We start from the raw sequence: 41,580 nt of genomic DNA on the forward strand, positions 1-41,580 counted from the left end.
CAGCCCCCTACGCAAGGCCCCCCGCGCCCTATCCCACGTACCCCACGAACCCCGCCACCGCCTCCCGCACGTCCTCGGCCGTCCACTCCAGGCCGTCGGCCGCCACCGTCACCTCGGTGACCGAGACCCCGGGCGGCAGCCCCGTCCCGGCCGCCCCGGCGAACCAGCGCCGGAAGAGGGCCACGCCCGTCTCCTCGGCCTGCCGCACCGACGCCTCGTCCAGCACCTCGGTCCCGTACGGCAGCCAGACCTGGAACTGATGCGTGTGCGGCGGCTCCGGACGCACCCGGAACCACGGCACCCCCGACGCCGCGAACCCCTCGGCCAGTGCCCCGGCGACCACCTTCGCGTGCGCCACGTACTCCGGGAGCCTCGGCAGCTCCCGCTCCAGGCCCAGCAGCGCGGACAGCGCCGCCGGATACTGCTGGAAGACCTGGCCCCCGTACCGGTGGCGCCACACCCGGGCCTCCTCCACCAGCGTCGAAGGGCCCGCCAGCACCGCCCCCGACAGCCCGTCCAGGGACTTGTAGAACGACACGTACACGCTGTCCGCGAGACCGGCGATCTCCGAGAGCTCCCGCCCGAAGTGCGGGCCGCACTCCCACAGCCGCGCCCCGTCGAGGTGGACCACCGCGTCCCGCTCCCGGGCCGCCTCCACCACCGCCGTCAGCTCCTCCCAGGACGGCAGCACGAACCCGGCGTCCCGCAGCGGCAGCTCCAGCATCAGCGTGCCGAACGGCTCCGGGAACTCCCGGACCTCCTCGGCGTTCGGCAGCCTCGGCGCGGACGTCGGATGCACCGTGCGCAGCCCGCTCACCGACCCGAGCGCCCCGCCCTCGTGCAGTTCCGGGTGGGACAGCGGATGCAGGGCCACCGTCGCGTCGCCGGTCCGCCCCGCCCAGCAGCGCAGCGCGACCTGCTGGGCCATCGTCCCGGTCGGGAAGAAGGCCGCCGCCTCCATGCCGAGCAGCCCGGCCACCTGCTGCTCCAGATCGTCGACGACCCCGCCCCCGTACACATCGGTCCAGTCGTCGGGATCGTGTACGGAAGAGGCGTCGGCGGCCAGCGCCGCCAGCCGTTCGCCCAGCGTGCCGTCCGCGCCCATCCGGGCCAGCACCCTGCGCGCCCCCCGCCACGCGGCCAGCCTGCGCCGCCGCTGTTCCTGCTCGTCCATCGCTCCCATGGGACGATCATCACCCGGACCTCTGACAGCGCGCCCGCGGGATTCCGCCCGGCCCGGGTGCGACCAGCGTGCGATCCGGGAAAGTTATCCACAGGCTGTGGGCGGCGGGGGAGCCCCGCCGAAACGCTGGCGTAGCATGCAGAGAAATCGTCCGGTACCCCCCGCGGACTGGAACGGAAGGCCATCGCCGCGTGAACGCACCAGTTTCGAAGGAACCCCTCGACGCGAGGGACCGCCCCGCCCGACTCACGGTCGGCGTCGTCGGTGCGGGCCGGGTCGGACCCGCCCTCGCCGCGTCCCTCCAGCTCGCCGGGCACCGCCCGGTCGCCGTGTCGGGCGTCTCCGACGCCTCCCGGCGCCGCGCCGCCGAGCTGCTCCCCGATGTGCCCCTGGTGGAGCCCGCCGAGGTGCTGGCCCGCGCCGAGCTGGTGCTGCTGACCGTCCCCGACGACGTGCTGCCCACCCTGGTCGAGGGCCTCGCCGAGACCGGCGCGGTACGGCCGGGCCAGCTGCTCGTCCACACCTCCGGCCGGTACGGGGCGAAGGTGCTGGACCCCGCGCTGCGGGCCGGGGCGCTGCCGCTCGCGCTGCACCCGGCGATGACGTTCACCGGCACCGCCGTCGACGTCCAGCGGCTCGCGGGCTGCTCCTTCGGGGTCACCGCCCCCGAGGAGCTGCGGCTGGCCGCCCAGGCGCTGGTCATCGAGATGGGCGGCGAGCCGGAGTGGATCGCCGAGGAGTCCCGCCCGCTCTACCACGCGGCCCTCGCCCTCGGCGCGAACCACCTGGTGACCCTGGTCGCCCAGTCGATGGAGCTGCTGACCAAGGCCGGGGTGACCGCCCCGGACCGGATGCTCGGCCCGCTGCTCGGCGCGGCCCTGGACAACGCCCTGCGCTCCGGCGACGCCGCGCTGACCGGCCCCGTCGCCCGGGGGGACGCGGGCACGGTCGCCGCCCACATCGGCGAACTGCGCGCGCACGCGCCGCAGGCGGTGGCCGGATACCTCGCGATGGCCCGCGCCACGGCCGACCGGGCGCTCGCCCACGGCCTGCTCAAGGCCGAGCTGGCCGAGGACCTCCTGGTCGTCCTGGCCGACCAGGAGCGCCGCCCCGGCTCCCCCGGACCGGGGGAGCCCCGATGACGACGACGAGCCGTACGGGACCGGGGGGAGCCTCGATGACGACGAGCTGTACGGGACCGGGGGAGCCCCGATGACGACCACCAGCCGTGCGGGGGACGAGGGCCCCGCCGCCCCGGCCCCCCGCCGTACCGCCCCGGCCTCCGCCCTCCTGCGCACCGCCGCCGAGCTGGACGCGCTGCCCCGCCCCGCCGGGGCCGAGCGGGCCGTCGTCATGACGATGGGCGCGCTCCACGAGGGCCACGCCGCCCTGATCCACGCCGCCCGCGCGGCGGCCGGCCCGGACGGCCAGGTCGTGGTCACCGTCTTCGTGAACCCGCTCCAGTTCGGCGAGGCCGCCGACCTGGACCGCTATCCGCGCACCCTGGACGCCGACCTGGAGATCGCCGCGGCGGCGGGGGCCGACGCGGTCTTCGCCCCCGGTGTGGACGAGGTCTACCCCGGCGGCGAGCCCCAGGTCCGGATCACCGCGGGCCCCATGGGCGAGCGCCTCGAGGGCGCGGCCCGGCCGGGGCACTTCGACGGGATGCTCACCGTCGTCGCCAAGCTCCTCCACCTCACCCGGCCCGACGAGGCGTTCTACGGGCAGAAGGACGCCCAGCAGCTCGCCCTGATCCGCCGCATGGTCCGCGACCTGAACTTCGCCGTCCGCATCACCGGCGTGCCCACCGTCCGCGACCCCGACGGCCTCGCGCTCTCCAGCCGCAACCGTTTCCTCTCCGCCGAGGAGCGGCACACCGCGGCCGCCCTGCCCCGCGCCCTGTTCGCGGCCCGCGACCGGCTCGCCGCCCAGCAGGCCCTGCACGAGAGGGCGCGGGCCACCGCGCCCGGCGGCGACCGGGCCGCCGGGCTCAACCGGCTCGGCGAGGCCCGTGCCGCCGCCGACGCCCAGGCCGTGGCGCTGGCCCGGCCCAACGGAGCGCCCGCGGCCGTCCGGGCCGCCGCGCGGACGATCCTGGACGAGGCCGCCGCGCGCGGCAGGCCGCCGCTCGCCCTGGACTATCTGGCCCTGGTGGACCCGGCGGACTTCACCGAGATCCCGGACGGCCGCGAGAGCGGGGAGGCGATCCTCGCCGTCGCGGCCCGGGTCGGGGACACCCGCCTCATCGACAACATCCCCCTCACCTTCGGAGCCCTCTCGTGACCGGAATAAGGCTGACCGCCCCCGCCCCCGGCTGGGCCATCGACGCGGACGTCGTGGTGGTCGGCTCCGGCGTCGCCGGACTCACCACGGCGCTGCGCTGCGCGGCCGCCGGCCTGGACACCGTCGTCGTCACCAAGGCCCGTCTCGACGACGGCTCGACCCGCTGGGCCCAGGGCGGCATCGCCGCCGCCCTCGGCGAGGGCGACACCCCCGAGCAGCACCTCGACGACACCCTCGTCGCGGGCGCGGGCCTCTGCGACGAGGAGGCCGTGCGCACCCTGGTCACCGAGGGACCCGACGCCGTACGCCGGCTGATCAACACCGGCGCGCACTTCGACACCACGGACAGCGGCGACATCGCGCTGACCCGCGAAGGCGGCCACCACCGCCGCCGCATCGCCCACGCGGGCGGCGACGCGACCGGCGCGGAGATCTCCCGCGCCCTGGTCGGGGCGGTCCGCGAGGCGGCCCTGCACACCATCGAGAACGCCCTGGTCCTGGACCTGCTCACGGACGCCGAAGGCCGTACGGCGGGCGTCTCGCTGCACGTGATGGGCGAGGGTCAGCACGACGGCGTCGGCGCGGTCCGGGCCCCCTCGGTCGTCCTCGCCACCGGCGGCATGGGCCAGGTCTTCTCCGCCACCACCAACCCCTCCGTCTCCACCGGGGACGGCGTGGCGCTCGCGCTGCGGGCCGGGGCGGAGGTCTCCGACCTGGAGTTCGTCCAGTTCCACCCCACCGTCCTGTTCCTCGGCGCGGACTCCGAGGGCCAGCAGCCGCTGGTCTCCGAGGCGGTACGCGGCGAAGGCGCGCATCTCGTCGACCGCGACGGCGTCCGCTTCATGACCGGGCAGCACGAGCTGGCCGAGCTGGCCCCGCGCGACATCGTCGCCAAGGCCATCACCCGCCGGATGCAGGAGCACGACACCGAGCACATGTATCTGGACGCCCGGCACTTCGGCGCCCGGATGTGGGAGCAGCGCTTCCCCACCATCCTGGCCGCCTGCCGGACCCACGGCATCGACCCGGTCACCGAGCCGATCCCGGTCGCCCCGGCCGCGCACTACGCCTCCGGCGGCGTCCGCACCGACCTGCGCGGCCGCACCACCGTCCCCGGCCTGTACGCCTGCGGCGAGGTCGCCTGCACCGGCGTGCACGGGGCCAACCGGCTGGCGTCCAACTCCCTCCTGGAGGGCCTGGTCTTCGCCGAGCGCATCGCCGCCGACATCGCCGAGGTCCGCCCGCCCCGCACCGAACCGGCGGAGGACCCCCACAGCGCTCAGGAACCGGTCGCGCTGCTGGACCCCGAGGCCCGTACGGCGATCCAGCGCGCCATGACCCTGGGCGCCGGAGTCCTGCGCTCCGCCGGGAGCCTGGCCGCCGCCGCCGAGGCGCTGGAGGCCCTGCACGGCGAGGCCGCCGCCGCGGACGGGGCCAAGGCGGTCGTGCCCGGGGTCGAGGCCTGGGAGGTCGCCAACCTGCTCCTGGTCTCCCGGGTCCTGGTCGCCGCCGCCGGGCAGCGCGAGGAGACCCGCGGCTGCCACTGGCGCGAGGACCGGCCCGACCGCGACGACGCCCACAGCCGCCGCCACCTGGTCGTCCGCATCGCCCCCGACCGCACCCCGGTCGTCCACCGCACGGAGACCGCCGCATTCCCGCCCGTACGCCCGTCGGATTGAGCAGACTGCTGGGAAGCAGCGTCAGCCCTGCCCGCACCACCCGCCACGCCCCCGAGGAGCCGTCACCGTGAGCACGCCCGAAGAGAATCCGCGCCCCACTCCCGTGGACGTACCGCTGATCCGGGTCGGCGCGCCCGCATCGTCCGCACCGGCGGAAGGCTGTGGCGACGGCTGCGGCTGCGGCGGTGACGGCGGATTCGACCCCGAAGCCCTGGAGTGCGGCCTGGACCCCGCGCTCGCCCTGCTGCTGGCCGAGGCGGGGCTCGACCCCGTCCAGGTCGAGGACGTCGCCCATGTGGCGATCGAGGAGGACCTCGACGGCGGGGTGGACGTCACGACCGTGGCGACCGTCCCCGAGGACGCCGTGATCACCGGCGACTTCACCGCCCGTGAGGCGGGGGTCGTGGCGGGGCTCCGGGTCGCCGAGGCGGTCCTGTCGATCGTGTGCACCGACGAGTTCGAGGTCGAGCGGCACGTCGAGGACGGCGAGCGCATCGCCCCCGGCCAGAAGCTGCTGACGGTCACCACCCGCACCCGCGACCTGCTGACCGGCGAGCGCAGCGCGCTGAACCTGCTCTGCCGGCTCTCGGGCATCGCGACCGCCACCCGTGCCTGGGCGGACGTGCTGGAGGGCAGCGGGGCCCAGGTCCGCGACACCCGCAAGACGACGGCGGGCCTGCGCGCGCTGGAGAAGTACGCGGTGCGCTGCGGCGGCGGCGTCAACCACCGGATGTCGCTCTCCGACGCGGCCCTGGTCAAGGACAACCACGTGATCGCCGCGGGCGGCGTCGCGGAGGCGTTCAAGCGGGTGCGCGCCGAGTTCCCCGAGCTGCCCATCGAGGTCGAGGTCGACACGATGGAGCAGGTCCGCGAGGTGCTGGACGCGGGCGTCGACCTGATCCTGCTGGACAACTTCACCCCGGCCGAGACCGCCGAAGCGGTCGCCCTGGTCGCCGGCCGCGCGGTCCTGGAGTCCTCCGGCCGCCTCACCCTCGACTCGGCCCGCGCCTACGCCGACGCGGGCGTCGACTATCTCGCGGTCGGGGCGCTCACCCACTCCTCGCCGATCCTCGACATCGGCCTGGACTTCCGCGACGCGGCCGCCCCCAGTTCCGCCGACGGGGCCGACGCCTGATGCTGCTCACCATCGACGTCGGCAACACGCACACGGTCCTCGGTCTCTTCGACGGAGAGGAGATCGTCGAGCACTGGCGGATCTCCACCGACGCCCGCCGCACCGCCGACGAGCTGGCCGTCCTGCTCCAGGGCCTGATGGGCATGCACCCGCTGCTCGGCATGGAGCTGGGCGACGGCATCGAGGGCATCGCGATCTGCGCCACCGTCCCCTCGGTCCTGCACGAGCTGCGCGAGGTCACCCGCCGGTACTACGGCGACGTCCCCGCCGTGCTGGTGGAGCCCGGCGTCAAGACGGGGGTGCCGATCCTGATGGACAACCCCAAGGAGGTCGGCGCGGACCGCATCATCAACGCGGTCGCCGCCGTCGAGCTGTACGGGGGCCCGGCGATCGTCGTCGACTTCGGCACCGCCACCACCTTCGACGCGGTCTCCCCGCGCGGCGAGTACGCGGGCGGGGTGATCGCCCCCGGCATCGAGATCTCGGTCGAGGCGCTCGGCGTCCGGGGCGCCCAGCTCCGCAAGATCGAGCTGGCCCGGCCGCGCAGCGTGATCGGCAAGAACACCGTCGAGGCCATGCAGTCCGGCATCATCTACGGGTTCGCGGGCCAGGTCGACGGAGTGGTGGCCCGGATGAAGAAGGAGCTGGCCGCCGACCCGGACGACGTCACGGTCATCGCGACGGGCGGCCTTGCTCCGATGGTGTTGGGGGAGTCCTCGGTCATCGACGAGCACGAGCCGTGGCTGACGCTGATCGGGCTGCGCCTGGTGTACGAGCGGAACGTGTCCCGGTCGTAGCGGCTGTTGCGCGGAAGCCGGGCGTACCTGCGGGAACGGCCGGGGCGGGGGCCGGCGGCGGTTCGGGCGCGCCGCGCCATCGACGGCCAGTTAAACGGATTTTGTCCAATTAGCACGTATTGTCGCGTTATGCCCACGCCCTACGGTTCACGAGGCGGCATGGCGTTCAGCGCGGACGAGCTGCGGGTGCTCCGACGTGCCCTCGCCATCGCCCTCCACCCCATGCCCCTGTCCGACGAGGACGTCCAGGACTGCCTGCGGCTCGCCGGCTCCGTGGACGAGGCGGTCGGCGAGGCCGGCCGGCTGCGAGCGTTCCTCCTCGCCGACCTCGCCCGCTACCGCAACGCCCTTCCCGGCTCCGTCGCCGGCTATCTGGAGCTGCTCCAGGACGCCCTGGCGGCCGGCTACGACCCCCGCCCGGACGATCTGGCCGCCCTGCGGGCCCTGCGCGGCAGGCCGCTCGCGGCGGCCCTCCTGGAGCGCTGCCAGGTGCTCGCCGAGCGTTCCGTCCGGGCCCGGCTCGCCGGCCGCTCCGCCGGGCTCACGGCCCCCGGCCCCCGCAGCCGGCTGCTCGCCCTGCCCGGCGGCCGCGCCGCCGACCGGGAACCGGCCCGGCCCGGCACCCCGGCCACCCCGAGCCGGCCGCAGAAGCCGGGCGACCGTCCGATGCCCAAGCCCTCCGAGGTCTTCCCGCCGCGCCGCCGCCCCGTGCCGCCGCCCCCGTCCGAGGAGCGCGCGGCGGGCTGACCCAGGGGTCCGCACCCCCCGCCCGGCCGGACGCGGCGGCCTCCACCGGGAGGTCGCCGCGTCCGGCCGGGCGGGGCTCGCTACTCTGGACGGCATGGACTATGTATCCGCGCTCCTGCCCCCCGTGGTGATGGCCGTCTTCTTCATCGGCCTGGTCGTGACGATCGTCAAGAGCCAGGGCGGACCGAACAAGACCAAGGAGGACGGCGTGGTGGACGCGGCGCTCGCCCGCGCGGAATCCGTAAAGCAGACCGCACGTCCGGAGAATGCCTGACCACGGGAGCGGTCCGCCCGTCCCGCATCCTCCCGAAGTACGTTCCCGGAGCGCACGACTCATCAGAGCCGTGCGCTCTTTTGCTGTGTAAATACCAGAACATTCAGGACATCTAGCACTAAAGTGATCTCGTGCCCCGTCAATTGGGAGACCTGGAAGACGCCGTGATGACACGCGTCTGGCAATGGAACCGGCCGGTCACGGTGCGGGAAGTCCTCGAGGACCTCCAGCAGGAACGGTCCATCGCCTACACGACCGTGATGACGGTAATGGACAATCTCCATCAGAAGGGCTGGGTGCGCAGGGAAGTAGACGGCCGGGCCTATCGATATACGGCCGTCTCCACCAGGGCCGCCTACTCGGCCGCACTGATGAACGAAGCCTGGTCACGCAGTGACAACCCCGCCGCCGCACTTGTCGCGTTCTTCGGCATGATGTCCGCCGAGCAGCGCGAAGCGCTGCAGGATGCCGTTCGCATGGTTTCCCCCAATCTCGCCGAAACCGCCCCCGACAACGCCGCGGAACCGACCGCGGACGCCTCCGGAGATGCCGCCCCGGCCGATGGGACGGAGCCGGAGGGCGGGCGATAGCGTCGGGGCATGTCCTCAGAACAGCCGCAAAGCGACCCGGATACCGAACTCCATACCGACCCGTCGGTAAATAAGCCCGCGATCACCGTCCGGCGGGCCAGGACCAGCGATGTCGCGTCCGTACGCCGACTCCTCGACGGGTACGTGTCCGGGGGCATCCTGCTCGACAAAGCGACCGTCACCCTTTACGAGGACATCCAGGAGTTCTGGGTCGCGGAACGCGACGAGGACGCGGGGGTCATCGGCTGCGGCGCACTTCATGTCATGTGGGAAGACCTGGCGGAAGTGCGGACCCTTGCCGTCGACCCCCGCGTCAAGGGCGCGGGAGTCGGGCATCACGTACTGGACAAGCTCTTGCAGACCGCGCGATGGCTCGGTGTCCGCAGGGTTTTCTGTCTCACCTTCGAAGTCGACTTCTTCGCGAAGCACGGCTTCGTCGAGATCGGAGAGACGCCCGTCGACACCGATGTCTACAGTGAGCTGCTGCGTTCCTACGACGAGGGCGTCGCGGAGTTCCTCGGTCTCGAACGAGTGAAGCCGAACACCTTGGGCAACAGCCGGATGCTTCTGCACCTGTGATCTGCAGAAGGACCTGCAACCCTATGTCCGAATCGCGCACGTTTCCCGTCTTCTCGGGCTGCTGAACCTCTCCCGGGGGTTTGTGTTTTCGAGGGAAAAGCGGTTTCCTTTCCGCGTACTCCATTTTCGATGAAAGGAAATCCCGTGGCACAGAAGGTTCAGGTCCTTCTTGTCGATGACCTCGACGGTGTCGAGGCCGACGAGACCGTCACGTTCGCCCTTGACGGCAAGACGTACGAGATCGACCTCACCACGGCCAACGCGGACAAGCTTCGCGGCCTTCTCGAGCCCTACACCAAGGGTGGACGTCGCACCGGTGGCCGTGCCGCCACGGGCCGCGGCAAGGGCCGTGCCGTGGCCGGCGGTAACAAGGACACCGCGGAAATCCGCCGGTGGGCGCGGGAGAACGGCCACAATGTGAATGACCGCGGCCGTGTTCCCGCCGAGATCCGTGAGGCTTACGAGAAGGCCAACGGCTGATCTGCGGCATCTCTTGTCGACACCCCGGAACGGGCACGTGACAACCGGACCCGATGGCATTCCGTAGCCGCGGCGTCCACCAGGCGTACGAGATCGGGGGCATCCCCACCGCTGCTCCCGAAGCCCGCGAGAGCCGGCAGCACCGGCTCGGGCGTCCGCCTCGGCTCTGGGGGCCGCAGCCACACAGCGGCCCCCGGCGAGTCCCCCGGTGCGCCCGGGAGGGGCGGGGCCGTGACGCGGCCCCCCGCACCCACGGCGGTCAGGTCCGGGGCGAGGGGGCCCCACTCCAGCCAGTCGAGCAGCCCCGGCAGCTCATCGGCGCCGCCCGCGGCGACCAGCAGCCCCATCCGCGCACCGGACAGCAGCACGGGACCGGTGCGCACCCCGCGCCGCAGCACGGCGTGACCGGCCTCGGCGGGCAGCTCCAGCACATCGAAGCCCACCCCGGTCAGCAGCCGCAGCGGAGCGCGTCCCGCGGTGGCCCAGCCCAGCTCCCGCGCATACCGCCGGGCGAGAGCGGCGTCCGCGGAACCCGGAGCGGCATCGGGTGACGATCGGGGCTGCGGGACGGTAGGGGTCATGCCCGATGAACCGCGGAACCACCCCCGGGGTTACGCAGGGTCCGCGTCGCATCACGGTGCGTCCGGGGTGTGGGGGCGTGCGAAGGCGTTCAGCGGCGCGAGGTTGTTCGCCCGTAGCGGAGGGAACGGGGGTGCGCCGCATGGACTGTCCGTGATTGCGGGTAAGACTTTCCTAGTGGGAAGGGGCGACACGCTGGCCGAGGCGTCTCACGTTCGCCATCGGCGTACTGGCGAAAGGGGTATCTGCCTGGCCTGCGGGAACATCGTCTCGCACCATCGGGTTGGAGCAGTTGTCAGCTGTTCGGCAGTAAGAATCCCCGCCGGTGCGGGGGTGATCCGGACGGATGTCGGCAGTTGGAATGAGCTGTCCCGTCCTGCGGGACTAGCATGCGGAAGGACTGGGAGGGGACCGACCCCTCACTGACCGACCGCTCTGAGGAGCGATTAACGATGTTCGAGAGGTTCACCGACCGCGCGCGGCGGGTTGTCGTCCTGGCTCAGGAAGAAGCCCGGATGCTCAACCACAACTACATCGGCACCGAGCACATCCTCCTGGGCCTGATCCATGAGGGTGAGGGTGTCGCCGCTAAGGCCCTGGAGAGCCTCGGGATTTCGCTCGAGGCGGTCCGCCAGCAGGTGGAGGAGATCATCGGGCAGGGCCAGCAGGCTCCTTCCGGGCACATCCCCTTCACGCCGCGAGCCAAGAAGGTCCTGGAGCTTTCGCTCCGCGAGGCTCTTCAGCTGGGCCACAACTACATCGGCACCGAGCACATCCTGCTCGGCCTGATCCGCGAGGGCGAGGGCGTCGCCGCCCAGGTCCTCGTGAAGCTGGGCGCCGACCTGAACCGGGTCCGGCAGCAGGTCATCCAGCTGCTTTCCGGGTATTCGGGCGGCAAGGAGGCGGCCACCGCAGGCGGTCCCGCCGAGGGCACGCCCTCCACGTCCCTGGTGCTCGACCAGTTCGGCCGGAATCTCACCCAGGCCGCTCGTGAGTCCAAGCTCGACCCGGTCATCGGGCGCGAGAAGGAGATCGAGCGGGTCATGCAGGTGCTGTCCCGCCGGACCAAGAACAACCCGGTCCTCATCGGCGAGCCCGGCGTCGGCAAGACGGCGGTCGTCGAGGGCCTGGCCCAGGCGATCGTCAAGGGCGAGGTGCCCGAGACCCTCAAGGACAAGCACCTCTACACCCTGGACCTCGGCGCCCTGGTCGCCGGCTCCCGGTACCGGGGTGACTTCGAGGAGCGCCTGAAGAAGGTCCTCAAGGAGATCCGCACCCGCGGCGACATCATCCTGTTCATCGACGAGCTCCACACGCTGGTCGGTGCGGGTGCCGCGGAAGGCGCCATCGACGCGGCTTCGATCCTGAAGCCCATGCTGGCGCGCGGTGAGCTCCAGACCATCGGCGCCACCACCCTCGACGAGTACCGCAAGCACCTGGAGAAGGACGCCGCTCTCGAGCGCCGCTTCCAGCCCATCCAGGTCGCGGAGCCGTCGCTGCCCCACACCATCGAGATCCTCAAGGGCCTGCGCGACCGTTACGAGGCCCACCACCGGGTCTCCATCACGGACGAGGCGCTCGTCCAGGCCGCGACCCTGGCCGACCGGTACATCTCGGACCGCTTCCTGCCGGACAAGGCGATCGACCTGATCGACGAGGCCGGATCCCGGATGCGCATCCGCCGGATGACCGCGCCGCCGGACCTCCGCGAGTTCGACGAGAAGATCGCCGGTGTCCGCAGGGACAAGGAGTCGGCCATCGACTCCCAGGACTTCGAGAAGGCAGCTTCCCTCCGCGACAAGGAGAAGCAGCTGCTGGCGGCGAAGGCCAAGCGGGAGAAGGAATGGAAGGCCGGCGACATGGACGTCGTCGCCGAGGTCGACGGCGAGCTCATCGCCGAAGTCCTGGCCACGGCCACCGGAATCCCGGTCTTCAAGCTGACGGAGGAGGAGTCCTCCCGTCTGCTGCGCATGGAGGACGAGCTCCACAAGCGCGTCATCGGGCAGAAGGACGCCATCAAGGCCCTTTCGCAGGCGATCCGCCGTACGCGAGCCGGCCTGAAGGACCCGAAGCGCCCCGGTGGCTCGTTCATCTTCGCCGGCCCGTCCGGTGTCGGTAAGACCGAGCTCTCCAAGACGCTCGCCGAATTCCTCTTCGGCGACGAGGACGCGCTGATCTCCCTCGACATGTCGGAGTTCAGCGAGAAGCACACGGTTTCCCGCCTCTTCGGTTCGCCCCCCGGCTACGTGGGGTACGAGGAGGGCGGCCAGCTCACCGAGAAGGTGCGCCGCAAGCCGTTCTCCGTCGTCCTCTTCGACGAGGTCGAGAAGGCCCACCCCGATATCTTCAATTCCCTGCTCCAGATTCTGGAGGACGGTCGCCTGACCGACTCCCAGGGTCGGGTCGTGGACTTCAAGAACACGGTCATCATCATGACGACCAACCTCGGGACCCGGGACATCTCGAAGGGCTTCAACCTGGGCTTCGCCGCCCAGGGTGACGTCAAGACGAACTACGAGCGGATGAAGACCAAGGTCAACGAAGAGCTCAAGCAGCACTTCCGGCCGGAATTCCTCAACCGTGTCGACGACACGGTGGTCTTCCACCAGCTGACCGAGGAAGACATCGTCCAGATCGTCGACCTCATGCTCGCCAAGGTCGACGAGCGCCTCAAGGACCGTGACATGGGCATCGAGCTCAGTGCCGAGGCCAAGGCGCTGCTGGCCAAGAAGGGCTACGACCCCGTGATGGGCGCCCGGCCGCTGCGCCGGACGATCCAGCGGCAGATCGAGGACATCCTCTCCGAGAAGATCCTCTTCGGCGAGCTGCGTCCCGGTCACATCGTGGTCGTGGGCACCGAGGGCGAGGGTGACGAGAAGACGTTCACCTTCCGCGGCGAGGAGAAGTCGGCTCTGCCCGACGTCCCGCCGATCGAGCAGGCGGCAGGCGGCGCCGGCCCGAACCTGACGAAGGACGCGTGACACCTGCGTAGGGCGTGAGCCCGAGCGTGTGAAGGGGCTGCCCCGGAACCGGCTTCACGGCCGGTCCGGGGCAGCCCCTTTCTTCTGCCCGGCTCTTTCTGCCCGGCGCGGGGGCCGGGTCAGTAGGTGAGGACCTTGAGCCGGTCGCCCAGCTCCTCCCACCCCAGGAGCAGGGGCGTGTGGCCCCGGCGGACCGTCACGCGGAGCTCGGGCGACGCGCGCAGCGGCGTGAGGTCGAGCTCGGGCGCCGACCGGCGCGCGGTCAGGGTGAGGTGGGTGAGCCCGGGGAAGAGCCGGCCGATCAGCGCCAGGTCCGCGCTGCTCCGGGGCGCCGTGATGGTGAGCTCCCTGAGCGAGGTGACCGGGGGACCGGCGGAGAGCGGACCCTTCCAGGAGGTCAGGCCGAGCCGCAGCCGGGTGATCCGGGTGTGCTCCCGCGCGGCGGTCACCGCGTGGCCGAGCGAGAGGGCCTGCGAGACCTGGAGATCGCGCAGCGACTCCCAGGCGGCGAGACCGTCCAGCGTCACCGGCCGGTCGCTGCTCACCTTGAGGTGGCTCACTCCGGGATGCACGGGCAGCCGGCTCACCTCGCCCGACGCGAGGCGGCTGATCTCCAGGTAGCGCAGCGCCGGCACACCGGGCATCGGGGACAGGAAGTCGGCAGGTCTGCTCATCATGTCCACGTTCAGCGCGACCAGGCAGGGCAGTGCGGCCAGGGGGGCGAGGCTCCGCGCGGCGGGACAGGTGTCGAGGCCCAGCTGCTGGAGCGTCGGGGCCTGGGCGCCGAGCACGGAGAGGTCGGTGAGGTGCGGGTTCATATGGAGGTAGAGGACGTGCAGCCGGAGCTCCGCGAGCGCCGCGCGCAGCTCGTCCTCGGGCAGTTCGCCGGAGACGACGAGGTGCCGCAGGGACGGCAGCCGGCGCAGGGCGCTCAGCTGTGCCCGCTGGGCCAGCACGAAGTGCTCGGTCAGGTCGTAGTGGGCCAGCACGTCGGCGGCGAACTGCTCCGGCGGGAACGCGGACCAGTTCGTCGTGAGGTCCCGGACCGCTGAGGGATGGGCGACCGACCAGGCCCGGACGTACGGGATGGCCGCGCTGCCGCCGATCCTGCCGAGCAGCTGCACCACCCGCTGGGCGAGCGGCCCGTCGGCCACCAGGCTCCCGGGCGGGGGCAGGAAGGCCAGCGCCGACTCGTCGAGCCGGGCGAGTGCGTGCACCTGGTCGTCGTCCGCGGGCGGGAACAGGGCTTCCATGGTGTCCCGCACCCGGTCCCGTATCGACCCGTCCAGCCAGGTCGCGTGCTGCGCGCACAGGGCGGCCAGCACATGGAGGTCGGTCCGGTCGATCGTCCCCCGGCCGTGCGTCTCGCCCGCGTTCAGCAAACCGCCCACCAGCGAGGCCAGCTGGCGGCGGTCGCAGTGCCCGGCCGCCAGCAGGATCACGTCCTGCCAGGACTCCTCGTCCGCGTGGAGCAGTAGTTCGTTGAGGTGGTCGTCCTCGATGAGCTCCTTGGCGGCCAGGTAGTCCTGGAAGGTGCGATGGATGAACTGGTAGGTGTCGTCGGTGTTCTCCTGGAGCAGACCGCTGCGGTTGAGGAGATGGGTCAGGATCTTCTCCGGCGGGCCCTGGGCCCGCACCCGTTCCATCCCCGCCAGCGCCCGGCCGAGCTGGCGCAGCGCCTGGTCCCGGGTGAACTCCGCCTGGCCCTCGCGGACCAGCCACACCGCGATGCGCTGGAGGAGCTGGGTGTGCTCCTCGACGCCCAGGTCGATGCCCTCGGGGTCGCTGATGCGGCGGCGGCGGTCCCGGTGGCCGAGGAGCATGTCCAGGGCCGAGCGGTACAGCTTCCAGCGGGTCTCCGGGAGGAAGCCGTCGCGGCGGCGGTGCAGGGCGCAGATCACCGCGCAGAGCAGCGGCGTACGGGCCAGGTCGCGGAGCGTGGCGTTCTGGTCGAACTGGCGGGACACATCACGTTCCAGTTCGTCGAGCCGCTCGTGGTCGTCCTGCTCGGACAGCCGGGCGGCCCGGTGCCAGGAGGTCACGAACGCCTGGATGTCCTCGTTCCGCATCGGCAGCAGCCGCAGCTCCCCGAACCCCTCGGAGCGCAGCCAGTCCGGCTCGACCGCCAGGGGGCGTACGGTCGCGACGCACCGGGTCTCCGGGTAGCGGGTCAGGAGCTGCGAGAGCCAGGTGTGCGCCTGTTCACGGTCCTCCGGCGGCACCTCGTCCAGCCCGTCCACCAGCAGGAGAGCGCGGCCCGCCTCCAGGACCCGGCCCGCCCAGCCCTCCGGGGCCGCGTCGACGACCAGACCTGCCGGGCCCGAGAGCTCCGCCGGGCCCGGGAACGTACCGCCGCGGGCCCGCAGGGTGCGCAGCGGCACCACGAAGGGGACCAGGCCGTTCAGCGGGGCCAGGTCGTCGTCCAGGGTGCGGGCCGAGGCATGGGCGGCCAGCCACCACAGCAGGGTCGTCTTGCCCGCGCCGGCCTCGCCGCGCAGCAGGACCCGGGGGCGGCCGGTGAGGAGGGCGTCGATGCGCTGGGGGAGGGGCGGGCCCGGGGTGGACCGGTCCTGCGCCTGGGCCTCCAGGCTGAGGTAGGCGGTGTCCAGGTCCCACTCGGAGTCGTGCCGGCTCAGCTCGTCCAGGCCGAAGATCTTCGTACGGCGGTACGCGACGCCGAGCGCCCGCGCGTACTCCGCCTCGTAGCGCAGGTCGCGCGGGAAGCTGCCGTGGACGCGTTCCTGGCGCAGGTCGATCCCGGCCCGCTGGTGGACGAGGCGGAAGGGGTTCGCCGCCAGGACCGGGGCCAGCGGGACGCACTCGACCCGGCGGCCGTCGCGCTGCCGCGGGACCTGGCGGGCGATGCCGAGGAGCACGTCCCCCATGAAGACCGGGCCGCCGGAGAGCCCGGACAGGGCGGCGGGCTCGTCGTCGGGGCGGCCGGCGGGCGGGCCGTCGAGGTCGCAGACCAGCAGGTCGCGGACCCGGCCCGCCATCGGCAGGACGGTCGCCGTGTAGTGGTCGGCCTCCAGACGCCGGTCGGGGCCGTAGCGCTGGAGACGGGGGAAGCCGGTGATCTCGCACCCCGGTATCGCCTGGCGGGTGTCCACCACGCCGAGCCGCACGGGAGGGACCGGCCGCACCGGCTCGGCGGCCTCCAGCAGGGCCACGTCCAGCCGGTGGTCGATCCAGGCGACGGCGGCCGGTACGCGGTCCGGGAGGGCGGGGTGGGCGATGAGGACGGACCCGGACTTGACCACATGGGCGCAGGTCAGGACGAGCCGGTCGGTCAGCAGGACGCCGCTGCCCTGGTGGACCGCGGAGACGACCACCGTACGGTCGGCGAGATGGGCGACGGACGGGCTCGTCGCGGTCACCTGCGGGCGGACCCCTCGCCGGACCCGGCCGTGGAGCCGTCGTGGCCGTGCCCCTCGCCGAATCCGGCCGTGGAGCCGTCGTCCTCCGTCCCGATCTCCCAGGCCTCGCCCGTCGCGGCGTTGCGCGGGGTCAGCGTGAAGGCCACCTTGTGCGTGCGGCCGGTGGTGCGGGCGGCGTCCGTGCCCGCCTCGACCACCCAGGCCTTCACCTTGCCGCCCGCCCTGGCCTCCCGGCGTAATTCGAGGGTGAACTCCATCTGGATGTCGCCGACCGCGAAGGAGACGGGGTGGTCCGTGGCCCGGGTCGCCGCGTCGATGAGCTGGTTGCGGATGGACGCGACGGCATCGGCGAGCTCGATGCCGTCCAGGGCGTGGGCGTTCTCGGCTGCGTGGGTGTTCTCGGCCGTCATGGGGTCCCCCCGGGGTCCGGTGCCGCTTTCCCGTCAGCGTAGTGAAGTAGCGGGCCGAAGGTCCCGAATCGGAAGGACTTAGGTCCCACCGGCGGTGACAAGGCGCACAGGCCGAAACAGGCCTACTACCCGGGCTAGGAGAAAGGGCCATGATCGGCCGTGGGACCTTCGGCCCGGCGTCGGCAGGCCCTTTCGATGTTTTGGGTTATACGCCCGTTTCGCGGTGCCATGTCCGGAAAGGTCCCCATGGAACAGGCGTTAAACGTCTTCCGCGCGAAGGATTTCGTCGCCCGTGTCGCCTTCGCGTAAGGGGACAAGCGCGGCGAATTCCCCCAGCCCCCTCTACGGCTTTTCTTCGTAGATGGGGGGTTTGAGTACCGGCGGGGGTGCGGGTTACCAAGGTGGAGCAAGCCCGGACAGCACGCCGGGTCCACTCACCTCCGGAGGACTTCCTCGTATGAAGCGCGCAACGAACCAGCACACCATCCGCCCGTCCGCCTTCCGCGTCCGTGGCGCCGTCCTGGCCGCCGGCCTGGGGGCGTCCGTGGTGCTGGGTGCCGGATCGGCGTTCGCCTCCAGCGGCACCGACACCGCTGCGGCTCCCCTCGCCGCGAGCACCGCCGCGGACTCGGTCGCCCAGCAGGCGACCGCGCAGGGCAAGGCGGCCGCGAAGAAGGCCTCCGACGCCAAGAAGAAGGCCGAGGACAAGAAGAAGGCCGCGAAGAAGAACGCCGCCTCCTGGAAGTCCCCGGTCAAGAAGTACACGCTGAGCGCCAGCTACGGCACCGGTGGCGCCCGCTGGGCCGCCAAGCACTCCGGCCAGGACTTCGCCGTGCCGATCGGCACCAGCGTCGTGGCCGCCCACAAGGGCACCGTCGTGAAGGCCGGCCCGAACGGCGCCGGTGACGGCCCCGCGTACGGCAACGCCGTCGTGATCAAGCACTCCAACGGCAAGTACTCGCAGTACGCGCACCTGTCGAAGGTCAACGTGAAGATCGGCCAGACCGTGAAGACGGGCCAGAAGATCGCCCTGTCCGGCAACACCGGAAACTCCAGCGGCCCGCACCTGCACTTCGAGATCCGCACCAGCCCGAACTACGGCTCGGCGCTGAACCCGGCCGCGTTCCTCCGCTCGGTGCACGTCTCCATCTGATCCGGCCGGCGTAACCGCGCGACCCACGCCCGGCGCCACCCGGCGCCCGGCCGGTCGCGCAGCACAACCGAAAAGTGTCAGTGGACCCGTTACACCCCGGTACCCGGGGCGTGCGCCCGGGTCACCCGACCGACGGCGACGTCGAGGACAGCCTCACGGCTCACTCCTCGGGGTCGCCGTCGGCGTTCTCGCGCTCGGTGTTCCCTGCGCCCCGGTGTTCCCGCGCTCGGCGTTCCCGCGCCCCGGTGTTCCGCCGCCCTGCCCGGCGGGCGCGCGCGGCTCAGTCCGACGGCTGCCGCTGGTCGGCCATCCGCAGCATCGGGAAGCTTCCCGTCGCCGTCGGCGCGTGCTCGGGCAGCCACAGCACCGCGATCGCCCCGCCCGTGCCCTCCGCCGCACCCGAGGGCGCCGCGTTGCGGAAGGTCAGCCGGGCCCCCAGCACCCGCGCCTGGCCCGCCGCGATCGTCAGGCCCAGCCCGTGCCCGTGCCCGGCCCGGTCCATGCTTCCGGTACGGAACCGGCTCGGCCCGTCCCGCAGCAGCTCCTCCGGGAAGCCCGCACCGTGGTCGCGGACCCGCACCACCCGGCCCTCGACCGTGACCTCCACCGGGGTGGAGCCGTGCTTGGCGGCGTTCCCGAGCAGATTGCCGAGGATGCGCTCCAGCCGGCGCGGATCGGTGGAGACCCACGACTCGTGCACCACCCGTACGGTCACCGCGGGGTCCAGCAGCCCGATCCGGCGGCTGACGAACTCGCCGAGCGGCAGCTCCTGGAGTTCCGCCCGCTCCGACGCACTGTCCAGGCGGGCCACCTCCAGGACGTCCTCGACCAGCGTGCGCATCGCCTGGGCCCGGTCCCGTACCAGCTCGGTGGGGCGGCCCGGCGGCAGCAGCTCGGCCGCCGTGAGCAGCCCGGTCACCGGGGTACGCAGCTCATGGGCGATGTCCGCGGTGACCCGGCGCTCCGCCTCGATCCGCTCGTTCAGCGCGTCGGTCAGCGCGTCGACCGCCCGCGCCAGCTCGTCGGTCTCGTCGCGGACGACACCGCCGACGGCCTCCCTGACCCGTACGTCCGTCTGCCCCTGGGCGACCCGGCCCGCAGCGGCCGCGGCCTTGCGCAGCCGGCGCGAGAGCTGGCCGCCGACGAGCACCCCGAGCGCGCAGCCGCCGAACACCACCGAGACCGAGCCGATGATCAGGGCCCGGTCCAGATCGTCCATGATCGTCGCGGAGCGGTCCGCGAAGCGGGTGTGGAGCGAGAGCACGTCCCCGCCCGCCAGCGGCACCGCCGCCCAGACCTGGGGGACCCCGTCGGGGCCCTGCGTCACATGGGTGGCCCGGCGGTTCTTGCGGACCTCGTCGCGCAGGCTCGGCGGCATCGTCGGGTCGTTGAGCTTCGCCCCGAACTTCGGCCCGCCCTTCTGCATGCTCGTCGCCTCGTAGAAGCGCTGCGCGCCCAGCAGCCGCTCCAGCTGCACCTCGCGGGCGTTCTCGATCATCGAGACGCGGGCCGCGTTGTGCACCACGAGGCTCAGCGCCACCGCGACGAGTGCGCCGACCGCGGCGATGGCGATGCTGATCTTCCAGCGGACACCGGTCCGCAGAGCCAGTCGCTTCATCCCCGCCTCACCGGCCGCTCCATGCCCGCAGGCCGTTCCGTCCCCGTCGGCCGCCTCATGCCCGCATCATCCGCGCAGTTTGTAGCCGAAGCCGCGGACCGTGTCGATCCGGTCCTGGCCGATCTTCGTGCGCAGCCGCTGGACGTGGACGTCCACGACCCGGGTGTCGCCGCCCCAGCCGTAGTCCCAGACCCGTTCCAGAAGCTTGTCGCGGGAGAGGACGGTGCCCGGCGCGGACGAGAACTCCAGCAGCAGCCGCATCTCGGTGGGCGTCAGCGCCACCTGCTCGCCGGCGCGCCGCACCTCCATGCCGTCGGTGTCGACCTCCAGATCACCGAAGACCAGCAACCCGCCGAGCGCCTCGCCGTCCTCCTCCGTACCGCCCAGGCCGTCCGGCCCGGCCGCGTGGCCGAAGCGGCGCAGCACCGCCCGGATGCGGGCGACCAGGACCGCGCCGTCGAAGGGCTTGGTGACATAGTCGTCGGCCCCCGCCTCCAGGCCGAGCACCACGTCGATGGAGTCGGCGCGCGCGGAGAGCATGATCACCGGGACGGTCGACTCGTCCCGGATGCGGCGGCACAGGCTCACCCCGTCCAGGCCCGGCACCATCACGTCGAGCAGGGCGATGTCCGGCCGGTCGGCGCGGAAGGCCTCCAGGCCGGAGAGCCCGTCGGGCATCGCGGTGACCGTGAAGCCGACCCGTTCCAGGGCGAGCTGGGTGGCCTCACGGATGACGTCGTCGTCCTCGACGAAGAGGACGTGGGTCTCGGCCATGGAGCTGCTTCTCGCTTTCCGTTCCTGCTCGTTCACCGGTGGGACCTCAGTTTCTGCCCGGCTCCGCCGGTTCCACCGGTTCCACCGGCTCGGACTGCACGGGCAGGTCGCCGTCCGCGCCCTCGACGGCACGGCTGAAGTCGTTGTGCACCCGGTCGTGCTCGGTGAAGCGGTCGCCGGCCCAACGGTAGGTGACCACTTCCGAGCCGGAGGGGTACGCCAGCGGATCCTTCGACCCGTAGACCTGGGTCGTCACCACCAGGTCGCCCCGGTCGATCGTTCCGTAGACGGCGGGGACCTCGGCCGAGAAGACGTTCTCGTACGAGCCGTCGGCGTCCGCCCGGTAGACGTACGTCCCGATGCCGACCGAATCGGCGCAGCTCATCACGTTGACCACGACATCGGCGGCCCGGCCGCCGGTCATCGACCCGTAGGAGGTGTCGATCGGATAGGCCTTGCCCGCGCAGGGCCGCAACCCGTCCCTGACCTGATCGCCCACCTTGGGATCGGCCTTGAGGAGCCGTACGGCGTCGACCCGCCGGACGGGCGGGGTCGTGCCGGAAGGGCTGGGCTGCGGGGTGATCTGGGCGACCGGCTGACTGCCGGCGGGCCCCTCGTCCCGGGTGCCGGTGCCGCCCGTGGAGCAGCCGACGCAGAACAGCCCGAAGGCGGCGAGTCCGGCCAAGGCCGTGCCACTCGCCGCCATACCTGTACGAAATCGCCGGGTTCGCCCCGGTCTGACCGGGTCGTCGCCGTCGTCCGAGCCGCTCAAGGGAGAGCCGCTCCGGGAAGAACCGATCACGGGGGAGCCGCTCAGGGAAGAACTGCTCAAGGAAGAACCGCTCACGGGGGAGCCGCTCCGGGAAGAGCCGCTCGCGGAGGAGCCGCGCCAGGCGTCCTCGTGCCCGAAGCCGCCCCCGCCCCCACCGCTGCTGCTGCCGCTCAGGCCGCGCACCGCTCCATCCCCCGCTCGTCGTGACGCCCGTTCCGCTGCGCCGGTGTGTGCGCCCTCGCCCCCGGCACCGTCGAGACCGGCGACCGCTGGGCGGGGACCCGGGCGGAGGCGACCGGCGCCGCGCTCCGGTGGCCCCCGGTCTCCCGGGCGACCGCCTCGCAGCTGTTCAGCTCGCGACTCTCCAGCTCCTGGCGCAGTCGCGCCAGGGCCCGGTGCAGGGTGCTCTTGACCGTACCGGCCGACATGCCGAGCGCCGCCGCCGTCTCCTCCGTGCTCATCTGCTCCCAGTGTCGCAGCACGACGACGCTGCGCTGCTTGGGAGCCAGAATGCCCAGAATGTCCATCAGGAGGGCGCGGTCGGCGCGCTGCTCGCTGCCGTCCTCGACGCTCGCGTCGGGCAGCTGCTCGGTCGGCACCTCTTCGAGCTTGCGCGCCCGCCACCACTCCGTACGGGTGTTGATCATGACGCGGCGCAGATAGGCGTCGGCCAGGGACTTGTCGGCGATGCCGTCCCAGCGGCCGTAGGTGCGCACCAGGGCGGTCTGCAGCAGGTCCTGGGCATCGACGGGGTCGGGAACCAGACGGCGCGCGCTGCGCAGCAGCGCCTCCTGCCGTGTGCGTACGTAGTCCTCGAACGCGAGCACCTCGCCCTGCGCCATGACAACCGCCTCCGTCCCCGAACATCCCCGTGTACCGCCGGGCCGCGGGGTGTTCCGCGGTCCGGCCGTCCTGCTGTCGGAGACGCTACGGAGGGGTTGTCACGGCGATGTGCGGAGCAGCCGTAGGCCGGTGCACGGCTGCCCATCGGTTGTGTAACAGCCCAGGGCGAGACGTCGCCCGGGGCCCGGGATCAGGTCAGCGGCAGCCGGTACCGGCCGTCGGCCAGCGGCTCGACCAGACCGTCCGCCACCAGTCCGTCCAGCGAACGGGCCCGCTGCACCGGCTCCTCCCACACCGCGTCCAGGGCGGCCTGCGGTACGGGGTTCACCGCGTCCCGCAACACCGCCAGCAGCCGCCCGCGCACCTGGCGGTCGGTGCCGGCGTACGTCTGGCCCTTGCGCGGCGGTCCCTGGTGCGCGGGCTTCCCGGCCAGCCGCCAGGCGCACCGCGAGGCGATCGGGCACCGGTCGCAGTCCTCGTTGCGCGCGGTGCACACGAGCGCGCCCAGCTCCATCGTGGCCGCCGCCCAGCGCGCCGCCCGCTCGTCCTCCTCGGGCAGCAGCGCCCGCGCGAGCTTGCGCTCGGCGGCCGTCGTCGCGTTCGGCGGGTACTGGATCCCGGACGCGGCGCGGGCGAACACCCGGCGGACGTTCGTGTCGAGCACCGCGTGCCGCTGTCCGTACGCGAACGAGGCCACGGCCGCCGCCGTGTACTCGCCGATCCCGGGCAGCGCCAGCAACTGGGCGTGCTCGCTCGGCACATCGCCGCCGTGCCGTTCCGTTATCGCCTGCGCGGCCCCGTGCAGCCGCAGCGCGCGGCGCGGGTAGCCGAGCCGGCCCCAGGCGCGGACCGCTTCACCGGGCGCCTCGGCGGCCAGGTCGGCGGGGCGGGGCCAGCGGGCGAGCCACTGTTCGTACACCGGGAGGACCCGGCTCACGGGAGTCTGCTGCAGCATGAACTCGCTGACCATCACGCCCCAGGCGCCCGCTTCGGGGCGGCGCCAGGGCAGATCGCGGGCATGCTGCTCGAACCACCCGATGACGGGGGTGTGGAGGGAGGCGGCGGCGGGGGGCGTCTGGGGTGAGGTGGAAGTCATGGCAGTCATCGCACTGACGATCCTGGCACGGAAGAGGGGGCGGCGGTCACGGGCGCGGGAGTGTCGGCCCGCGCGGCGGCTCTGGGGGTGACAACGCCACCCGTTCTGTCCCCTGTGACCGGATCCCCGTGATGATGATCGGCAAAACTTGCGAACGGAGCGGCGGGTGGGGCCGGAGTCGGCCCGGATCTCTCGTAGAGTTCGGGCCGTGGGATCTATGCGCAATCCGGTCGGTCCGCTTCCCTCCAGCATCTACTGGCGACGAAGGGCGGTAGCGGGGCTTCTGGTTGCGCTGCTCGCCGTGCTGGTCGCCTGGGCGGTGACTTCGGGAGGCGGCGGGGGGACCCGGAACGACGGCAAGCCCGGCGGCTCCGACCCGGTCGAGTCGATCACTCCCGGACCGGGGAGCTCCGGTCCCGCGATCAGCCAACAGCCGGGCGGTCGCGACGAGTCGGGCGAGGACGGCGGATCCGAGGGATCCGGTGGCTCGGGCGGCTCCGACGGCGGTGACGGCGGCTCCGGAGCGGCCTCCGGCGGCGCGAGCGACGGCGCTTCGTCCGACGGGGCGTCAACAGGCGGTGCGGACACGGCCGGTGCGGGTTCGGGCGGCGGCGGCACGGCGGGCCGGCAGGTCCCTGCGGGCTCCCCGCTCCCCGACTGCAAGCCCGCCGCGGTGCGGTTGAGCGTGCGGACGAAGGTCAGTTACGGCCCCGACGACAAGCCGAAGTTCGAACTGATCGCGAAGAACACCTCGTCGGCCACGTGCAAGGCCGACTTCGGGCCGAAGAGCGCGGTCCTCACGGTCACCGAGGCCGGTGGCGACGACGACGATCCGATCTGGTCATCGAAGGACTGCCCCGCGGCGGCCGGCCCGCTGTTCCTGAGGGTCCCGGCGGGCGCGACGGTGATCCACACGGTGGACTGGAACCGCACCCTGTCCGCCCCGGGCTGCGCGACCCCGCCGGCGGGCAAGGCGGGCCCCGGCACGTACCTCCTCGAGGCGAAGACCCCCGGCGAACCGGTCCAACGAGCCTCTTTCGTCCTGGCAAAGGACTGACCGACGCCCAGCCCGTCCGGCGTTTGAGGACGGAACCGTCAAGGCTTGCGGGCGCTGCGCCCATGGGTCGGGGCGAGCCGGGAAACCCAGCCTGTCCGGCGTTTGAGGACGGAACCGTCAAGGTGTGCGGACGTCGCGCCCACGGGTCGGGGCCACACCGTATAAGCGCCGTCTGTCCGGCCCAGGGGTTCCGTCCTCAAGCGCCGGACGGGCTGGGTGGTGTGTGGGCGTCGCGTCCAGGGGTCCGGGCTACCCCGTATGAGCATTGCCTGTCCCGCCGAGGGGTTCCGTCCTCAAGCGCCGGACGGGCTGGGTGGTGTGCGGGCGTCGCGTCCAGGGGTCCGGGCCAGCCCGCATGAGCACGGCCCGTCCCGCCCCGGGGTTCCGTCCTCAAACGCCGGACAGGCTGGGTGGCGCGGCCGACCTCAGACGTACCGCTCCAGGATCGACGACTCAGCCAACCGCGAGAGCCCCTCCCGCACGCTCCGTGCCCGCGCCTCCCCGACCCCGTCCACCGTCTGGAGGTCGTCCACGCTCGCCGCCAGCAGCTTCTGCAGGCCGCCGAAGTGCTCCACCAGGCGTTCGATGATCGCCCCCGGCAGCCGCGGCACCTTCGCCAGCAGCCGGAAGCCCCGCGGGGACACCGCCGAGTCCAGCGTCTCGGGCGAGCCGCTGTAGCCCAGCGCCCGCGCCACCACCGCCAGCTCCAGCAGCTCCGTGTGGCTCAGCGCGTCCAGCTCGGTCAGCGCCTCTGCCACCGTGCGCGACCGCTTCGCCGTCGGTTCGGGCACATAGTCCCGGACGACCAGCTCCCGCTCCGGCTCCACCCCGGCGATCAGCTCGTCCAGCTGGAGGGACAGCAAGCGCCCGTCGGTGCCGAGCTCGACCACGTACTCCGCGATCTCCGTCGCGATCCGCCGCACCATCTCAAGACGCTGCGCCACCGCCGTCACGTCCCGGACGGTGACCAGGTCCTCGATCTCCAGCGCGGACAGCGTGCCCGCCACCTCGTCCAGGCGCAGCTTGTACCGCTCCAGCGTGGCGAGCGCCTGATTGGCCCGGGACAGGATCGCGGAGGACTCCTCCAGGACCCGCCGCTCCCCGTCCACGTACAGCGCGATCAGCCGCATCGACTGGGAGACCGAGACGACGGGGAAGCCGCACGCCTTGGAGACCCGGTCCGCCGTGCGGTGACGGGTGCCCGTCTCCTCCGTGTGGATCGAGGCATCCGGGACCAGCTGCACGCCGGCCCGCAGGATCTTGGTCATGTCCTTGTCGAGGATCAGCGCCCCGTCGAGCTTGCACAGCTCGCGCAGGCGCGTCGCCGTGAACTCCACGTCCAGCACGAATCCGCCGGTGCACATCGACTCGACGGTCTTGTCCATGCCCAGCACGATCAGGCCACCGGTATTGCCGCGGAGAATGCGCTCCAGGCCGTCCCGCAGGGCCATACCGGGCGCGACCGCGCTCAACGAGGCGCGCATCAGCGCCTCGTTACCGGTGCCTTGGCCGGACTTTCCGGGCGTCGTCGCCCGGTCGTTGGCTGCCACTGCACTCCTCCGGTCACAGGTTTGCGGTGCCCTCGCGTCCCCCATGCCGTGTCCACGGGCGGGCGAGACCAGGGCAAAGTCTACCGGCGTGCGCTGTCATCCTGACGAGGCTGCGGCGCCTCTTGACGAGACCGGCGCGGGAGGACCCGCAGAGCATCGCCCATGTCGGCGACTTCCGTGACCTTCATACCGGCCGGTACCTTCCCCGGGTCCGTCGGGACGAGGGCATGGGTGAAGCCCAGTCGGTGCGCCTCGGCCAGTCTCCGCTGCACCCCGGTGACCCTCCTGACCTCGCCCGCGAGCCCCACCTCACCGATCGCGACCAGGTTCTTCGGGAGCGGAGTGTCGCTCGCCGCGCTGGCCAGCGCGAGCGCGATCGCGAGGTCCGCGGCGGGCTCGGTGAGCTTCACACCGCCCACCGTCGCGCTGTAGATGTCCCGCTTGCCGAGCGCGCTGATCCGGCCGCGCTGCTCCAGCACGGCGAGCATCATCGAGACCCGGGAGGTCTCCAGGCCGGAGGTCGTGCGCCGGGGCGAGGGGATCTGCGAGTCGACGGTGAGCGCCTGCACCTCGGCGACCAGCGGCCGCTTGCCCTCCAGCGTCACCGTCAGACAGGTGCCGGGCACCGCCACGTCCCGCCGGGTCAGGAAGAGGCCCGAGGGGTCGGCGAGCCCGGTGATGCCCTCGTCGTGCAGTTCGAAGCAGCCGACCTCGTCGGTCGCCCCGTAACGGTTCTTGACGCCGCGCACCAGACGCAGCCGGGCGTGGCGGTCGCCCTCGAAGGACAGCACGACGTCCACCAGGTGCTCCAGCAGCCGCGGCCCGGCGATCGCGCCGTCCTTGGTGACGTGGCCGACCAGCAGCGTGGCCATGCCGCGCTCCTTGGACGCCCGGATCAGCGCCCCGGCGACCTCCCGGACCTGGGCCATCCCGCCGGGCGCGCCGTCGATCTCGGGCGAGGCGACCGTCTGTACCGAGTCCAGGACGAGCAGGGACGGCTTGACCGCGTCCAGATGCCCGAGCACCGCGGACAGGTCGGTCTCCGCCGCGAGGTAGAGATGGTCGTTGATCGCCCGGATCCGGTCGGCCCGCAGCCGGACCTGACTCGCGGACTCCTCGGCGGTCACATACAGCGTGCGGTGGTCGTCGCTCGCGGCCTTGGCCGCCACGTCCAGCAGCAGCGTCGACTTGCCGACGCCCGGCTCGCCCGCCAGCAGCACGACGGCCCCCGGCACGAGCCCGCCGCCCAGCACCCGGTCCAGCTCGCTGACGCCGGTCGAACGGGCCGTGGCCGTCCGGCTGTCGACCTGGCCGATCGGCACGGCGGCGGTGGAGACCCGGCCGGCCGCGGTGGTGCGCACGGCGGGGGCGCCGCCGAACTCCTCGACCGTCCCCCACGCCTGGCACTCGGGGCAACGGCCGAGCCACTTGGCGGTGGTCCAGCCGCATTCGGTGCAGCGGTAGGACGGCCGGTCCTTCGCGGATTTCGTACGGGCAGCCATGGCGCCACCGTATAGGTGGGGTACGACAACGCCGCCCGTACGGTCGGCGTGCGCCGCCCGTCCGCACGCAGGGCGCACGGACGCACTTCTGGGCGCTCCCGCCCGAATCCGTGATCCCTGTCCTCTTTCGAGGGATACATTCACCCGTAAGGATTAAATGTGCTCAAGGGGTACTTGGGGCATGCGCTCCTTTGCCTACGGTCGCCGGGTGACGAGCAGCAGGCTGGAGACCCCCACGCACACCACCGGCGCACACCGGGCGCACCGCCGAGCACCCCACGCCGCGGCCCAGCGGCCGCCGGCACGTTACGAGCCGTATCTCGACGGGCTCTTCACCTACTGCCTCTCGGTGCTCTGCGATCACGACGCGGCCACCGAGGCGCTCGGCGCGGTCCTGTCGATCGCGGACCGGCAGGACGCCCGGGGCCCCCTGGCCGAGGAGGAACGTAAATCCTGGCTGTACGCGCTGGCCCGATGGGCGTGCCTGCGCACCCTCACCGAGCGCAAGCGCGGCCGCCAGGCCCACCGCCAGAACTCGGGAACGGTCAAGCCACCCCGCACGGCGAAGGCCTCCGGGACGGAGAAGAGCCCCGGGGCGGCCAGTGCCTCCGGAACGGCCAGTGCCTCCGGGTCGGCCAGTGCCTCCGGGGCGGCCAAGGCCTCCGGGGCCGCCGTGCCGATCCGGCCCCACGGGGCGCACACCGCCCAGCGCACGCCGGAGCACACCGCGCCCGCCACCCCGGGGGACGCCGGCTCGCCCGCCACCCCCGAGGACGCCGCCGCGCCCGCCCCCGCCGAGTCGCCGGCCGCCGAAGCCCGCCGCCGGGAGCTCGCCACGCTCGCCTGGCCCGAGGCCGCGGGTACCACTCCGGAGCAGCGCGAAGCCCTCGAACTGGCCGTGCGCCATCGGCTCGCCCCGCGCGCCGTCGCCGCCGTGCTCGGTCTGCAGCCGGCCACCGCCCGGGAGCTGCTGGCCGCCGCGGCCTGCGAGGTGGAGCGCACCCGCGCGGCCCTCGCGGTCGTCGAGTCCGGCGCCTGCCCCACCGTCGCCCGGCTCACCGGCGACCACCAGGTGCTGCTCTCCGCCGCCCTGCGCCGCGAGCTCGTCCGGCACGTCGACGACTGCCCCCGCTGCCGCCGCGCCGCCGAGCGGGCCGACGCCGCGGGCCCCTGGCCCGGAGCGGCCCTGGCCCCGACCGCCGCCCTGCCCCTCGTCGAGGCCCCCCGCCCCTCCGTCTACGTCGCGATGGCCCAGGCCCAGCGCTCCCGCGCCGGCGGGCCGCGCTTCGACCGGGCCGGATTTCCGCTCGACCCCAAGGACCAGGCCGCCCGCCGGGACCGGCTGCGCGCCCGGGTCGTGACGACCACGGTCGTCGCGACGGTGGTCGCCGCTCCCGTGATCGCCCTGTTGGCCGCGTACCGGGGAGCGCCGCAGACCGGCGAGGGCAACGACGGCACGTCGGTCACCGCCACGGAGGTCGACGGCGCCGGCGGCATGAGCGGCGACCCCTACCCCCCTTACGAGAACACCGGCCACGGCCACCCCGGCGACCGGTTCGGCGCCCGTGTCCCGGGCGTCACCGCGGAGGTCGTCAGCACCGGCGGCACGCAGCAGGGCGACGCCCGGCTGGCGGTGACGGCCCGGACCTCCGGGGCCGTCACGACGCTCACGCTGACCGCCTCCGGCCGGGGGCCGGTCAGCTGGTCGGCGGCGGCGGACGCGCCGTGGCTGCGCCTCAGCCGTACGTCCGGCACGCTCGCGGCCGGGCAGAGCACCACCATCGTGGTCTCGGTGATCCGGGACGCGCAGCCGGGCGGGCCGTGGCGGGCCCGGATCGCGCTGACCCCCCTGGGGTCCGCCGTGATCATCGACGGTTACGGGGCCACGCCCCCGACCACGGGCGGCCCGCGCCCCACCCGCCCCGGAACGGACTCGCCCCGCCCCACGGACCCGGGCCCCACGGACCCCGGGCCGACCGATCCCGGGCCCACCGATCCGGGCCCCACGGACCCCGGGCCCACCGACCCCGGACCGGGCCCGACCGACCCCACGGACCCGCCGGACCCGACCGATCCGCCGGACCCCACGGACCCGCCCGACCCGACGCCGGACCCGACCGACCCGGGCCCCACGGACCCGGCCCCGACCGACCCGGGCCCCTCCGACCCCACCCCGACGGGCTGAGGCGTCCCACCCGGCCGGGTCCGCCTCAGCGCTTCTTCGGCGCGGGGCGCGGGTCCGCCGGGTGCGGGGCCATCGGCAGCAGCGAGGACAGCCGCTCCTCGCACAGCTCGACCAGCCGGTCGTACCCCTCCTTGCCCATCAGCTCGATCAGCTCCGGGCGGTAGGACACGTACACCGGGTCGCCGGCCCCGTGCGCCGAGGTGGCCGAGGTGCACCACCAGTGCAGGTCGTGACCGCCCGGACCCCAGCCCCGGCGGTCGTACTCCCCGATCGTCACCTGGAGCACCCGGGTGTCGTCGGGCCGGTCGATCCAGTCGTACGTCCGCCGCACCGGCAGCTGCCAGCACACGTCCGGCTTGGTCTCCAGGGGCTCCTTGCCCTCCCGCAGCGCCAGGATGTGCAGCGAGCAGCCAGCCCCGGCGGGGAACCCCGGCCGGTTCTGGAAGATGCAGGAGCCCTCCCAGCGGCGCGTCTGGCGTTCGCCGTCCTCGTCGACGCCGACCCAGCCGGTCTCCGCGCCGACGTCGTGGAACTGCCACAGCTCCGGGGTGAGCCGGGCCACGTGCCCCGCGACCCGCTTCTCGTCGTCCTCGTCGGAGAAGTGCGCCCCCAGCGTGCAGCAGCCGTCGTCCGCGCGGCCCGCCTGGATGCCCTGGCAGCCGCTGCCGAAGATGCAGGTCCAGCGGGACGTCAGCCAGGTCAGGTCACAGCGGAAGATCTGCTCGTCGTCCGCCGGGTCGGGAAACTCCACCCAGGCCCGCGCGAAGTCGATGCCCTTCTCGTCGGAGGGGTCCGGTCCGCTCGCCTCCGGCTGTGATGTCTCCCCGTTCGTCTTCTGCTTCTTCGTGGCTTTGTCCTGCTTAGCCTTTTTCGTCTTTGGCACGCGCCCAGAGTAAGTCCGTTGGAGCAGTAGCGTTCCCGTATGAGACTCGGAGTCCTCGACGTGGGATCGAACACGGTTCATCTGCTGGTGGTCGACGCCCACCCCGGCGCCCGCCCGCTGCCCGCGCACTCGCACAAGGCGGAGCTCCGGCTGGCCGAACTCCTCGACGAGGGCGGGGCGATCGGCCCCCTGGGCGTGGACCGGCTCGTGGCGACGATCGCCGGTGCGGTCCAGGCGGCCGAGGACAAGGGGTGCGAGGACGTTCTCGCGTTCGCCACCTCCGCGGTGCGCGAGGCGACCAACGCGGACCTCGTGCTGGAGCGCGTACGGCTGGAGACCGGCGTCGACCTCGCCGTCCTCAGCGGTGAGGAGGAGGCCCGGCTGACCTTCCTGGCCGCCCGCCGCTGGTTCGGCTGGTCGGCGGGGAAGCTGCTCGTCCTGGACATCGGCGGCGGCTCCCTGGAGATCGCCTTCGGCATCGACGAGGAGCCGGACACCGCCGTGTCCCTGCCGCTCGGCGCGGGCCGCCTCACCGGCGCCTGGCTGCCGACCGACCCGGCCGACCCCGAGCAGGTCAGGGCGTTGCGCCGGCACGTACGGGCCAGCATCGCGCGGACGGTCGGCGAGTTCAGCCGGGCCGGCCGCCCCGACCACGTCGTCGCCACCTCCAAGACCTTCAAGCAGCTCGCCAGGATCGCCGGCGCCGCCCGCTCCACCGAGGGGCTGTACGTCCAGCGCTCGCTGAGCCGCAAGGCGCTGGAGGACTGGGTGCCCAAGCTGGCGGCGATGACCGTCGAGGAGCGCGGCCGGCTCCCCGGAGTCTCCGAGGGGCGCGCCGCCCAGCTGCTCGCCGGTGCGCTGGTGGCCGAAGGCGCGATGGACCTGTTCGGCGTCGAGGAGCTGGAGATCTGCCCCTGGGCCCTGCGCGAGGGCGTCATCCTGCGCCGCCTGGACCACCTCCCGGCGGAACAGGCCGCCCTGCCCGGCTGACGTACGGCGGGACGGGCCGCCCTGCCCGGGTGGCTTACGGCGGGACGGCCCATGGCTCTGATCACTTTCCGCCAGGGGCCCTCGGCGCGGCGCACCGGTGCCCGTACGCTGTCCAGGTGGCAGAACCAGTGGTGCGCATCCCCGATGCGAAGGTCGCCCTGTCAACGGCCTCGGTCTACCCCGAGTCCACCGCGACGGCCTTCGAGATCGCCGCGCGCCTGGGGTACGACGGCGTCGAGGTCATGGTCTGGACCGACCCCGTCAGCCAGGACATCGAGGCCCTGCGCCGGCTCTCCGACTACCACCGGGTGCCGATCCTCGCGGTGCACGCCCCCTGCCTCCTGATCACCCAGCGGGTCTGGTCCACCGACCCGTGGGTCAAGCTCCAGCGGGCCAGGGCCGCCGCCGAGAAGCTCGGCGCCTCCACCGTCGTCGTGCACCCGCCGTTCCGGTGGCAGCGCAACTACGCCCGCGACTTCGTGACCGGGATCTGGCGGATGGCCGGGGAGACCGACGTCCGGTTCGCCGTCGAGAACATGTACCCCTGGCGCTACCGGGACCGCGAGATGCTCGCGTACGCCCCCGACTGGGACGTCACCAACGACGACTACCGGCACTTCACGGTCGACCTCTCGCACACCGCGACCGCCCGCACCGAGGCGCTCGCCATGGTGGACCGGATGGGCGACCGGCTCGCCCACGTCCACCTCGCCGACGGCAAGGGCTCGGCCAAGGACGAGCACCTGGTGCCCGGCCGGGGCGACCAGCCGTGCGCGGAACTGCTGGAGCGGCTGGCCCGCACCGGCTTCGACGGCCATGTCGTCATCGAGGTCAACACCCGCCGCGCGATGTCCTCCGCCGAACGCGAGGCCGACCTCGCCGAGGCCCTGGCCTTCACCCGCCTCCACCTGGCGGCCGCGTCCGACGCGGATCCGGCCTCCGAGATCCGCCGCCCGTGACCGCGGACCGCCCGTGACCGAGGACGCCCCCGCCCCGCGCCGCCGGGGCCGCCCCTCCCGCAGGACCGCGTCGGAGGGCCCCGACGCCCGTACGCGGATCCTGGCGGCGGCCCGTACGGAGTTCGCCGAGCGCGGCTACGACAAGACGTCGATCCGGGGGATCGCCAAGGCCGCCGGGGTCGACGCGGCCCTCGTCCACCACTACTTCGGCACGAAGGACGAGGTCTTCGCCGCCGCCGTCGAGGTCACCTTCGAACCGGCCCTGGTCATCCCCACCGTGCTCGGCGGCCCCCCGGAGAACCTGGGCGAGCGGCTGGCGCGCTTCTTCCTCTCCGTGTGGGAGGACCCGGCCACCCGCTCGCCCCTGCTGGCGATCCTGCGCTCCGCACTGACCCACGAGGCGGCGGCGAAGGTGCTGCGCGACTTCGTCCTGCGGCGGCTGCTGGAGCGGATCGCGGCGGAGCTGGACGTCCCGGACGCGACGTTCCGCGCCGAGCTGGCCGCCTCGCACATGATCGGCATCGCGATGCTCCGGTACGTGATCCGCGCCGAGCCGCTCGCCTCGGCGGACCCGGAGGACATCGTGGCGATGGTCGCCCCCACGCTCCAGAGATACTTGGGCGAGCGCTGATCCCCGGCCGGGACTGACCACCCACCGGCCACCACGTCCCGCATTCCGGACAGGCTGTCCAGATCTTGGATCCGGGGCGTACGCTCGAAAGCAGTCTTTTCTTTCACTGTCGGAGGCAGTCTTCTCTGCCGAAGGAGCGAGCGACGATGCCGCAGCTGAGGTCCCGCACGGTCACCCACGGACGCAACATGGCGGGCGCGCGCGCCCTTATGCGCGCCTCGGGCGTAGCGAGCGCGGACATCGGCAAGCCGATCATCGCGGTCGCCAACTCGTTCACCGAGTTCGTCCCCGGCCACACCCACCTCGCCCCGGTCGGCCGGATCGTCTCCGAGGCGATCCAGGCGGCGGGCGCGGTCCCGCGCGAGTTCAACACCATCGCGGTGGACGACGGCATCGCGATGGGCCACGGCGGCATGCTCTACAGCCTGCCCTCCCGCGACCTGATCGCCGACTCCGTCGAGTACATGGTCGAGGCGCACTGCGCGGACGCGCTGATCTGCATCTCCAACTGCGACAAGATCACCCCGGGCATGCTGATGGCCGCCATGCGCCTCAACATCCCCACGGTCTTCGTCTCCGGCGGCCCGATGGAGGCCGGCAAGGCCACCCTCGTCGACGGCACCGTGCGAAAACTCGACCTGGTCAACGCGATCAGCGACGCGGTCGACGAGTCCATCTCCGACGAGGACATCCTCCGTATCGAGGAGAACGCCTGCCCCACCTGCGGCAGCTGTTCCGGCATGTTCACCGCCAACTCGATGAACTGCCTGACCGAGGTCCTCGGCCTCTCCCTCCCCGGCAACGGCTCCGTCCTCGCCACGCACACCGCCCGCAGGGCGCTGTACGAGAACGCCGGCCGCACGGTCGTCGAGATCACCAAGCGCTACTACGAGCAGGACGACGAGACGGTCCTGCCGCGCGCCATCGGCACCCGCGCCGCGTTCGACAACGCGATGGCGCTGGACATCGCCATGGGCGGCTCGACCAACACGATCCTGCACCTGCTGGCCGCCGCCGAGGAGGCGGAGCTGGCGTACGACCTCGACGACATCAACGAGGTCTCGCGCCGGGTCCCGTGCCTCTCCAAGGTCGCCCCGAACGTCGCCCCCGGCGGTACGTACTACATGGAGGACGTCCACCGGGCCGGCGGCATCCCCGCCCTCCTCGGCGAACTCCACCGCGGCGGTCTGCTCAACGAGGACGTGCACTCGGTGCACTCCGACACCCTCGCCGAGTGGCTGAAGAACTGGGACGTCCGCGGCGGCTCCCCGTCCCCCGAGGCCGTCGAGCTGTGGCACGCCGCCCCCGGCTGCGTCCGCTCCGCGACCGCCTTCTCGCAGTCCGAGCGGTGGGACACCCTCGACCTGGACGCGGCCGGCGGCTGCATCCGCGACGTCGAGCACGCCTACTCCAAGGACGGCGGCCTCGCCGTCCTCAAGGGCAACCTCGCCGTGGACGGCTGTGTCGTGAAGACGGCCGGCGTCGACGAGTCGATCTGGACCTTCGAGGGCCCGGCCGTCGTCTGCGAGTCGCAGGACGAGGCCGTCGACAAGATCCTCCGCAAGGAGATCAAGGCGGGCGACGTCGTCGTCATCCGCTACGAGGGTCCGCGCGGCGGTCCCGGCATGCAGGAGATGCTCTACCCCACCTCCTTCCTCAAGGGCCGGGGCCTGGGCAAGGTCTGCGCCCTGGTCACCGACGGCCGCTTCTCCGGCGGCACGTCGGGCCTCTCCATCGGCCACGCCTCGCCCGAGGCGGCCTCCGGCGGCACCATCGCGCTCGTCGAGGACGGCGACCGGATCCGGATCGACATCCCGAACCGCTCCATCGAACTGCTCGTCGACGACGCCGAACTGGCCACCCGCCGCGAGGCGCTGAACGGGGTGTACGCGCCGAAGAACCGCGAGCGCAAGGTGTCGGCCGCGCTGCGCGCCTACGCGGCGATGGCGACCAGCGCGGACCGCGGTGCGGTCCGCGACGTCACGAAGCTCGGCTGACGCCTGGGCGCTCACCAGCGCCTCCGGCGATTCTCCCGGTCCCTCCGCAGGAGCTTCGCGGAGGGACCGACGCAGTTCACTGCTCCGGGTGCCCCACTCTCAGCCCCTCCGGCGATTGAGGAGCGGGGTCCGGGGCGGAGCCCCGGGGGCAACCGCCCCTCACCAGCCGCCCGGATCCGCCCCGTCCACCGCGAACACCGACCCGTCCGGCGCCGACCCCACGACCGTCCGCCCCGCAGCCACCGGGGCGGGCAGGTCGGACGCGTACGCCAGCTTCCCGCCGCTCAACCGCGCCCGGGTCTGCCCCACCAGCGCACCCCGGCCCGTGTCGACGGCCAGCAGCCGCCCGTCCGCAGCGGAGAAGTACAGGTGCCCGCCCTCCCCGAGCACCGGAGCGGAAGCCCGCCCGACCCCCGTCTCCAGCCGCCACAGCTCCGCCTTCGCATCGCCCACCGCGGTGTCGACGGCGAGCAGCGACCCGCCCCGCGCCAGCAGATACGCGACGTCCCCGGCCATGACCACCTGCGGCCCGTCCAGGGTGAAGGGCAGCGGGATACGGGCGGACGCGCCGCTTCCGGGCGCGTACCGGACAAGCTCGGCGGTGTCCGAGTTCTCGTCCATCGCCGTCAGCACCAGATCCCCCGCACCGGCCGTGCCGACCGGGGTGAGCACCCCGTCCAGTCGCCGCTGCCAGGACGCCCGGCCGCTCGTGGAGTCCACCGCCGTGACGAGCGTCGACGCACCGGAGGGCGCGTGCTCGAAGGCGTAGGCGAGCCCGGCCGCCGTGTCGTACAGGGCGAAATCGGGCCGCGTGTGCCCCGAGAGCCGGTGCTTCCAGCGGTCCGCGCCGCTCGCGCCGTCCAGCGCCGTCACCGTGCCGTCGTCCGCGACGGCCAGCAGCGTGTCGCCCGCCGGGAACGCGCCGCCGGGGCTCGCGGACAGCGCGGTGTCCCGGACGGCGGTCCCCTTCACCGGGTCGAACGCGCGCAGTTTCCCGTCCGGGCCGCTGGACAGCACGACCCCGCCCGAGACGATCGGCGGCGGAACGGACCGGGACGACGCGGAGCGCGCCGACCACAGCACCCGCCCGTCCGCCGGGTCGATCCTGACCGTGCCGGTCCCGGCCACCGAGCAGTACAGCGCGCCCCCCGAACCGGCGGTGGAACAGACGGGCGTGGCGCCGCCCGCGGTCCGCAGCCCGGTACGCCACGGAGTGACGGCCCCGGCGGCCCCGGCGCCCTCGCGCTCCCCGGTCCCCGCGCCGGCGCGCCCCGGCTCCGGGCGGCCCGCGTCCGCCCCGCCGCCGCCCCACACGGCGTACGCCCCGGCGCCCGCCCCCGCCACCAGCAGGAGCAGTGCCGCCGCGATCAGCCGGACGCGCGGCAGCCGGCCGCGCCGGACCGGCGGCGCGGCGCGCACATGCGTGTCCTCCTCCGAACCGTCCCGCACGCTCTCCACCGCCGCCGCGACCACCGCCCGCCGCCGCTGCGACGGTATGAACGCGTCGGCCTCGTACGACGGGGGCAGCAGCGCCCCCATCACCTCGCCCGGAGTGGGCCGGTCGGCCGGGTCCTTCGCCAGGCACCGGGCGACCAGCGGCGCGAGGTCCTCCGGCACCCCGCCGAGGTCGGGCTGGTCGTGCACCACCTGGTACGCCACGATGTACGGGCTGTCCGAGTCGAACGGCCCCCGGCCCGTCGCCGCGTGGACGATCACGGCCCCCAGCGCGAACACATCGGCCGGCGGCCCGACCTCGCGCGGCCGCTGGAACTGCTCGGGAGCCATGTAGGGCGGCGAGCCGATCAGCTTGCCGGTCTCGGTGCGCAGATCACTGTCGTACGGCCGGGAGATCCCGAAGTCGATGACCTTGGGGCCCCCGTCGGTCAGCAACACGTTGCTCGGCTTCAGATCGCGGTGGATCACGCCCGCCCGGTGGATGTCCCGCAGGGCCTCGGCCAGCCCGGCGGTCAGCCTGCGCAGCTCGGCGGGGGCCATCGGGCCGCTCCGCTTCACCTGCTCCGCGAGCGTGGGCCCGGGAATGTAGAGGGTGGCCATCCAGGGCCGCCCGGCCTCCGGATCGGCGTCGACGACGGGTGCGGTGAACGCCCCGCTCACCCGCCGCGCGGCCGCCACCTCCTGCCGGAAGCGCGCCCTGAACTCGGGATCCGCCGCGTACGGCGCGTGCACCACCTTCACCGCGAGCTGCATCCCCGACGCCGAGCGCGCCAGGTGTACGACCCCCATGCCGCCCGAACCGAGACAGGCTTCGAGACGGTAGGTGCCGGCGTACTGCGGAAACTCCGCTTCCGGATGCACTCCGGTTCCTCGCAGCGGCGGCATCGCCCACCCCCGTGTGTTCGTGCGCATGCGACGCACGGAGCCTAGTCGATGGTGCGTGCGAGAGGCACGGGGCTTGCTAGCCTGCGCGTCGTGCGCGTTCGGCGTACGCGTTTCTCAACGGGGGAGGCCCACATGGGCGTTGAAGAGCACACGCGGGAACCGGCGGCAGCCGAGGTCACGGACGGGGTGGAAGGGGTCGCGGACGGGGCGGAAGGGGTCGTGGCAGAGGCCGCGGCGACCGGCACCCGCTACCCGATCGCCCCGGGCTACCGGGTCAACGTCCGCACCGGACCGGGCACCAGCTACCGCATCGTCAGGACCCTGCCGTACGGACAGAAGATCCCGATCTACTGCCAGAAGCCGGGGGAGCGGGTCACCGGCCCGTACGGCACGTCGAACCTCTGGGACAACATCGCCAACGGCCAGTTCGTCGCGGACGCCTACGTCTACACGGGGCGTGACGGCTACATCGCACCGCGCTGCGACTGACGGGGTCCGCCGGGCGGCCGGGGGAAACGGGGATAATCGACCTCGTGAGCGAGAACAGCGAAGCCCCCGGCACCCGGCCCGCCGGAGGGACGCCCTCCGGCGGCGCCCCCTCGGCCCCGGGCCCGCAGCCCGAGCCCATCCGTTTCTTCGGCACGACCTGGGTCGACCACGACGGCGGCTACGGGCTCCGGCGCGCCGGCGTCGCCGTGGGCTCGCTGGCCGCCGCCGTGGCCGCCTGCTTCGTCCTGCGCTTCGCCTACCAGGGGCTGGAGATCGCGGAGGTCGGAGGCCTCATCGGCATCCTGGTGATCGCGATGTTCTCCATCTGCAGCGCCATCGCGTTCCGCAAGACCTGGGAGTCCTTCGGCGCCCGCCCGAAGGACCCGGACCGCGAGGACGCGCTGCGCGGACTGAAGTCGATCGGCTTCATCGGCTCGCTCCTCGCCTACTTCGTCCGCTCGCTCACCGAGGCCCCGGGCGAGAAGCTGCGCCGCACCGAGTACGAGACGGCCCGTGGCCAGTACGAGAAGCGCCGTTCGACCCGCACCGGCAACCCGGCGGCCCGCAAGCCGTCCGGCCGCAAGCGCCCGAAGCGCGCCTGAAGGCCCACCCGCCCCACGCACGACCGAGCCCGCCGACACCGTCGGCGGGCTCCGTCGTCTGCCCCCTCCCCACCCCTTGACGGACGGCGGCATCGAACGAAGAATTCATCACATGATGAATTATGCGACCGGGTCGACGCCGACCGACCCCACGAGCTCCCCGGACACGCCCCCGCCACCGCCACCGGACCCCGCGATCGAGGCCCGCGGCCTGACCGTCCAACGAGGCGCCCGCACCGTCCTGCGCGCCCTCGACTTCACCGTCCGCCCCGGCAGCATCACCGGCCTCCTCGGCCCCTCGGGCTGCGGCAAGACCACCCTGATGCGCACCGTGGTCGGCACCCAGGCCAGGGCCACCGGCAGCCTCGACGTGCTCGGCCGCCCCGCCGGGGACCCCGCGCTGCGCACCCGCATCGGGTACGTCACCCAGGCGCCCTCCGTCTACACCGACCTCACCGTCCGGCAGAACCTCGACTACTTCGCCGCCGTCCTGCACCCAGGCCGCGCCCACCGGGCCGACCGCCACGCCGCCGTCGCCCGCGCCATCGGGGACGTCGACCTCACCAGCCACGCCGACGCCCTCGCCGGCGCGCTCTCCGGCGGTCAGCGCAGCCGCGTCTCCCTGGCCGTCGCCCTCCTCGGCACCCCGGAACTGCTGGTCCTGGACGAACCGACCGTCGGGCTCGACCCCGTACTCCGCCGCGACCTCTGGGACCTCTTCCACCGCCTGGCCGCCGACCGGGGCACCGCCCTCCTCATCTCCTCCCATGTCATGGACGAGGCCGAACGCTGCCACCGCCTCCTCCTGATGCGGGACGGCCGGATCATCGCCGAGGACACCCCCGACGCCCTGCGCCGCAGCACCGGCAGGGAAACCGTCGAGGAGGCGTTCCTCCACCTCGTCGACGAGCACCTGGCCGACGACGGGCACCCGGCAGACGGGCACCCGGCCGACGAAGCCGCGCCGCCCACCGCGCCCCTCGACCAGGAGGCGACCCGATGACGGCCACCGCTCCCACCCCGGCCCACCCCGCGAGCCAGGATGCCCCGGCCCGCCCGCTCACTCCGTCCCGTACGACCGCCACCGCGTGCCGCGTCCTGCGCCAGCTGGCCCACGACCCCCGCACGATCGCGCTCCTGGTCGTCGTCCCGGTCCTGCTGATCACCCTGCTCCGGTACGTCTTCGACGGCAGCCCCGGCACCTTCGACTCCATCGGGGCCTCGCTGCTCGGCATCTTCCCGCTGATCACGATGTTCCTGGTGACCTCGATCGCCACCCTGCGCGAACGCGCCTCGGGCACCCTCGAACGCCTCCTCGCCCTCCCGCTCGGCAAGGGCGACCTGATCGCGGGCTACGCCCTGGCGTTCGGCACGGTCGCGGCCCTCCAGTCGGCGCTCGCCACGGCCGTCTCCATCTGGCTGCTGGGCCTGGACGTCATCGGCTCCCCCTGGCTGCTGCTCCTGGTCGCCCTGCTCGACGCCCTGCTCGGCACCGCGCTCGGCCTGTTCGTCTCCGCGTTCGCCGCGTCCGAGTTCCAGGCGGTCCAGTTCATGCCGGCGGTGATCTTCCCCCAGCTCCTGCTCTGCGGCCTGTTCACCCCGCGCGAGGCGATGCACCCCGTCCTGGAGGCGATCTCGAACGTCCTGCCCATGTCGTACGCCGTGGACGGCATGAACCAGGTCCTCCACCACCCCGACCTCACCGGCGACTTCGTCCGGGACATCGCGGTCGTCGCGGGAAGCGCACTCCTGGTCCTCTGGCTGGGCGCGATCACCCTCCGCCGCCGCACGGCCTGACACCGCCGGTGCGAGGATGACGGAAAGACGACGGTCAGGACCTTGACCCGAGCAACGCCCGGAGGGTGAACGCATGACCCAGACAGTCGCAGTCCTCGGCACCGGCAAGATCGGCGAGGCCCTGCTCAGCGGGATGATCCGGGCGGGCTGGCGACCGGCCGACCTCCTGGTGACCACCCGCCGCGGCGACCGGGCCCAGGAACTGCACACGCGGTACGGGGTCGAGTCCGTCACCAACGCGGAGGCGGCCAAGAACGCCGACGTCCTCATCCTCGCGGTCAAGCCGCAGGACATGGGCAAACTCCTGGACGAACTCGCACCGCACGTCACCGCCGACCGTCTGGTCATCAGCGCCGCGGCCGGCATCACCACCGGGTTCATCGAGGACCGGCTCACCCCTGGCACCCCGGTCGTCCGGGTCATGCCCAACACCCCGGTCCTCGTCGACGAGGGCATGTCCGTCATCTCGGCCGGCAGCCACGCCACCGGCGCGCACCTCGCCACCGCCGAGGAGATCTTCGGCGGCGTCGGCAAGACCCTGCGCGTCCCGGAGTCCCAGCAGGACGCGGCCACCGCCCTCTCCGGCTCCGGCCCCGCCTACTTCTACTTCCTGGTCGAGGCCATGACCGACGCGGGCATCCTGCTGGGCCTGCCCCGCGCCCAGGCCCACGACCTCATCGTCCAGGCCGCGATCGGCGCGGCCGTCATGCTCCGGGACAGCGGCGAGCACCCGGTCAAGCTCCGCGAGGCCGTCACCAGCCCGGCCGGCACGACCATCAGCGCCATCCGGGAACTGGAGAACCACGGAGTGCGGGCGGCCCTCATCGCCGCGCTGGAGGCGGCCCGCGACCGCAGCCGCGAGCTGGCCTCCGGCAACGGCTGACACCCAGCTCAGGCCCACTCTCCGCCCCCGGCCACCGGTGCCGCCGGCCGGGGGTTGACACACTCCGGACACGTACGTAGTGTGCTCCGAGTTGTCCGACGTGAGCGCCGACCCCGGTCGGTCCCCGGACAGCCATTCCGCAGAACCACGACAGGACGCGCGACCTCGTGTCGCATACCTTTTCGTGTGCCTGCGCGAAATGAGGAATCCGCGTTCGAAGGAACGCACCCCGATTAGCGTCGGGGCGCAGGAATCCGCTAATGTCTCACTCGTCGGAACGGCCCAACAGCCGGGAAGACAAGCCCTGCTGACTGGGAATCAGGCCCGAAAGGATCTGATAGAGTCGGACTCGCCGGAAAGGGAAA

Annotated in this window: 36 protein-coding genes; 23 read left to right on the plus strand and 13 right to left on the minus strand. The window is 72.9% G+C overall.

The window, feature by feature from the left end; translation table 11 throughout:
* Positions 1-28: 28 nt before the first annotated feature.
* Positions 29-1,183 (minus strand): threonine aldolase family protein, encoded by a 1,155-nt coding sequence (locus ACH4UK_RS34045; protein WP_398362660.1) that lies wholly within the window; start codon positions 1,181-1,183, stop codon positions 29-31.
* A gap of 191 nt (positions 1,184-1,374) precedes the next feature.
* Here ACH4UK_RS34045 and ACH4UK_RS34050 point away from each other — a divergent pair, with 191 nt between their 5' ends.
* From ACH4UK_RS34050 to ACH4UK_RS34095, 10 genes are all read left to right on the plus strand, one after another.
* Entirely contained in the window at positions 1,375-2,325 is a 951-nt protein-coding gene (locus tag ACH4UK_RS34050; RefSeq protein ID WP_398362662.1) for a Rossmann-like and DUF2520 domain-containing protein, read from the plus strand.
* A gap of 70 nt (positions 2,326-2,395) precedes the next feature.
* On the plus strand, positions 2,396-3,466 hold the full coding sequence (gene panC / locus ACH4UK_RS34055) for a pantoate--beta-alanine ligase (protein WP_398362663.1): 1,071 nt from the start codon (positions 2,396-2,398) through the stop codon (positions 3,464-3,466).
* On the plus strand, positions 3,463-5,145 hold the full coding sequence (locus ACH4UK_RS34060; RefSeq protein WP_398362665.1) for an L-aspartate oxidase: 1,683 nt from the start codon (positions 3,463-3,465) through the stop codon (positions 5,143-5,145). Before panC ends, ACH4UK_RS34060 begins: the two co-directional genes overlap by 4 nt.
* Positions 5,146-5,212: 67 nt before the next feature.
* The gene (gene nadC, locus ACH4UK_RS34065) at positions 5,213-6,280 is read left to right on the plus strand and encodes a carboxylating nicotinate-nucleotide diphosphorylase (protein WP_398362667.1); all 1,068 of its coding nucleotides are present in this window, start codon (positions 5,213-5,215) and stop codon (positions 6,278-6,280) included.
* Positions 6,280-7,077: a type III pantothenate kinase gene (locus ACH4UK_RS34070; RefSeq protein ID WP_030087892.1), complete on the plus strand. Its 798-nt coding sequence runs from the start codon at positions 6,280-6,282 to the stop codon at positions 7,075-7,077. The genes nadC and ACH4UK_RS34070 overlap by 1 nt, the downstream gene beginning before the upstream one ends.
* 159 nt (positions 7,078-7,236) lie before the next feature.
* A complete protein-coding gene (locus tag ACH4UK_RS34075) occupies positions 7,237-7,824 on the plus strand; it encodes a hypothetical protein (RefSeq protein ID WP_398362739.1) in 588 nt (195 codons plus the stop codon).
* A 94-nt stretch (positions 7,825-7,918) separates the two neighbouring features.
* Positions 7,919-8,098, plus strand: a complete 180-nt coding sequence (locus ACH4UK_RS34080) for a hypothetical protein (RefSeq protein WP_398362669.1) — start codon at positions 7,919-7,921, stop codon at positions 8,096-8,098.
* 131 nt (positions 8,099-8,229) lie between these two features.
* On the plus strand, positions 8,230-8,688 hold the full coding sequence (locus ACH4UK_RS34085; RefSeq protein WP_398362670.1) for a BlaI/MecI/CopY family transcriptional regulator: 459 nt from the start codon (positions 8,230-8,232) through the stop codon (positions 8,686-8,688).
* Between the two features lie 9 nt (positions 8,689-8,697).
* On the plus strand, positions 8,698-9,267 hold the full coding sequence (locus ACH4UK_RS34090) for an amino-acid N-acetyltransferase (RefSeq protein ID WP_398362672.1): 570 nt from the start codon (positions 8,698-8,700) through the stop codon (positions 9,265-9,267).
* 144 nt (positions 9,268-9,411) lie between these two features.
* Complete coding sequence (locus ACH4UK_RS34095; protein WP_003968298.1) at positions 9,412-9,747, plus strand: Lsr2 family protein; 336 nt, start codon at positions 9,412-9,414, stop codon at positions 9,745-9,747.
* Here the strand turns inward: ACH4UK_RS34095 and ACH4UK_RS34100 are convergent.
* Positions 9,726-10,328 (minus strand): SCO3374 family protein, encoded by a 603-nt coding sequence (locus tag ACH4UK_RS34100; protein WP_398362673.1) that lies wholly within the window; start codon positions 10,326-10,328, stop codon positions 9,726-9,728. The genes ACH4UK_RS34095 and ACH4UK_RS34100 overlap by 22 nt on opposite strands.
* A gap of 450 nt (positions 10,329-10,778) precedes the next feature.
* On the opposite strand from ACH4UK_RS34100, the gene ACH4UK_RS34105 reads away from it, so the two are divergent.
* Positions 10,779-13,307: an ATP-dependent Clp protease ATP-binding subunit gene (locus ACH4UK_RS34105; RefSeq protein ID WP_398362675.1), complete on the plus strand. Its 2,529-nt coding sequence runs from the start codon at positions 10,779-10,781 to the stop codon at positions 13,305-13,307.
* A gap of 119 nt (positions 13,308-13,426) precedes the next feature.
* Here ACH4UK_RS34105 and ACH4UK_RS34110 read toward each other — a convergent pair whose 3' ends face one another.
* Positions 13,427-16,684 carry an NACHT domain-containing protein gene (locus ACH4UK_RS34110; RefSeq protein WP_398362677.1) on the minus strand — a complete coding sequence of 1,086 codons (3,258 nt, stop codon included), beginning with the start codon at positions 16,682-16,684 and terminating at the stop codon, positions 13,427-13,429.
* Positions 16,681-17,094 (minus strand): trypco2 family protein, encoded by a 414-nt coding sequence (locus tag ACH4UK_RS34115; RefSeq protein WP_398362679.1) that lies wholly within the window; start codon positions 17,092-17,094, stop codon positions 16,681-16,683. Before ACH4UK_RS34115 ends, ACH4UK_RS34110 begins: the two co-directional genes overlap by 4 nt.
* A 457-nt stretch (positions 17,095-17,551) precedes the next feature.
* On the opposite strand from ACH4UK_RS34115, the gene ACH4UK_RS34120 reads away from it, so the two are divergent.
* Positions 17,552-18,247: a M23 family metallopeptidase gene (locus ACH4UK_RS34120; RefSeq protein ID WP_398362681.1), complete on the plus strand. Its 696-nt coding sequence runs from the start codon at positions 17,552-17,554 to the stop codon at positions 18,245-18,247.
* Positions 18,248-18,527: 280 nt separating this feature from the next.
* On the opposite strand, the gene cseC is transcribed toward ACH4UK_RS34120, so the two are convergent.
* The 5 genes from cseC to ACH4UK_RS34145 form a co-directional block, all read right to left on the minus strand.
* Positions 18,528-19,865, minus strand: a complete 1,338-nt coding sequence (gene cseC, locus ACH4UK_RS34125; protein WP_398362683.1) for a two-component system sensor histidine kinase CseC — start codon at positions 19,863-19,865, stop codon at positions 18,528-18,530.
* Positions 19,866-19,931: 66 nt separating this feature from the next.
* The gene (cseB, locus tag ACH4UK_RS34130; RefSeq protein WP_398362685.1) at positions 19,932-20,639 is read right to left on the minus strand and encodes a two-component system response regulator CseB; all 708 of its coding nucleotides are present in this window, start codon (positions 20,637-20,639) and stop codon (positions 19,932-19,934) included.
* Between the two features lie 46 nt (positions 20,640-20,685).
* A complete protein-coding gene (locus ACH4UK_RS34135) occupies positions 20,686-21,345 on the minus strand; it encodes a hypothetical protein (protein ID WP_398362687.1) in 660 nt (219 codons plus the stop codon).
* A 236-nt stretch (positions 21,346-21,581) separates the two neighbouring features.
* On the minus strand, positions 21,582-22,253 hold the full coding sequence (locus ACH4UK_RS34140; RefSeq protein ID WP_398362689.1) for a SigE family RNA polymerase sigma factor: 672 nt from the start codon (positions 22,251-22,253) through the stop codon (positions 21,582-21,584).
* A 191-nt stretch (positions 22,254-22,444) separates the two neighbouring features.
* The gene (locus ACH4UK_RS34145; protein ID WP_398362691.1) at positions 22,445-23,359 is read right to left on the minus strand and encodes an A/G-specific adenine glycosylase; all 915 of its coding nucleotides are present in this window, start codon (positions 23,357-23,359) and stop codon (positions 22,445-22,447) included.
* Between the two features lie 292 nt (positions 23,360-23,651).
* Here ACH4UK_RS34145 and ACH4UK_RS34150 point away from each other — a divergent pair, with 292 nt between their 5' ends.
* Entirely contained in the window at positions 23,652-24,407 is a 756-nt protein-coding gene (locus ACH4UK_RS34150) for a hypothetical protein (protein WP_398362740.1), read from the plus strand.
* 425 nt (positions 24,408-24,832) lie between these two features.
* Here ACH4UK_RS34150 and disA read toward each other — a convergent pair whose 3' ends face one another.
* Together disA and radA are read right to left on the minus strand one after the other, a co-directional pair.
* Positions 24,833-25,957: a DNA integrity scanning diadenylate cyclase DisA gene (disA, locus tag ACH4UK_RS34155; RefSeq protein WP_007456913.1), complete on the minus strand. Its 1,125-nt coding sequence runs from the start codon at positions 25,955-25,957 to the stop codon at positions 24,833-24,835.
* 80 nt (positions 25,958-26,037) lie between these two features.
* Positions 26,038-27,459 carry a DNA repair protein RadA gene (gene radA, locus ACH4UK_RS34160; protein WP_398362693.1) on the minus strand — a complete coding sequence of 474 codons (1,422 nt, stop codon included), beginning with the start codon at positions 27,457-27,459 and terminating at the stop codon, positions 26,038-26,040.
* Between the two features lie 157 nt (positions 27,460-27,616).
* Between radA and ACH4UK_RS34165 the strand changes: the two genes are divergently transcribed.
* Complete coding sequence (locus ACH4UK_RS34165) at positions 27,617-29,644, plus strand: hypothetical protein (RefSeq protein WP_398362695.1); 2,028 nt, start codon at positions 27,617-27,619, stop codon at positions 29,642-29,644.
* Between the two features lie 25 nt (positions 29,645-29,669).
* Here the strand turns inward: ACH4UK_RS34165 and ACH4UK_RS34170 are convergent, their stop codons facing one another.
* Positions 29,670-30,527: a hypothetical protein gene (locus ACH4UK_RS34170; protein WP_398362697.1), complete on the minus strand. Its 858-nt coding sequence runs from the start codon at positions 30,525-30,527 to the stop codon at positions 29,670-29,672.
* Between the two features lie 39 nt (positions 30,528-30,566).
* Here ACH4UK_RS34170 and ACH4UK_RS34175 point away from each other — a divergent pair, with 39 nt between their 5' ends.
* The 4 genes from ACH4UK_RS34175 to ilvD all read left to right on the plus strand — a co-directional run bounded on the left by ACH4UK_RS34175 (position 30,567) and on the right by ilvD (position 35,104).
* Positions 30,567-31,517 (plus strand): Ppx/GppA family phosphatase, encoded by a 951-nt coding sequence (locus ACH4UK_RS34175; protein ID WP_398362699.1) that lies wholly within the window; start codon positions 30,567-30,569, stop codon positions 31,515-31,517.
* A 128-nt stretch (positions 31,518-31,645) separates the two neighbouring features.
* On the plus strand, positions 31,646-32,476 hold the full coding sequence (locus ACH4UK_RS34180) for a sugar phosphate isomerase/epimerase family protein (RefSeq protein WP_398362742.1): 831 nt from the start codon (positions 31,646-31,648) through the stop codon (positions 32,474-32,476).
* A gap of 13 nt (positions 32,477-32,489) precedes the next feature.
* The gene (locus ACH4UK_RS34185) at positions 32,490-33,107 is read left to right on the plus strand and encodes a TetR family transcriptional regulator (RefSeq protein ID WP_398362701.1); all 618 of its coding nucleotides are present in this window, start codon (positions 32,490-32,492) and stop codon (positions 33,105-33,107) included.
* 146 nt (positions 33,108-33,253) lie between these two features.
* Positions 33,254-35,104, plus strand: a complete 1,851-nt coding sequence (ilvD, locus tag ACH4UK_RS34190) for a dihydroxy-acid dehydratase (RefSeq protein WP_398362703.1) — start codon at positions 33,254-33,256, stop codon at positions 35,102-35,104.
* A gap of 159 nt (positions 35,105-35,263) precedes the next feature.
* On the opposite strand, the gene ACH4UK_RS34195 is transcribed toward ilvD, so the two are convergent.
* Positions 35,264-37,444 (minus strand): PQQ-binding-like beta-propeller repeat protein, encoded by a 2,181-nt coding sequence (locus ACH4UK_RS34195; RefSeq protein WP_398362744.1) that lies wholly within the window; start codon positions 37,442-37,444, stop codon positions 35,264-35,266.
* Between the two features lie 132 nt (positions 37,445-37,576).
* On the opposite strand from ACH4UK_RS34195, the gene ACH4UK_RS34200 reads away from it, so the two are divergent.
* The 5 genes from ACH4UK_RS34200 (at position 37,577) to proC (ending at position 41,215) form a co-directional block, all read left to right on the plus strand.
* Positions 37,577-37,933 carry an SH3 domain-containing protein gene (locus ACH4UK_RS34200; RefSeq protein ID WP_398362705.1) on the plus strand — a complete coding sequence of 119 codons (357 nt, stop codon included), beginning with the start codon at positions 37,577-37,579 and terminating at the stop codon, positions 37,931-37,933.
* Positions 37,934-37,977: 44 nt separating this feature from the next.
* On the plus strand, positions 37,978-38,535 hold the full coding sequence (locus tag ACH4UK_RS34205; protein WP_398362709.1) for a hypothetical protein: 558 nt from the start codon (positions 37,978-37,980) through the stop codon (positions 38,533-38,535).
* A 112-nt stretch (positions 38,536-38,647) separates the two neighbouring features.
* Positions 38,648-39,538, plus strand: coding sequence for an ABC transporter ATP-binding protein (locus ACH4UK_RS34210; RefSeq protein WP_398362711.1), 891 nt, complete (start codon positions 38,648-38,650; stop codon positions 39,536-39,538).
* The gene (locus tag ACH4UK_RS34215; RefSeq protein ID WP_398362712.1) at positions 39,535-40,332 is read left to right on the plus strand and encodes an ABC transporter permease; all 798 of its coding nucleotides are present in this window, start codon (positions 39,535-39,537) and stop codon (positions 40,330-40,332) included. Before ACH4UK_RS34210 ends, ACH4UK_RS34215 begins: the two co-directional genes overlap by 4 nt.
* Positions 40,333-40,405: 73 nt before the next feature.
* The gene (gene proC / locus ACH4UK_RS34220; protein WP_398362714.1) at positions 40,406-41,215 is read left to right on the plus strand and encodes a pyrroline-5-carboxylate reductase; all 810 of its coding nucleotides are present in this window, start codon (positions 40,406-40,408) and stop codon (positions 41,213-41,215) included.
* The last annotated feature ends 365 nt before the right edge of the window (positions 41,216-41,580 follow it).

Source organism: Streptomyces sp. NPDC020884 (genome assembly GCF_044333935.1).
Lineage (GTDB): Bacteria > Actinomycetota > Actinomycetes > Streptomycetales > Streptomycetaceae > Streptomyces.

Coding starts and splice junctions, on each gene's coding strand:
- ACH4UK_RS34045 (WP_398362660.1), bottom strand. CDS start 1,183: ATGGGAGCGATGGACGAGCAGGAACAGCGGCGGCGCAGGCTGGCCGCG.
- panC (WP_398362663.1), top strand. CDS start 2,396: ATGACGACCACCAGCCGTGCGGGGGACGAGGGCCCCGCCGCCCCGGCC.
- ACH4UK_RS34070 (WP_030087892.1), top strand. CDS start 6,280: ATGCTGCTCACCATCGACGTCGGCAACACGCACACGGTCCTCGGTCTC.
- ACH4UK_RS34075 (WP_398362739.1), top strand. CDS start 7,237: ATGGCGTTCAGCGCGGACGAGCTGCGGGTGCTCCGACGTGCCCTCGCC.
- ACH4UK_RS34080 (WP_398362669.1), top strand. CDS start 7,919: ATGGACTATGTATCCGCGCTCCTGCCCCCCGTGGTGATGGCCGTCTTC.
- ACH4UK_RS34090 (WP_398362672.1), top strand. CDS start 8,698: ATGTCCTCAGAACAGCCGCAAAGCGACCCGGATACCGAACTCCATACC.
- ACH4UK_RS34100 (WP_398362673.1), bottom strand. CDS start 10,328: ATGACCCCTACCGTCCCGCAGCCCCGATCGTCACCCGATGCCGCTCCG.
- ACH4UK_RS34105 (WP_398362675.1), top strand. CDS start 10,779: ATGTTCGAGAGGTTCACCGACCGCGCGCGGCGGGTTGTCGTCCTGGCT.
- ACH4UK_RS34115 (WP_398362679.1), bottom strand. CDS start 17,094: ATGACGGCCGAGAACACCCACGCAGCCGAGAACGCCCACGCCCTGGAC.
- ACH4UK_RS34120 (WP_398362681.1), top strand. CDS start 17,552: ATGAAGCGCGCAACGAACCAGCACACCATCCGCCCGTCCGCCTTCCGC.
- cseC (WP_398362683.1), bottom strand. CDS start 19,865: ATGAAGCGACTGGCTCTGCGGACCGGTGTCCGCTGGAAGATCAGCATC.
- cseB (WP_398362685.1), bottom strand. CDS start 20,639: ATGGCCGAGACCCACGTCCTCTTCGTCGAGGACGACGACGTCATCCGT.
- ACH4UK_RS34135 (WP_398362687.1), bottom strand. CDS start 21,345: ATGGCGGCGAGTGGCACGGCCTTGGCCGGACTCGCCGCCTTCGGGCTG.
- ACH4UK_RS34140 (WP_398362689.1), bottom strand. CDS start 22,253: ATGGCGCAGGGCGAGGTGCTCGCGTTCGAGGACTACGTACGCACACGG.
- ACH4UK_RS34145 (WP_398362691.1), bottom strand. CDS start 23,359: ATGACTGCCATGACTTCCACCTCACCCCAGACGCCCCCCGCCGCCGCC.
- radA (WP_398362693.1), bottom strand. CDS start 27,459: ATGGCTGCCCGTACGAAATCCGCGAAGGACCGGCCGTCCTACCGCTGC.
- ACH4UK_RS34165 (WP_398362695.1), top strand. CDS start 27,617: ATGTGCTCAAGGGGTACTTGGGGCATGCGCTCCTTTGCCTACGGTCGC.
- ACH4UK_RS34175 (WP_398362699.1), top strand. CDS start 30,567: ATGAGACTCGGAGTCCTCGACGTGGGATCGAACACGGTTCATCTGCTG.
- ilvD (WP_398362703.1), top strand. CDS start 33,254: ATGCCGCAGCTGAGGTCCCGCACGGTCACCCACGGACGCAACATGGCG.
- ACH4UK_RS34195 (WP_398362744.1), bottom strand. CDS start 37,444: ATGCCGCCGCTGCGAGGAACCGGAGTGCATCCGGAAGCGGAGTTTCCG.
- ACH4UK_RS34200 (WP_398362705.1), top strand. CDS start 37,577: ATGGGCGTTGAAGAGCACACGCGGGAACCGGCGGCAGCCGAGGTCACG.
- ACH4UK_RS34210 (WP_398362711.1), top strand. CDS start 38,648: ATGATGAATTATGCGACCGGGTCGACGCCGACCGACCCCACGAGCTCC.
- ACH4UK_RS34215 (WP_398362712.1), top strand. CDS start 39,535: ATGACGGCCACCGCTCCCACCCCGGCCCACCCCGCGAGCCAGGATGCC.
- proC (WP_398362714.1), top strand. CDS start 40,406: ATGACCCAGACAGTCGCAGTCCTCGGCACCGGCAAGATCGGCGAGGCC.